We start from the raw sequence: 53,748 nt of genomic DNA, 5'->3' as shown, positions 1-53,748 counted from the left end.
CGCACCTGGGGGACTTTGCCGAAGCGTTTCCCGACATCACGCTCGAACTGGTTTGCGACAACCGCATGGTCGATCTGGTCGAAGGCGGTTTCGATGCGGGCATCCGGCTTGGCGAAAGCCTGGCGCAAGACGTGGTGGCGTTGCCGATGGGCGGGCCGCAACGCATGGTGACTGTTGCGTCGCCGCGCTACCTCGCAAAACGCAAATTGCCGAAGACGCCCGAAGACCTGCGCGAGCACCGGTGCATGAACTACCGCCTGACCACCGGCGGCCTTTATCGGTGGGAGTACGCGCAGGACGGCCGCGTGCTCGATGTCGAAGTGGCCGGCCCGTTGATCAGCAACGACGGCGACGTGCTGCTGGCCGCCGCGCGCGACGGCGCGGGCATCATGGTGGCTTTTGAAGGCGTGGTGCGCGGCGATCTGGACAATGGGCGGCTGGTGCCGCTGCTCGAGCCCTGGTGGCCGACCTTTCCGGGCTTCTATCTCTATCACCCGAGCTCCGCGCAAATACCGCGCAAGCTGCGGGTCTTCATTGACTTCCTGCAGGCGCGGCATGCGCCGCCGCCGGTGTCTCAGCGAGCGGTCAAGCTCGCATCAGTGCCTCGATCTCGTCCGCCTTCACCGGCACGCCGCGCGAAATAAGTTCGCAGCCGGTGGCCGTGACGATGGCGTCGTCCTCGATGCGAATGCCGATGTTGTGGAACTGCTCGGGCACGCCGTCGGCGGGCCGCACGTAGATGCCGGGCTCCAGCGTCAGCACCATGCCCGGATGCAGGATGCGGCTCGGCCGGTTCTTGATGACCTCGTTCGACAGCGGATCTTTTCGCTCGCTCACTTCGCCCACCTGCGTGGGCTCGACGTAGCTGCCGCAGTCGTGCACGTCCATGCCCAGCCAGTGGCCGGTGCGGTGCATGTAGAACTGGAAGTAGGCGCGCGAGTCGATCACGTCGTCGACGCTGCCCACCTTGTTTGCGTCGAGCAGGCCCAGGTCGAGCATGCCCTGCGCCAGCACCTTCACGGCCGCGTCGTGCGGGTCGTTGAAGCGGTTGCCGGCCTTGGTGGCTGCGGCCGATGCGTCCTGGCTGGCAAGCACCAGGTCGTACAGCGCGCGCTGCGGGCCGCTGAACTTGCCGTTGGCCGGAAAGGTGCGCGTGATGTCGCTCGCGTAGCCATCGAGCTCGCAGCCGGCGTCGATGAGCACCAGCTCGCCGCTTCGCACCGGCGCCGCGTCGGCGCGGTAGTGCAGCACGCAGGCATTGGCGCCCGCCGCCACGATGGAGCCGTAGGCCGGGTACTGCGAGCCGCCCAGGCGGAACTCGTGCAGCAGCTCGGCATCGAGGTGGTATTCGCGCACGTCCTTGCCCTCGCGCAGCATGCGGGCCGAAAGCTGCATCGCGCGAATGTGCGCCCTGGCGCTGATCTGCGCGGCACGCCGCATGATGTCCTGCTCGTGCGCGTCCTTGATCAGCCGCATTTCGTCGAGCGGGCCGCACAGGTCGTGCTGCTCCTGCGGACACAGCGCCCCGTAGCGCACGCGCGCGCGCACCGATTGAAGCCAGCCGTCGACGCGGGTTTCGAGCCCCTTGTGGGTGGCGAACGGAAACCACACGGTCGACCTGTTCTCGAGCAGCTTGGGCAGCTTGGCGTCGAGGTCGTTGACCGAAAAGGCCTCCGTCACGCCTAGCGCCTCGGGGGCCGCGTCGGGGCCCAGGCGGTAGCCGTCCCAGATCTCGCGCTCCAGGTCTTTGGGCGCGCAGAACAGCGTGCTACGGCCGTCGCCCGCCAGCACCAGCCAGGCGTTCGGTTCGGTAAAGCCTGTCAGGTAATAGAAGTAGCTGTCGTGCCGAAACAGGAAGTCGGTGTCGCGGTTGCGCTGCTGCTCGGGCGCGGTCGGCACGATGGCGATGCCGTCCTTGCCCAGTTGCGAGGCGAGGCGCGCGCGGCGCTCGGCGTAGATCTTGTTGTCTTCTGAGGTCATCTTGGCGTGTTCAGTTGAAGAAGCCGTTCGGGCGTTCCCACATCGGTCCAGGGCCCGGTGTAGAGCTCGGCGCTCACGAGTTCATTGTCCATCGCGGCGCGCAAGATGGGTGCCAGCGGGGCTTTGAGGCCCGCCGGGTTGCCGGCGGGAATGCTGCAGTAAGGCGGCGAAAAGAGCGCGGCGCGGTACAGGCCGATGGTCGAGAAGGTGTACTTCTCGGCCGCCGAATTGAGCGCCAAACCCTCGGCCGAGAGGCCAAAATCGCCCTTCGGGTTGTGCGGCGGGTTGGGCACCAGCCACAGGTGCGCGAGCTTGCCACTTGCCGCAAAGCGCTCCACCGAGGCTTGCGTGAAGGCGAAATCCGGCGCGAACACATCGCCGGCCGCCACCCAGAAAATATCGCCCAGCCGCGGCAGCGCGCGCACGATGCCGCCCGCCGTTTCCAGCGCGCCGCCAAAGTCGCGGCCTTCGTCGGAATATGAAATTGATAGCGCGCGCTGCTCGCCAAGCTGCGATTCGGGGCCGAAGCGGCCGGAAATCTGCTCGCCCAGCCAGTCGGTGTTGACCACCAGTTGGGTAAATCCGCCGGCCGCCAGGGCTTCCATGGGCCATTGCATCAGCGGCTTGCCGCGCACTTCGAGCAGCGGCTTGGGCGTGGTGTCGGTCAGCGGCCGCATGCGCTCGCCGCGGCCGGCCGCGAGGATCATGGCTCGCACCGAGGAGGGCGCCGGCTTCAAGCGGCCACCTGGCCGACCTGGCCGCGTACGAGCTCGTTGCGTTCGCTGCGGCCGGGTTGGAACAGCGCCACCAGGCATTCCATCAGCGCATGCGCCTTGGCCGAATGGTCGGCGCCGAAGTTGCACACATACACATCGAGCGTGGCGCCGCGCTGCTCGGGCCAGGTGTGGATGCACAGGTGCGATTCGGCCAGCAGCACCGTGGCTGTGACGCCGCCCGGCCCCTGCGGAGTGGCCGGAAACCCGTGCACCAGTTTGCCCACCGGCTGCAGCCCGGCGGCCGTGACGGCCTTCAGGCAAACGGCGCCGAGCGCCTCCTTGTCGGTGAGCCATTGCATTGCGCATTGACAGTCGTGGAGATCGGCGGTGAGGTGCAGCCCGTGCATGGGTGGCAACTCTAGCAGTCCGGGTGTCGCCAAAGAACATCAGTCGGGTGTTCAGGCCGTATTGGAGCGGGTTGGAGCGAGCCCGGTAAAATCGCGGGTTCCCCCCAATCCACATTCCCCGAAAGTCCACCGCCCATGGCAAACCAAGCCCTGATGGCCAACGCGATTCGCGCGCTGGCCATGGATGCCGTCCAACAAGCTAACTCCGGACATCCGGGCGCACCGATGGGCATGGCCGACATGGCCGTCGCACTCTGGGGCGAACACCTGCGCTACAACCCGGCCAACCCGCACTGGTTCGACCGCGACCGCTTCGTGCTCTCGAACGGCCACGCCTCGATGCTGCTGTATGCGGTGCTGCACCTCACGGGTTACGACCTGCCCATCGGCGAGCTCAAGAACTTCCGCCAGCTGCACAGCAAGACCGCCGGCCATCCCGAGGTCGACGTGACCCCCGGCGTGGAAACCACCACCGGCCCGCTGGGCCAGGGCATTACCAACGCCGTGGGCTTTGCATTGGCCGAGAAGCTGCTCGCGGCCGAATTCAACCGCAAGAACCACGACATCGTCGACCACCACACCTACGCCTTCCTGGGCGACGGTTGCATGATGGAAGGCATCAGCCACGAAGCCTGCGCGCTGGCCGGCGCCTGGCACCTGAACAAGCTGATTGCGCTGTACGACGACAACGGCATCAGCATCGACGGCCAGGTCAGGCCCTGGTTCATCGACAACACCGAAGAACGCTTCAAGGCCTACGGCTGGAACGTCATCGGCCCGATCGACGGCAACGACGCCAAGGACGTGTCCAAGGCCATCGCCAAGGCCAAGAAGGAAGATTCGAAGCCCACCCTCATCATCTGCAAGACGCAGATCGGCAAGGGCAGCCCGAACCGCGCCAACACCGCCAAGGCCCACGGCGAGCCGCTGGGCGCCGATGAAATCACCCTCACCCGCGCCGCGCTGGAGTGGCCGTACCCTGCCTTCGAAGTGCCGCAGGAAGCCTACGCCGACTGGGACCACAAGGCCGAGGGCGCCAGGGCCGAAGCCGCCTGGAACGACAAGTTCGCCGCCTACGCTGAAGCCTTCCCGGGCTTGGCCGCCGAGTTCACCCGCCGCATGAAGGGCGAGCTGCCCAAGAACTTCCACCAGGTGGCGTTCGACACCGTGGTGGCCGCCCACACCAAGGGCGAAACCGTGGCCAGCCGCAAGGCCAGCCAGCTGGCGCTGGAGGCCTTCACTGCAGCCCTGCCCGAAATGCTCGGCGGCAGCGCCGACCTCACCGGCTCCAACCTCACCAACACCAAGAGCACCGCGGCCCTGCGCTTCGATGCGAAGACCGGTGCCGTGGTCATGGGCCAGCCGCAGCAGCCCGCCCAGGGCGCCGAAGACGAGCCCAAGCCCGACAGCACCGCCGACAAGGCCGAGCCGCCCCACGGCGTGATCGGCCGCCACATCAACTACGGTGTGCGCGAGTTCGGCATGGCGGCCATCATGAACGGCGTGGCGCTGCATGGCGGCTTCATTCCCTACGGCGGCACCTTCCTTACCTTCAGCGACTACAGCCGCAACGCCATCCGCATGGCCGCGCTGATGAAGCGCCGCGTGGTGCACGTGTTCACGCACGACTCCATCGGCCTGGGCGAAGACGGCCCCACGCACCAGTCGATCGAGCACGTCGCCTCGCTGCGTCTGATTCCCAACCTCGACGTCTGGCGTCCGGGCGACACGGCCGAAACCGCCGTGGCCTGGGCCGTGGCGCTGCAGAACCAGTCGCGCCCCACGGCGCTGCTGCTCAGCCGCCAGAACATTGCCTATGCGCCAAAGGGCGACCTCGGCGACATCAGCCGCGGTGCGTATGTGCTGTCGGAGCCCGAGGCCGTCGGCCTCAAGAGCAAGAAGACCGCTGCGGTCATCATTGCCACCGGCTCCGAAGTGCAATTGGCCCTTGCCGCGCAGAAATTGCTGGCCGAGAAGAAAATTGCCGTGCGCGTGGTGTCGATGCCCTCGACCACCACCTTCGATCGCCAGGACGTGGCCTACAAGAAGAGCGTGCTGCCCAAGAAGCTGCCGCGCATCGCCGTCGAAATGGGCTGCACCGGCGGCTGGTGGAAATACGGCTGCGCGGCCGTCGTGGGCATCGACAGCTACGGCGAGTCGGCACCCGCACCGGCGCTGTTCAAGCATTTCGGTTTCACGGCAGAGAACGTTGCCGCCACCGTCGAAGCCGCCCTGCGCGACTGAGCCGGCAGCCAGGCGTTTCTTCTTTCCGTCAGATCACAAGTTTTTCAACCTTAGGAGCAAATCAGATGGCTATCAAACTCGGTATCAACGGCTTCGGCCGCATCGGCCGCAACGTGCTGCGCGCCGCGGTGCAGAACTTCAAGAACGACATCGAGATCGTCGCCATCAACGACCTGCTCGAGCCCGACTACCTGGCCTACATGCTCCAGTACGACTCGGTGCATGGCCGCTTCAAGGGCGAAGTCACGGTTGAAGGCAACATGCTGATCGTCAACGGCAAGAAGATCCGCCTCACGCAAGAGCGCGATCCCTCGCAGCTGAAGTGGAACGAAGTCGGCGCCGACATCGTGCTCGAGTCGACCGGCCTCTTCCTCACCAAGGAAACCTGCCAGAAGCACCTCGATGCGGGCGCCAAGAAGGTGATCATGTCGGCCCCGTCGAAGGACGACACCCCCATGTTCGTCTACGGCGTGAACGACAAGAAGTACGCCGGCGAAGCCATCGTGAGCAACGCCAGCTGCACCACCAACTGCCTGGCCCCGCTCGCCAAGGTGCTGAACGACAAGTGGGGCATCAAGCGCGGCCTGATGACCACCGTGCACGCCGCCACCGCCACGCAGAAGACCGTTGACGGCCCGAGCAACAAGGACTGGCGCGGCGGCCGCGGCATCCTGGAAAACATCATTCCCTCGAGCACCGGCGCTGCCAAGGCCGTGGGCGTGGTGATCCCCGAGCTCAACAAGAAGCTCACCGGCATGAGCTTCCGCGTGCCGACCTCCGACGTGTCGGTGGTCGACCTCACGGTCGAGCTCGAGAAGGAAGCCACGTACAAGGAAATCTGCGCCGAAATGAAGTCGCAGAGCGAAGGCGCACTCAAGGGCGTGCTGGGCTACACCGAAGACAAGGTGGTGGCTACCGACTTCCGCGGCGACCCGCGCACCTCGATTTTCGACGCCGAAGCCGGCATTGCGCTCGACGGCACCTTCGTCAAGCTCGTGAGCTGGTACGACAACGAATGGGGCTACTCGAACAAGTGCCTGGAAATGGTGAAGGTCGTCTCGAAGTAAGGCTTCGACGCTGCAATGAAAAACGCGCCTCATGGGCGCGTTTTTTTATGCGTCCGGCCGACAAGTGCAGTGCTTCAACGCAGCTTCTCGTTTCTGCGAATCTCACTGCTGAGCTGCGAAGTCATCTGCTTGGCCGCGCGCCGGGCGGCGAGCCCATAGTCGCCGTTGAACTCGCCGAAATCCGCCGAGCCGTTGCCCACCGCGCGCACGCGCGTGACCTCGGCGCCCGCGGTGTCGCTCACCACGCAGTTCACCTCGGCGGTGAACGAAGTGGGCGGCCAGGTCACCCATGAAGACGAGCTCGAACCGGTCTTGATCTGCGGCGTGAACACCAGCGACACGCCCGCCGCCTCATTGGCCTTGGCGTCGCCGGCGGTGCGCAGCACGATCACGTCGCGGTACACCGCGCGCAGCGCATCGCGAATCGATTTTTCCAGATCGCGGTAAGGGTAGTAGCTCACGCGGTCGCCGCTGCCGCCGGGGCTCGTCACCTGCTGGTCGCGCTGGGCGTCAGTCATCACATAGGCCACCTTCTTCGGGATGAGGTGGGCCATCGACCGCGGCGGCGCGGTCTCGGTGATCATGGTGATCGGATGGGAGCAGGCGGCCAGCAAGGCCGCGAGCGCAGCGGCGGCGCACAGGCGTGCGGCCGAAGAAAAGGCGAACGACATGGTGCGGCTCATTCCGGTTCTACGGCGCAATGGCCGCGATGAATTGCGGGTCGGCATACACCTGCCGCAAAAGCGCGCGCACCAGCCTCGGGTAGGCGGCCTGTCCGGCGGGCACGGCGACGATGTTCGCGTAGCTCGAATCGAAGGCGATTTCGCCGCGGTAGGTCTTGCGCAGCCGCTGCGCGTTGGCGCGCGTAACCACCACCTCCACGTCCATGCGGCCCGTGCCGTTGATCACGCCAAGGTCGAGTTCGTTGACCAGTATTCGCGCCGCGATGCGGGTGGGCGCCTTGGGGTCGTAGGCCGATATTTCGCCCAGGTCGCGCATCAGCGCGTCTTCCAGGTATTGCGCGAAGGTGCCGCTGGGCGAAAGCAGCCTCGCGCGGCGCAGGCTCAAACTGTTGATCTTGTCGTTCGGATCAGTCGGCTGCACCTTGGCCACGGCCACCATGCCGGGGCGCGTGGCCTCGAGCCGGTCGAGCGCTTCGTAGTCGGCCGCGTAGGGCGGCGCAGCGAGTTGCGCGCAACCGGCCGACAGCACGGCCGCGGCCATTGCGCCCAGGCTCAAGGTGAAAGCGCGCACGCGCCAGCCGCGCGGTCTGCAGAAGATCGCCATGCCGTGATTCCCTCCTCGGGATGCCTGATCCCGGCGCGAGGGTAGCAGGCATTGCGCCGCGCGCGAAGGCCCGTTGCCCGATCTCTTAGACGGGTTCGAGCACGTGGATCACCTTGCTCTCGACCAGCGCCTTGGTCTTCTCGCCATGAGCCTTCATGTGCGGTGCGACACCATGCGCCTGCAGGTGGGCCAGCGTTTCCCACTTCTCGATCACCACGAAAGTGTCGGGCCCGAAGCTCGCTTTCGACGTCGGAACGCCCTGCGCGTCGACCGTGGCGCTGTACTCGATGCAGCCCTCTTCAGCCAGCACGGCCGCGCGGTTGGCGGCAAAGGCTTCGAGCAACTGGGCGCGCTGGCCGGGCTTGGCGGTAATGACGGCGACGACGTGGATCATTGCAATGGACTCCGGTGTTGTGACGGTAATGGATGGCGAGCGTCGAATCTAAAAGATCCGACGCTTTGGTGTCGGTCCCGCGCGAGACCCGATGCGCCACCCTATCATCGTCCGCATGTTCTTTCCCCTGCCCCGCACCGCCACCGCGCCCTTCTGCCCTTCCGAAGTCAAAGGCAGCGTGGCGGTCCCGCAGGACCTGCCCTTCGGCAAGAAGCTGCTGCGCTATGCGGGGCCCGGGCTGCTGGTGTCGGTCGGCTACATGGACCCGGGCAACTGGGCGACCGACATCGAGGCCGGCTCGCGCTTCGGCTACGGCCTGCTCTTCGTGGTGCTGCTTGCGAGCCTGGCGGCCATGCTGCTGCAAACGCTGTGCGTGCGGCTCGGCCTCGTGGCGCAGAAAGATCTTGCCCGCGCTTGCCGCGAGCACTATTCGCCGCGCGTCAGCCGCTTTCTGTGGCTGGGCGCGGAACTCGCCATCGTGGCCTGCGACCTGGCGGAGGTGCTGGGCAGCGCCCTCGCCTTGCACCTGCTGTTCGGCGTGTCGATTCCGGTCGGCATTGCGATCACGGCATTCGACACGCTGCTCGTGCTCGGGCTGCAAGGCGCTGGCTTCCGGCGCGTCGAAGCGATCGTGCTCGGGCTGGTGGGCACCATCGCGGGCTGTTTCGTGGTGGAGCTTGCAATGTCGCAGCCCAACTGGTTTGGCGTGGCCATGGGCTTTGCGCCGAGCTTCGAGCGGCTGCAGCAGCCCGGTGCGCTGTACCTTGCCATCGGCGTGGTCGGCGCCACGGTGATGCCGCACAACCTGTACCTGCATTCATCCATCGTGCAGACCCGGCTGGTGGCCGACAGCGATGCGGCGCGGCGCGAGGCGGTGCGCTTCTGCACCTTCGACGCGGTCATCTCGCTTTCGCTCGCGCTGCTGGTCAACGCGGCCATCATGGTGCTGGCGGCCAGTGCCTTCCACAGCACAGGCCATGTGGAAGTGACGGAGATCGACGATGCCTACCGGCTCATCGAACCCATCGTGGGCAGTGCGGTGGCGGCCACGCTGTTCGGCATTGCGCTGCTGGCATCGGGCCAGAGCTCGACCTTCACCGGCACCATTGCGGGCCAGATCATCATGGAAGGCTTTCTCGACCTGAAGATTCCGTGCTGGCAGCGCCGCCTCATCACGCGGGCGCTGGCACTCGGGCCGGCCTTTCTGGGCGTGTGGTGGTTCGGCGACGGCGGCGTGGGCAAGATGCTGGTGCTGAGCCAGGTGGTGCTGAGCTTCCAGCTGCCGTTCGCAATGTGGCCGCTGATCCGCTTCACGAGCAGCCGCGCAATGATGGGCGGCTTTGCCAACGGCACCGTGGTCAAGCTGTTGGCGTGGGGGCTGTTCGGCGTGATCAGCTCGGCCAACGTGTGGCTCGTGGTGTCGACGATTCGCGGTGGGCTCTGAACCGAGGCCGCGCTCAGCGGTCGGCCGCGTCTTTCCAGAGATGCACCAACGCTTCCGGCGCTTCGTTCTCTGGCACTTCGAAGCTGACCGAACCCGAATGCGTGGTGGCGCTTTCCACCACCACTTCCACGCGGTAGAAGCGCTGGTCGCCGCCCGGCGAGGCGGGTCCGCCGCGCTGCTCTGCATGCGGTGCGGCGCTTTGCAAAGCCTCGCCGATCTGCTGGCGCAGTTCTTCGCTGCAATTGCCCAACTGGTAGCTGCGCGGCCGCGAAAGGCCCGGCAGGTAGGCAACGCCGCCTTCGCGCGTCACTCGCACGACCGTAGCCTGGTCCAAAGGCGGAAGCTGAATCATGATGGTGTGACCCCCACGGTGTTCCATGCGGCGCCGATGGCCTTGTGCGCCGCGCTGTCGGCGCCGAAGCGCCTGGCCGCATTCTCCACCGTCAGTTGCGCGAAGGCCAGGAAGTCAGAATCCTGGCGCAGCCGCCTGTCGCACACGGTGTCGTACCAGACGCGGCCCGCAGTCTCCCAGGCCGGGCCCTGGATGGCGGTGGCCGCAAGATAGAAAGCGCGGTTCGGAATGCCGGAATTGATGTGCACGCCACCATTGTCCTGCCGCGTGACGACCAGGTCTTTCATGTGGGCGGGCTGCGGGTCTTTGCCGAGCACCGGATCGTCGTAAGCCGTGCCGGGCTCGGCCATCGAACGCAGAGCGCGTGCCTCTACCTTGGCGGTGAAAAGCCCCGCACCTACGAGCCAGTCGGCCTGCTGCGCCGTCTGCTTGAGCAAGTGCTGCTTGACCAGAACACCGAACACGTCGCAGACCGATTCATTGAGCGCGCCCGACTGCCCCTGGTAGATCAAGCCCGACTCGTGGTCGATGACGCCGTGCGTCAGCTCGTGGCCGATGATGTCCACCGCGATGGTGAAGCGGTTCATGACTTCGCCGTCGCCATCGCCGAACACCATCTGCTTGCCGTTCCAGAACGCGTTGTCGTAGTCGTTGCCGTAGTGCACGCTGCCCGTGAGCGGCATGCCGGCGTTGTCGATGGAGTCGCGCTCGTAGATGTCGCGGTATAGCCGGTAGGTGGCGCCCAGGTAGTCGTAGGCCTCGTCGGCTGCAATGTCGCGTGTGGGTGCCTGCCCTTCGGCGCGCACCAGCCGGCCGGGCAGGCTCATGGTGTGCTCCGCGTCGTGAACGGCGCGCTGGGGCGCGCCGCGCCGCACATAAGCCGGTGGCCGGCCCGACGAGACGCCTTGCGTCGTGGCTACCGCCTCGCGAAGGCCGCGGTGCTCGCGATCGATCATCAGCGTTTGCGCCGCCCGCGCGCTTGCATGCGCGCTCGCACGCTCGGCCAGCCGGTCCAGAAGATATGGCGGTACGAAACCAGGCGGCAAAAAACGCGGCGACTGAAGCGGCATTGAACGACTCCTCTGGGCGTTGAAACAATGAAAAAGAAGTTAGCAGAAGCTGCAAAACATAGATCACTCCGTTACTTCTCGTGTCACGGAATGCCCACGCTTCAGGCCATAGGATTGCAAGTTCCAGATCTACTTGCCGCCTCGTCCATGTTCATCGTCACTCTCACCTACATCCGTCCGCTTGAAGAGCTCGATGCGCTGATGGATGGGCACATGACATGGCTACGAAAGCACTACGCAAGCGGCCTCTTCGTGGCTTCGGGCCGGCAGGTGCCGCGCAAGGGCGGCGTGATCCTCGCGCGCTCGGGCGACCGGGCCGCGCTCGACGCGGTGCTGGCACGCGACCCGTTCGTGCAGAGCGGCGTGGCAAGCACTCACGTGATCGAGTTCGTGCCCAGCATGACCGCTCCCGCTGTCGAGCTGCTTAAAACTTTCTGATTCGCCGCAGGCTGGCCTGCGTCTTCTTCCTCAAGCCTTCGGCTTCTCTTCGCGCCCACCCGGGTGCCGCGCAAATCGCGCCTCATCGCGGCCATGCACCGGCGCCGGGTCGCTCCACGGCCAGCCGCCAAATTGTGTGCGACGGTAATCGGCCAGCGTCTGGCTGATCTCCGCCTGCGTGTTCATTACGAAGGGCCCGTACTGCACCACCGGCTCTGCGATGGGACGGCCTTGCAGCAGCAGGAATTCGCTGGCCTCGTCGTTGCCGTTGATCAACTCCACCGCCGTATCGGCACGCAGCTCGATGGCGGCCGGGCCTTCAATGCGCTGTCCCGCTACGTGCGCTACGGCGCCCTTGAAGAAGTACAGCATGCGCCGCGTGCCCTCGCCGGTTGCGGCGGGCAGCGTCCACTGCGCGCCGGGCGTCATCTTCAGCGTCCAGATCGCCACGTCGGCATCGGCCTGCGCAGCCCATGAATCGGGCGGCGGCGCAAGCGGGGCGATCGGCTCCGGTGCGTTGCCGTTGCCCGCTGCATCTCCGAAGCGGCCCGCGATGATCGCGACCTCGGTGCGGCCGCCGTTCGCATCGTCGGACGCAAAGCGCGGAATCGCTTCCGACCAGAACATCGTGAAATGCGGATCGGCCATCTTGCTCCTGGCGGGCAGGTTGAGCCAGATCTGGAACAGCTCCAACGGGTTGGGCGCGTTCGCATCGAGCAGCGGAAACATCTCCGAATGCACGATGCCTTTGCCGGCCGTGAGCCACTGCACGTCGCCGCCGCCAAAGCGCGCGGTGGCGCCGAGTGAATCGGAATGATCGACCAGCCCCTTGCGGACGATGGTCACGGTTTCGAAGCCGCGATGCGGATGCGATGGAAAGCCCGGCACCGTTTCGCCGTGGTACATGCTCCAGCCGTCCTTGCGGCTGAAGTCCTGGCCGATCTGGCGGTCCGCCAGCGCAGCCTCGGGCCCCATCTGCGCATTGGCCTTGGGATAAGCGTCGTCGTGATAGACGCAGAACAGGAACGGGTCGATCGTCTGCCACGGAAAGCCGAGCGCGCTCACCTGCAGCACGGGGCTGCGGCCTTCTTCATTGCTGTTGTTGCTGCTGGACACCTCGATATTCCTTTCCGTTGATCGCGCCGCGGAACGCGCGGCAGCATTGTTCTTCGGAATATCGGGGCGAACGTGCTTTAAGGAAGGTGCCTTCCGTGCAACAGTGAAGAGCGCATATGGAACGATGGGCATCGTTCTTGTTCTTTTCAGCCGTGCCTCACTGCGGGGGCATCTCGGCGTTCGGGTCCATGAAGCTCAGCTCCCACAGGTGGCCGTCGATGTCCTGGAAGCCGTGGCCGTACATGAAGCCGTAGTCCTGCGGCGCGCGCGGCACCGTGCCGCCCGCGGCCACCGCCTTGGCCACCATCTCGTCGACCTCGGCGCGGCTCTCGCAAGACAGGCACAGCAGCACCTCGGTGCTCTTGCTGGTGTCGGTGAGGCTCTTGTCGGTAAAGGTCTTGAAGAAGTCTTCGACCAGCAGCATGGCGTGGATGCTGCCTTCGTTGATCACCATGCACGCGGCGTTGGCGTCGGTGAATTGCTCGTTGAAGGTGTAGCCCAGTGCGGCAAAGAATGCCTTGGACTTTTCCAGGTTCTTGACGGGGAGGTTCACGAAGATTTGCTTGTTGGCCATGGTTGTCTTCCTGTGTCGATGAAGAGTGGATCGGGTGGTTTGCCGGTGTGTTGTGTACACCGTCCACAAAAGATATCAAAGAAAATGGACGGTGTCCACATATTTTTTCAAGCCCGGAATCGCGGGGCATCCCTGGCCTGCCCGGAAGTGGCTCCGAGCGGAAAAGAGCGGGCATCATGGCCCTCATGGAAATCGAGTTCAAGTTTCATATCCCCGCCGAGCGCCTGAAGGCCGTCGAGGCGGCCATGCGGCGCGGCACCGTGGTGCGCACCCGGCTGCAGGCGCGCTATTTCGACACCGCCGACCAGGCGCTGGCCGCGCAAGGCATCGTGCTGCGCCTGCGCAAGGAAGGGCGGCGCTGGGTGCAGACCGTCAAGGCCACCGGCGACAACGCCTTGCACCGGCTCGAACACAACGTCGATCTTGGCGCTGCGGCGGGCGGCGCATCGCCCACGATCGACCCGCAACGCCACCAGGGCACGCCGGTCGGCGAGCGGCTCGGCAAGGTGCTGGCCGAGAGCGGCGCGGCCTTGGTCGAGCGCCAATCGACGGACATCGTGCGGCTCACGCGCGACGTGCGCACCACGGGGGCCAATGCCGCCGTGGTGGAGCTGGCACTCGACGTCGGCAAGGTCGTCGCCCACACAGGCACGCCCGAGCAGCGCGAATCGCCGGTGTGCGAACTGGAGCTCGAACTCAAGCGGGGCGATGTGCAGGGCTTGGTGGCGCTCGCGCGCCGCTGGTCGCAGCAGCATGGCCTGTGGTTCAGCACCGTTTCCAAGGCCGAACGCGGCGCCCGCCTGCTGGCAAAGCTCGAGCTCGTGCCGGCCGTCAAGGCCGAGCCGCCCCGTTTCGCCGATGAAAAAAACAACAAGCTCGACGGCCGCACCGTCCAGCAAGCCGTGGTCGCGGCTTGCCTCGCCCAGATGCTGCCCAACGCCAGCGAGATTGCGGCCGGCAGCACAGATGAGGAACAGATCCACCAGTTGCGCATCGGCATCCGCCGGCTGCGCACCGCATTGCGCGAACTCGCGGGCCTCGATGCGACCGCGGCTCTTTTCGACGCGGCCACATGGGAGCCGCCCCTGGTCGAAGCCTTTCGCGCCCTTGGCGCGCTGCGCGATCGCGAGCAGGTCGTGAAGCTGGCGCAGCCTCAATTGCGCAGCGCGGGCGCGCCGGAGTTCGATCCGCTCGCGGGAGACCCGAGCGCGGCGGGCGCGCAGTCAGCCGGCGACATCGTGCGCGCTCCGGCATTCCAGTCGGTGCTGGTTTCGCTCATCGGCTTTACCGCCACGACGACGCACGCGGAAGCGCCGAAGGCCGGAGAAGCTGCGCAGCAGCAGGAGCAACCGGCGCCGCTGGATGCCGGCGATGCCCGCCGCTTCTTGCGCAAGCGCCTCCAGCGTTTGCACAAGCAGGTCGTCCGAGACGGCCAGCGCTTCGAGTCCTTGCCCACCGAAGACCAGCATCGCACCCGCAAGCGGCTCAAGCGCCTGCGCTACCTGGCCGAATTCGTGGCGCCGCTCTTCGCCGATGCGGGCGACGGGAAAAACTCAGCCGCCGAGCGCTACCTCAAGCGGCTGCGCCCGGCGCAAGACGCGCTGGGCGAGTTCAACGACGAAGCCGTGGCAATGGCGCTCTACCGCGAAGCCGCCGAGCGCGATGCGCGCGCATGGTTCGCAGTCGGCTGGTTCAGCGCGCGCCATGCGGCCGGCGCAAAGGCGTGCCGCAAGGCGCTGGGCAAGATCGAGAAGGCGCGGCGCTTCTGGAAGAAGCGTAGCTAGTCGCCCAGCTCCAAACTCAACTGGGAACCTTGCAGAGATGGGTCAATCCCCCGCTTTGCCAACCTGTGAGCCGCGGATCCGGCTGCCCATGAAAACAGGCCTATCCACGAGAGCCACAGGGCTAGCCCAATCAACATGATCAGAGACCATCGCTGCTCGCTCAACGCCTTCTTCATGAACTCGGCCGTACCCTCGGACTTCAGCACGCCGCAAAGAATGTTGACTTCCTGTTCGCTGAACGACGTGCGCATGGCATTCGCACCTGCAGCTTGCGAGCAGTCGTCCGCTCTCAATGCCTCGACATTGAGAGGCCAAGCCGGCTTCATCTGAGTTGGGCTCGCCCAGAAATACCGCTGCGTACCCTTCAGCACGAGAAGCGACTGAGACGAGAAGAGGCTCATCACACATGCGCAACCGATCGCGACAACGAAAAAAAATCGGGCCAGCTTCAACGCTTGCGAAAAGCGCGACGGCAGCTTATGGACGCGAACTTGACGAAGCTCCGGATCAAAGAGTTCTCCACAGATGCTCAACGTGCGCATCTGCACTCCGTTCAGCTTCGTCCATTCAATGAGTTGATGCGCCTCCTTCAGACTGGCAACGGGCACGCCGGCAAACATGCGAAATGAGATAAGGCTCGTTTGCTCATCAACAAATGCGCGAACCTGTGGGTCGGAGATTTCCTGTTTCCCATGAACCAACTGCCACAAGCGGCTTAAAAGCACGTGGCGCGACTCGGTGCACCACACAACCCAGAGGAAAGCCGCTCCATCAGTAGAGGCGCGACGACGCTGAAAACACTGGAGATGTTGGAGGCGTTCGGGAAATCCATGATCCGATCAAGGATCAGTGATGGTGCCCGTGCGCCCCATGCACGTGACGATGCTCAATCTCCACCGGCAGCGCGGCGCGCACGTCCGTCACCTGGAGGCTGAACTTCAGCGCCTTGCCCGCCCACGGATGGTTGCCGTCGAGCAGCACCACCGGGCCCTTGATCTTCATCACCGTGAAAACGTGCTCGGTGCCGTCGTCGAGCCGCCCCTGCAGCTGTCCGCCCACCTTCACGCCCGGCGGAAACTCGGATTTGGGAATGCTGCGCACCAGCGATTCGTCGCGCAGGCCGAAGGCGTCTTCAGGCGCAAGGTTGAGCGTGGTCTGGTAGCCCTTTTCCTTGCCATCGAGCGCTTCCTCGATCTTGGGCAGCGTGTTCTCGTACCCGCCATGCAGGTAGGCCATCGGCTCGGGGCTGGCTTCGATGAGCTTGCCCTGGGCGTCGGCGACCTTGTACTTGAGGGTGACGACGGTGTCTTTTTCGATTTTCATGAAGGCATTTTCTGTGCAAATCGATCGGCCGGTGAGGCTAGGTCTTCGCCACCCGCAGCATCTCCGGCAACGTCTCCTCCGCACTCAGCTTCTTCGTCACCATGCCGATGAACGCCGACACCGCCAGCGGCAGGTGCTTGCGGCTCGGATACAGCACGCTCAGCCCCTGCCCCGTGCGCTGGTATTGCGGCAGCACCGGCACGAGCCGGCCGGCCCGAACGTCGATCCGGGCCATCGTGGGCGGCAGCAGCGCGACGCCCAGTCCGGCGATTGCGGCCTTGCGCAGCGCCTGGGCGGTGTTGCCGCTGAAGCGGCCCGCGACCTGCACTTCTTCCTGCACGCCGTCAGGGCCCGCCATGCGCCAGATGGTGCGGCCGCTGGGATGCGGCGAGGTCACGCAGTCGTGGTTCGCCGCCAAGTCTTGCAAGTTGGCGGGTGCACCGCGCGCGGCAAGGTAGGCGGGGCTGGCGACCATGCCGTCGGTCAGGGCGTTCAGGAGCTTGCGGGCGATATAGCCTGAATCCGGCAGTTCGCCGCCGCGGAACGCGATGTCGATCTGTTCGGCGATCAGGTCGGCCTTGGCGTCGCTGAGCACGAAGTCGACGCGCACCAGCGGATGCGCGGCCAGAAAGTCGGCCACCCACTCCATGGGAAAGAAGTCGAAGAAATCGGCCGTTGCCGCCACGCGGATCAGGCCACTCGGCTCGCGGCTGCCGGTCATCAGCTCTTGCCCGGCCTCGACCAGCCCGTCGACGGCGCCCGCGCAGCGCTCGTGAAAAGCCTGGCCCGCGCTGGTGAGGGTGAGCTTGCGGGTGGAGCGCTGCATCAGCCGCGTGCCCAGCTGGGCCTCCAGTTGCTGGATGCGCCGACTCACCGTGTTGGGCGGTAGGCCCAGCCGGCGCGCCGCCCCGGCAAAGCTGCCGTGGCGCACCACCTGCACGAACATGGCGATGTCGTTGAGGTCGAGCATGGCGGCAATTCCTTCTGCAAATGGACGAGTGAAATCCGATTCTGCCGTCTAGTCGATCAATGGGTGCAACCCTAACCTTGTACCCATGACCTCGCAACAACAACCACCCCGCATCGGAATCATCATCGGCTCGACCCGCGAAGGCCGCTTCGGCGAAAAGCCCGCGCATTGGATTTACGAACTGGCCAGGCAGCGCACCGATCTGTCGTTCGAACTGATCGACCTGCGCGACCATCCGCTGCCCTTTTTCAACGAAGCGGGCGCGCCGGCCTGGGGCCCGGTAAAGAACGAAGCCGCGCAACGGTGGGCCGCCAAGCTCGACACACTCGACGGGCTCATCGTCGTCACGCCCGAATACAACCACGGCCCGAGCGCGGTGCTGAAGAACGCCATCGACTGGGCCTACAAGGAGTTCATCCGCAAGCCGATCGCCTTCGTGGGCTACGGCGGCGTGGGCGCTGCACGTGCCGTGGAGCAGCTGCGGCTTGTCGCGGTCGAGATGCAGATGGCGCCGGTTCGCAACGCGGTGCACATCGGCATGGTCGAGTTTCTCGGCATCTGGCAGCAGGGCAAGACCTTCGACGACTTTCCGCACCTGGCGCAGGCCGCCAACGGCATGCTCGACGACCTCGCGTGGTGGGCCAAGGCGCTGAAGACAGCCAGGGAGGCCGCATGACCGCCGCAACCGCCATTACCCCTGCCGCCACCGCGGCCCGCGCCATCGTCTACCGCACGTTCGGCTCGCAGCACGGGCCGATCGTCCGGCTCATGAGCCCGGGCGACCTGGGCGAGTTTCTGAAGCCGTTCGTGTTCCTGGACCTCTTCGGTTTCGACACCACGGGCGACCACAAGGGCTTCGGCATGCACCCGCACTCGGGCATTGCAACGCTCACCTGGCTGATCGAAGGCGACACGCTGTACGAAGACACGACCGGCGAGCAGGGCGTGCTGCGGGCCGGTGGGGTCGAGTGGATGCGCGCCGGCAACGGCGTATGGCACGACGGCGCGCCCGCGCCCGGCACCAAGCGCGTGCAAGGCTTCCAGCTCTGGGTGGCCTTGCCGGCTGCGGAAGAAAACGCGCCTGCCCAGAGCATCTATCTCGCGCCCTCGCAGGTGCCGAAGGAAGGCCCGGCGCGCGTGCTGCTCGGCCGCTACGGCGCAGCGCAAAGCCCCATTCCGGCACCGGCGCCGATGAACTACCTGGCCGTTCAGCTGAAGGACGGCGAGCATTGGCGCTACACGCCGCCCGCCGGCCACACCGTAGGCTGGGTGGCGGTGAGCGCGGGCCGCCTCGGCACGGGTACCGGCGGCGAACCCATCGGCACGGGCGAGCTGGCGGTGTTCGAAGAGTCCGGCGCGGCCATCGACTTCGTGGCGCGCGGCGACACGTCTTTCGTGTTGGGCTCGGCCGTGAAGCATCCGCATGAACTGGTGATGGGCCACTACTCGGTGCATACGAGCAAGGCCGCACTGGACCAGGGCGACGCCGAGATCCGCCGCATCGGTGCGCGGTTGCGGCAGGAAGGCCGGCTCGCCTGAGCCTGTGTTCGCGCCCGCTGGTTGTGCTTGTGTAGCGCAAACCAGCGTGCGCTCGATGGGCAGCTGCGCCAGAATCGTTCGCTCCGAACGACTCCGCTGCAGCCCCCATCCTCATGAACATCGTCGATTCCTTCGCCGCCAACGTCTCCCGCTTCGTCGACATCCGACGCGACATTCACGCCCACCCTGAACTCGGTTTCGAAGAGCACCGCACCTCCGAAAAGGTGGCGAGCCTGCTCGCCGAATGGGGCATCGAGGTGCACCGCGGCATTGCCGGCACCGGCCTTGTGGGCGTGCTGCGCAAGGGCACCAGCTCGCGCACCATCGGCCTGCGCGCCGACATGGATGCGCTGCCTCTGAACGAGGCCAACGAGTTCGCCCACAAGTCCACGCATGCCGGCCGCATGCACGCCTGCGGCCATGACGGCCACACCACCATGTTGCTGGCCGCGGCCTGGCACCTGTCGCAGCAGGGGCCAAATGATTTCGATGGCACGGTGCATTTCATCTTCCAGCCGGCCGAAGAGATGGGCAAGGCCGGCGCCAAGAAGATGATCCAGGACGGCCTGTTCGACCGCTTTCCGTGCGACGCCGTCTTTGCGCTGCACAACTTTCCGGTGGGCGACGTCGGCCGCTTCGCGCTCAACGAAGGCGCGCTGATGGCCTCGAGCAATACCTACAAGATCACCGTGCGTGGGCGCGGCACGCACGCCTCGATGCCGCACACCGGCATCGACCCGGTGGCCGCGGTGGTCACGCTGGCGCAGCAGCTGCAGACCATCGTGCCGCGCACCATTCCGAGCACCGAGCGTGCCCTGCTCGCGGTCACGCAGCTGCAGGGTTCGGATGCGCCCAACGTGATTCCCGACGTGGCCACGGTCGGCGGCACCATCCGCACCTTTTCGATCGAAGCCATCGACAAGATCGAGGCGCGCCTGCGTGAAGTGGCCGCCGGCGTGGCCGCGGCGCATGGCTGTACGGCGGAGGTTTTCTTCAACCGCTCTTCGCCGCCGGTGGTCAACCACGCGGCCGAGGCGCGCTTTGCCGCCGGCGTGATGCGCGAGGTGGTGGGCGACGACATGGTGACCGACAACTTTCCTGCCGTGATGGGCGCCGAGGACTTTGCGCACATGCTGCTTGCGCGGCCCGGCTGCTACGCCTTCCTGGGCAATGGCGACGGCGACCATCGGCTCGACGGCCACGGGCCCGGCCCTTGCATCATCCACAACACCTCGTTCGACTTCAACGACGAGATCATTCCGATCGGCGCCAGCTACTTCGTGAAGCTGGTACAGCGCTGGCTGCCGTCGGGCGCCTGATTTTTTACTGCCAACGATGATGAAAGCGGCCACCCTAATGACCCCGACCCTGTTCACCCGACGTTCGCTCGCTGCCCTTGCAGCTGCCATGGCCGTGGGTGCCCTCGCACCCGTTCACGCGCAACAGCGCGTGATCCACATCGTCGTGCCCTTCGGCACCGGTGCGGTGCAAGACACCGTGGCGCGCGCCTTCAATGCCGAGCTTGGCGCGGCACTCAATGCCAGCGCCGTTGTCGAGAACCGCGCGGGCGCGGGCGGCACCGTGGGCGCGGCGGCCGTGGCCAAGGCGCCGGCGGACGGCAACACGCTGGTGCTCGCCGCCGCGAGCCACAACATCGCCGGCTTTCTGTACAGCAAGCTCTCGTACGACCCGCTGAAGGATTTCGTGGGCGTGGCCAACATCGGCAACGCGGGCTATGTGCTGGCGGTGGCGAGCGGGCTCAACGTGTCGAGCACGGCCGACTTCATCAAGGAGGTGAAGGCCAACCCGGGCAAGTACAACTACGCCTCGGCCGGCAACGGCAGCGCCACGCATCTTGCAATGGCGTCTTTCCTCGCCAAGGCGGGGCTGGAGATGACGCACATCCCGACCAAGTCCACGGGCGAGGCGGTGAACGAAGTGCTCGCGGGGCGCGTGCAGGCGGTCATCTCCTCGAGCATCGGCGTGATGGGTTTCCAGGCGGACCCGCGCATGAAGCTGCTCGCGTCCACCGGCAAGGCGCGCAGCCCGTTCCTGCCCAGCCTGCCGACCGTGGCCGAGAGCGGGCTGCCGGGCTACGCCTTCGATTCATGGATCGGCCTGCTCGCACCTGCCGGTACGCCCAAGGCCGAGGTCGAGCGCCTGAACGCGGCCACCAACAAGGTGCTGGCCGATCCGGTGATCCAGGAGCGCTTCAAGCGCCTGGGCGTGGAGCCCCGCACGCAGAGCGCCGAGGAGTTTCAGAAGTTGCTGCGCGCGGATTGGGATGCGATGGGGGCGGTGGTGAAGGCTTCTGGGGCGAAGATCGACTGAGGCCTGCTGTCGTTTGGAGCGCCGCTTGTTCAGGGCGGGTGCAAAGGCCACCGGGTGCTCCCCTCCGCGAATGTTCCCCGTCGGCGCGTGCGCACGCCGAACCCCGCCAAAAAGAGCGCTTGCTCTACGCATATCCTGAAGATATATTATTAATATATTTAAGCGGCGACCGTTTGCCGTCGCACAACCCAGGAGCGATTCACGTGACCAATCCCCGCTGGCAAGGCATCTTCCCCGCCATCACCACCAAGTTCCACGCCGACGAGAGCATCGATGCCGAAGGCACCGCCCGCCACATCGATTTCCAGATCCGCAACGGCATCCATGGCCTGGTCACCTGCGGTTCGCTGGGCGAGGCAAGCACGCTCACGCTGGAAGAAAAGCTGCAGGTCGCCAAGATTGCGCTCGAAGCCGCGGACGGCCGCATTCCGGTGCTGGCGAATGTGTCTGAAACCAGCACGCGCGAAGCGCTGCGGTATGTGGACGGAGCCAACAAGCTGGGCGTGGCGGGCTTCATGGTGATGCCGTCGGTGATCTACGTGGCCGATGCGCGCGAGGCAATGCTGAACGTGCGCACCATCGCCAATGCGGCGCAAAAATCCATCATGGTCTACAACAACCCGGTGGCCTACCGCGTGGACCTGAAGCCAGAGCACATGGTGGAGCTGGCGGACTGCGAATGGATCGCGGCCATCAAGGAGAGCACGGACAACATCCGCCGCATCACGGACCTGCGCAACACGGTGGGCGACCGCTACCAGCTGTTCCTGGGCGTGGACGACTTGGCGTACGAAGGGCTGGCGCTGGGCTGCGACGGCCTGCTGGCCGGCGTTGGTTGCGCATTCCCGCGCGAAACGGTGGCGCTGTACGACCTGATGAAGGCCGGCAAGTTTGCCGAGGCCCTGAAGCTCTATCAGTGGATGACGCCGATGCTGCACCTGGACGTGTCGACCAAGCTGGTGCAGAACCTGAAGCTGATCGACGCACTGGTGGGCGTGGGCAGCGAACACATGCGCCGCCCGCGGCTGCCGCTCATCGGCGAGGAGCGCGCGGCGGTCGAGGCAATCGTGAAGAAGGCGCTGGCAACGCGGCCTGTGCAGTACCAGTCGGTTATGTAATAACCGGTCTTTTCGTCGTTCCCCAACCTAGGAAGAAGCATGAAGACAAAAGTAGGCATGGTTCCGTTCATCGGCCTCGTGGGCCTGGCCGCCCTCACCCTCGCAGGCCACGCCGGTGCGCAAGAGCAGGTCGTCAAGATCGGCCACAGCGGTCCTCTCTCCGGTCCCAATGCGTTCGCGGGCAAGGACAACGAAAACGGCGTGCGCCTTGCGATTGAAGAACTCAACGCGAAGAAGATCACCGCCGGGGGCAAGACGCTGAAGTTCGAGCTGGTGTCCGAAGACGACCAGTGCGACGCCAAGACCGGTGTGAGCGTTGCGCAGAAGTTCGTGGACGATGGCGTCAAGTACGTCATGGGCCCGTACTGCTCGGGCGTGGCCATTCCGGCTTCGCGTATCTACGCCAGCGGCGGCACCATGGTCTCCACCGTGGGCACCAACCCGAAGGTCACGCAGGGCGGCTACAAGAACCTGTACCGCATCATCGCGAGCGACAACCAGATCGGCTCCAGCATGGCCGTGTATGCGGCCAAGGTGCTCAAGGTCACCAAGGTGGGCGTGATCGACGACCGCACCGCCTTCGGCCAGGGCCTTGCGGAAGAGTTCACCAAGGAGGCGAAGAAGCAGGGCCTCACCATCGTCGGCCAGGAGTTCACCACCGACAAGGCCGTGGACTTCACCGCCATCCTCACCAACATGAAGTCCAAGGCGCCCGAAGCCATCTTCTTCGGCGGCTACGCGCCGCAGGCCGCCCCCATGGCGCGCCAGATGAAGCAGCTTGCCGTGCCCGGCAAGCTGCTGGGCGGCGACACGGTGTGCAGCCCGGCCACCGGCAAGCTGGGCGGCGACGCGGTCAACGACCTGGTGTTCTGCGCGCAAGGCGGCTCCATCCTTGAAAAGGCGCAGAGCGGCCCGGCGTTCAAGGCCAAGTTCAAGAAGCGCTTCAACGTCGACGCGGACGCCTATGCGGCCTCGTACTACGACCAGGTGATGTTCATCGGCGAATCGATGCAGAAGGCCAACTCCATCGATCCCGACAAGGTGGGCGCCGAGCTCTACAAGACCACCTACAAGGGCGTGGCCGCAACCTACGCCTACGACGAGCAGGGCAACATGAAGCAGGCGCCGATCACGGTGTACACCTTCAAGAACGCAGCGCCCGTTCCCCTGGCCAGCTACTGAGCCGAAGGAAGACATGCAGCGCATCCAGATCGTCGATTCGCACACGGGCGGCGAGCCCACGCGCTTGGTAACCGGCGGGTTTCCCGACCTGGGTGGCGGCAGCATGGCCGAGCGCCGCGCGCTGCTGGCCGAGCGGCACGACAAGTGGCGCGCCGCCACGGTGCTCGAGCCGCGCGGCAGCGACGTGGTGGTGGGTGCGCTGCTGTGCGAACCCGTGTCCAGGGATGCAGCGGCCGGCGTGATCTTCTTCAACAACACCGGCTACCTCGGCATGTGCGGCCACGGCACCATCGGCTTGGTGGCCAGCCTCGCGCACATGGGGCACATCGACGTGGGCGAGCACCGCATCGAAACGCCCGTGGGCACCGTCACGACCACGCTGCATGCCGATGGTTCGGTGAGTGTGCGCAACGTGCCTGCCTACCGGCATCTTCACCAGGTGGCCGTCGAGCTTCCGGGGCACGGCACTGTGCATGGCGATGTGGCGTGGGGCGGCAACTGGTTCTTCCTGGTGAGCGATCACGGCCAGCGCGTGGCCAGCGACAACCTCGCCGCGCTGACCGGCTACACCGAGTCACTTCGCAAAGCGCTCGCTGCGCAGGGCATCACGGGGGCGGAAGGCGCGGAGATCGACCACATCGAACTCTTTGCCGATGACGATGCAGGCGCGGACAGCCGCAACTTCGTGCTCTGCCCCGGCAACGCCTACGACCGCTCGCCATGCGGCACCGGCACCAGCGCCAAAATTGCCTGCCTCGCGGCCGACGGCAAGCTCGCGCCGGGCGAGGTGTGGACGCAGGCCAGCGTGATCGGCAGCCGCTTCGAAGCCAGCTACACGGTGGAAGACGGCAAGGTCATTCCAACCCTGCGCGGCCGTGCGCACATCAGTGCCGAAGCCACGCTGCTGATCGACGACAACGATCCTTTCGGGTGGGGCATCCGGATATGAAGCTCGTCCCCAGTCTTCGCGCACGTCGTGTCGCTACGCCAACCCCCTACCGGGGGCAACACCAGCGGCCCGGCAAAGCCGGTTCCGCGGTGTTCCGCGAAGTGCAATAGGCTGTGCACGCCGAGGTCATCGTCATAGGTGCCGGCATCGTCGGTGCCGCTTGCGCGCATGCGCTGGCACAAACCGGCCGACGCGTGCTGGTGCTCGACGCGCGCATCGGCGGGGCCACAGGCGCCGGCATGGGGCACCTGGTGGTGATGGATGACAACCCGGCCGAACTCGCACTGAGCAGCCATTCGACCGCGCAATGGCGCGCCCTGGCGCCGCGCATGAGCGAAGACTGCGCATACAGCGCCTGCGGCACTCTGTGGATTGCCGCGAACGAAGAAGAAATGGCGGAGGCCGAACGCAAGCAGCAGCGGCTGCGGACGCACGGCATCGAAAGCCGCCTGCTCGATGGGGTCGTACTGGCGCGCGCAGAGCCAGCGCTGCGCAACGGCCTTGCAGGCGCGCTGGAAGTGCCTGGCGACGGCATTCTGTATGCGCCCAATGCAGCGCGCTGGCTGCTCGCGCAGGGTGGAGATTCGGTCCGAGTCGAACATGCGAAGGTCGATGAGATTGAAGGCGACGGCACGCTGCGGCTCGTTGACGGCAGCCGCCGCACCGCGCCGCAGATCGTGCTCGCCAACGGCATCGAGGCCACCACGCTGTGCCCCGAACTGCCGATCCGACCCAAGAAAGGCCACCTGCTGATTACCGACCGCTATCCGGGCACCGTGCATCACCAGCTTGTCGAGCTCGGCTATGTCACCAGCGCGCACCACAGCGACGGAGATTCGGTCGCCTTCAACGTGCAGCCGCGCCCGACGGGGCAACTGCTGATCGGTTCCTCGCGCCAGTTCGACACTACCGACCCGGCCGTCGAGGCGCCGATGCTCGCGCGTATGCTGCAACGCACGCTCGAGTACCTGCCGGGCCTTGCGGACCTCACCGCCGTGCGCTCGTGGACCGGCATGCGCGCTGCCACGCCCGACGGGCTGCCCCTTCTAGGCAAGCATCCGTGGCGCGAGAAGCTCTGGCTCGCGGTCGGCCACGAAGGCCTGGGCGTGACGACCGCGCCGGGCAGCGCACATCTGCTCGCGGCGTTGATGAACGGCGCCAATCCCGAATTCGACGCGGCGCCCTATGCGCCGCGCGGCCTGCTGGAACCAGCATGATCGGCACCACCCAGCTGCATATCGATGGCCGCCTGGTCCGCGTGAAGGCGGGCAGCTCAGTGGCTGCGGCATTGCGCGTCGCCGGCGGCACGGGCACTGCGCGCACCTCCGTTACCGGCCAGCCGCGCGCCCCGTTCTGCGGCATGGGCGTGTGCCAGGAGTGCCGCGTGCGGGTCGACGGACGCCGCATGCTGGCCTGCCAGACGGTCTGCGCCGAAGGCATGCAGGTGGAGACCACGGCATGACCATCTTGGCCCTGGAGCATTGCGATCTGTTGATCGTCGGCGCGGGCCCTGCCGGCATGGCCGCGGCGGTGGCGGCGGCGCCCAGCGGCGCATCCGTCGTCGTGATCGACGACAACCCCGCGCCTGGCGGCCAGATCTGGCGCGACGGTCCCGGCGCCGCACTGCCACCCGCCGCGCGCAAGTGGCGCGAGGCGCTCGAGCGCCACGCCAACATCCGCGTGTGCGGCGGTACGCGCGTGATCGCTGCGCCTGCGCACAACGAACTGCTGCTCGAAGACGCCGTGCGCGGCTGGCGCATGCAATGGAAGAAGCTGATTCTCTGCACCGGCGCGCGCGAGTTGCTGCTGCCCTTTCCGGGCTGGACGCTGCCGGGCGTCACGGGCGCGGGCGGCTTGCAGGCGCTCATCAAGGCGGGCTTGCCTGTCGAGGGCGAACGCATCGTCGTTGCGGGCAGCGGACCTTTGCTGCTCGCAGCCGCAGCCACCGCGCGCGCCGCGGGCGCAAAGGTCGTGCGCATCGCCGAGCAGGCCTCGCTCGCGGCGGTGGCGGGGTTTGCCGTCAACCTTCTGCGCTGGCCGGGCAAGGCTGTTCAAGCCTTGGCGCTGGGCGATGCGCAATACCGCACCTCGTCGCGCATCGTCTCCGTCCAGGGCAATGGCCAGGTCGAATCCGCAAAGCTCCGCCAGGGCGGGCGCGAAGTTCAGATCGAATGCGATCGCGTGGCGTGCGGCTTCGGCCTCACGCCCAACACGCAACTCGGCCAGATGCTCGGCTGTGCTCTCACGCCCGAAGGCGGCGGTGCGCGGGCACTGGCGGTCGATGCCTTGCAGCGCACCAGCCTGCCAGGCGTCTTTGCGGCCGGCGAATGCACCGGCTTCGGCGGCAGCGAGCGCGCCCTTGCGCAGGGCAGCATCGCCGGGCTCGCAGCGGTCGGCAACGAACGCGCCGCAGAGCAGCATGAACACGAACGCGCCCGATGGAATGCCGTTGCCTCGCAGCTGAACCGCAGCTTTGCGTTGTCCGCCGAGATCCGCCAGATACCGCAGCCCGACACCCTCGTGTGCCGCTGCGAAGACGTGCCGCTTTCCGCGCTCGCCGGCTGCAGCGGCTGGACCGACGCCAAGCTGCATCGCCGCTGCGGCATGGGCGCCTGCCAGGGCCGCGTGTGCGGCGATGCGGCGCAGTTCCTGTTCGGCTGGACGTCGCCCGCACCGCGGCCACCGCTTTCGCCGGCGCGCATCGCAACTCTTGCAGGCCTTGCGGCCCACGGAAACGATGTGGACCGACAATGAAACCGAAGCAGCTCCAGAAGAAAAAAACCATGGCCCCTCCGAAGACCGTCTCCCGCCCCCAGCCCAAGCGACGGGCCGCCGACCTCGCCTACGACGCGATCGAGACGCTGCTTTCCACCATGCAGCTGGAGCCCGGCAGCCAAGTGGTCGAAGCCGATTTGGCCGAGCGCACCGGCCTCGGCCGCACGCCCGTGCGAGAGGCGCTGATGCGCATGGTGTCGATCGGCCTCATCGTGCAGCAGCCGCGCCGCGGCTTGCTGGTGTCGACCATCGACCTGGCCGACCACCTCGACGTGATCCAGACCCGGCGCGTGCTCGAACTGCTGATTGCGGCGTGCTCGGCGCGCCGCGCCACCGCGCTGCAGCGCAAGGAGATCGTGCGCTGCGCCGAGGTGATGGTCGAGGCGGCCCATCGCGGCGACCTGAACGACTACATGCAGGCCGACCGGGCGCTCGACCTCGTCAATCACCAGGCGAGCCACAACGATTCGGCGGTGAAGGCGGTGGTTCCGCTCATCGTGCAGTGCCGGCGCTTCTGGTACGCCTACCAGCATGAAGGCGAGATCGTCGAAGGCGCCAATGCGCACCTCGAACTGGCGCAGGGCATTGCGACCGGCGACGAGGCCGCGGCCGTCGCGGGCGCCAACCGGCTCATGGATTACCTCGAGCTTTTCGCCCGGAAGATCATCGACAAGTAGGCCGAAGGGCCTCGCGCCCGACACCGGGGAACTACGCGTGATCTGCCGAGGCCCCCGGCGCATACTGGCCCGATGGCCGTCGCACCCCGCGCGCAACCCGAAGACTTCTTCACTGCTGAAGAGTGGCAGTCGCTCACCAGCCGTTCCTCATGGAAGGGGCTGTGGCTGGTTGCGCATTGCTGGGGTGTCATCGGCGCCGCGATGCTCGTGGGCATCGCGTGGCCCTGGACTGTGCCGTTCATGGTGCCGATCGTTGGCGCGCGGCAGCTGGGGCTCTTCATCCTCATGCACGACGCCGCGCACGCGGGATTGCACCGCAACCGCAAGGTCAACGACTGGGTGGCCTACTGGCTGTGCTCGTCCACGCTGCGCGACTACCGGCCGTATCACCTGCAGCACCACCGCTTCGTGCAGCAGACCGAAGACCCGGACCTGGTGCTGTCGGCGCCCTTCCCCATCACGCGTGCGTCGATGTGGCGCAAGGTCGTGCGCGACCTGAGCGGCCAGACCTTCTACAAGCAGCGCTTCGGCCATATCGCCGAAGGCATCCGGAATCGCGCGCCGGGTGAATCGGCGCTCAAGGTCTTGGCGCGCGAGCTCGCGAAGGACCGGCGCTTTCTGGTGGGCAACGGCCTCGGCTTCCTGGCATTTGCACTGGCGGGCTTCTGGTGGGCCTGGCTGCTGATGTGGCTGCTGCCCATGGCCACCTGGCTGCCGCTCGTGAGCCGCGTGCGCAACATCGCCGAGCATGCGCTGGTGGCGCAGAACGAGGCCGATCCGCTGCGCCAGGCGCGCACCACGCATGCCGGCTGGCTCGAGCGCGCGCTGGTCGCGCCCTACTGGGTCAACTACCACTGCGAACACCACATGTTCACGAATCTGCCCTGCTGGAGCCTGCCGAAGGCGCACCGGCTGCTGCAGCGACGCGGCGCGACCGCGCGCATGGAAGTGCAGCCCGGCTACCTGAGCCTGCTGAAGCGCGCGGCCTCGGCCCAGCCGGCCTAGCGCGCTGCGGGCCTTGCCAGTACCTGCGGCGCACCGCGCTGCGCATGCTGGCTGAGCCAGATGCTTGCGATCACGACGACGATGCCCACGATCTGCGGTACCGACAGGCTCTGCCCGAGCAGCGCCCAGCCCAGGATCACGGCGGTGACGGGGCTCAGGAAAGTCAGCGGCGCGACCGCCGACGATTCCAGCCGGGCCACGCCGCGGAACCAGACGATGTAGGTCAGCGCGGCACCCACCAGGCCGAGCCAGGCAAAGCCGATCCAGTTTGCCGCGCTGAGCGCCGGCAGCGGTGGCTCCAGCCACAGCGCCACCGGCAGCAGGAGCAGCCCGCCCGCGGTCAGTTGCCAAGCGGTGAAGGTCAGTGCGGAAACCGGCGGCTGCCAGCGGCGGCTCAGCACCGTGCCGAAGGCCATCGACACCGCGGCGGCAAAGGCCGCGGCAATGCCGAGCGCATCCAGCGCGGCATCGGGCGTGAGCACCAGCAGCGCCACCCCGCCGATGCCGACGACCGCCGCCGCCACCGAAAGTGCGCGCACCGCCGACCCGAGGAAGAAGCTCGCAAGAAACACCACGAAGAGCGGCTGTACCGACGTGATCGTTGCCGCGACCCCACCCGGCAGGCGATACGCCGCGACGAACAGCATCGCCCAGAGGATCGAGAAGTTCAGCGCCCCCAGCACGAAGATGCGGCCCCACCAGGCGCGTTCAGGCAGCCGGCGGACGATCAGTAGCAGCAGCAGCCCCGCCGGCAATGCGCGCAGCAGCGCCACCGTCAGCGGGTAGTTGGCCGGCAGGAGCTCGGTGGTGACGATGTAGGTGCTGCCCCAGATGGCGGGCGCGGCCGCGGTGAGCAGGACGTCGGTGGTTCGGCTCGTCATTCGGTTCGATGCGGCGAGCTAGTTGCCGGCCTGTTCAGGCTCCGGCCCGGGCCAGCCCAGCAGTTCGGCCAGCCGCTGCACGATCCAGCCGGCCTCGGCGGGCGACACGCCGGATTCCGGGGTGGCCAGCCCGGCGTGGATGCGCCGCAGGATCTCGCTTTCGACCGGCACCTCGGTGTGGTGCTGGATCTGCGCGTGGCCCACGAGATGGTTGGCCAGGTCTTCACAGATCTCGTAGCGCTCCCGCACCACACCGATGGGCTCCAGCAGGCGCTGGCGCGCGTCGCTGTACACCGCGAAGAACGAGGGCGGAATGAAGATCTGGTTGTCGTCGGACATCGCGCGTGCACCTGTGGCTGCCCCAATGACAAAACGCGCCCGGGGGCGCGTTCGTCGTGGCCCTTGCGAGCCGGCGGGGGCTGCTGGATCAGCCGCCCTTCTTGGCGCGCTTGCCGGGGTTCTTCTTGCTGCGCGTGGCGGTGCCGCGTTCCAGGCTGACCTTCTGGCCGCCACCGGACCTGGGCACGGCGTAGCCGGGCAGGGGCGTCGGCTTCGGGGTGGCAACGCGGTCGGCTTCGGTACGAATTTTCTTGGGCATGAAAAGCTCGGGTAAAAAAGTGATGTTCGAGGCTCAATTAGGCCACAGCGGGGATTTTGCCTGCCAGAAGCCGAAGCAACGGGCATGACAGGGTTTCTTTCAGAGTTCCAGCAGGCGCACTTTCACGCTCTTGCCCTTCACGCGGCCGCTCGAGAGCTTGCGCGCCGCTTCGGCGGCAATGCCGCGCTCCACGGCCACGTACGTCGAGAACTCATTGACGTTGATCTTGCCGACCTGCTCCTTGGTGTAGCCGCAGTCGCCGGTGAGCGCGCCCAGCACGTCGCCGGCGCGGATCTTTTCTTTTCGGCCGCCCACGATCTGCAGCGTGGCCATGGGCGGGCGCATCGGCTCGCCATTGCCGGGCGTGAGCTCGGCCAGGTCGTGCCATTCGGATTCGCGGCCCTGCAGCTGCTCGATCTTGCCGACGCTGCCCATCTCGTCCATGCTGGCCAGGTTGAGCGCAAGGCCCTCGGCGCCGCCCTGCTGGCCCACCCGGCCGGTGCGGCCGACGCGGTGGATGTGAATTTCGGAATCGGGCGTCACGTCGACGTTGATCACCGCTTCGAGCTGAGCAATGTCCAGCCCGCGCGCGGCCACGTCGGTGGCCACCAGCACCGAGCAGCTGCGGTTGGCAAACTGCACCAGCACCTGGTCACGCTCGCGCTGCTCCAGTTCGCCGAACAGCGCCAGCGCGCTGAAGCCCTGGGCCTGCAGCACCTCGACCAGGTCGCGGCACTGCTGCTTGGTGTTGCAGAAGGCCAGCGTGCTCACGGGGCGGAAATGATCGAGCAGCAGGCTCACGGCGTGCAGCCGTTCGCTCTCCTTCACCTGGTACCAGCGCTGGCGGATCTTGCTGCCTTCATGCTGCGCCTGCACCGTGATCTGCTCGGGGCTCTTCATGAACTGCTGAGCGAGCTTGGCGATACCTTCGGGGTAGGTGGCCGAGAACAGCAGCGTCTGGCGCTCTTTCGGGCACTGGCGCGCCACCTTCACGATGTCCTCGAAAAAGCCCATGTCGAGCATGCGGTCGGCTTCGTCGAGCACCAGGGTGTTGAGCGCCTCGAGGTTCAGGTTCTCGCGCTCCAGGTGGTCCATGATGCGGCCCGGCGTGCCCACCACGATGTGGGCGCCGTGCTCCAGGCTGGCAATTTGCCCGCGCAGCGCAACGCCGCCGCAGAGCGTGACCACCTTGATGTTTTCTTCGGCGCGCGCCAGGCGGCGGATTTCGGTCGTGACCTGGTCGGCCAGCTCGCGCGTGGGGCACAGCACCATCGCCTGGATGGCAAAGCGGCGCGGGTTCAGGTTGGAGAGCAGCGCCAGGGCAAAGGCGGCGGTCTTGCCGCTGCCGGTTTTTGCCTGGGCGATCAGGTCCTTGCCGAGCAGTGCCGGCGGCAGCGCGGCGGCCTGGATGGCCGTCATCTGCGTGTAGCCGAGCTGCGTGAGGTTGGCCAGCATCTGGGGCGAGAGCGCCAGCGTGGCAAAGCCGTGGTCGGCCTGGGCCTGGGCTGGGGAGCCGCCGGCTGTGGAATTGGTCGTGGTCATCGTGCGGCAGCCGGACCCGGAAAAACAAAGGCCTTGCCAGCACCCTTCGCGGGGTGCCGCAAGGCCCTTCGTCCGTCGCGGATCAGCGGCGAGGTGCGTTGTTGTTGCCGGAGTTCGTCGGCGGTGGGCCGCGGCGCTCCAGGTGGCGGAAGGTGATACGGCCCTTGGTCAGGTCGTAGGGCGAGAGCTCGAGCGACACCTTGTCACCCGCCAGGATGCGGATGTGGTGCTTGCGCATCTTGCCGCCGCTGTAGGCGATCAGCTGATGGCCGTTGTCGAGCGTTACGCGGTAGCGCGAGTCGGGCAGGACTTCGGTCACTGCGCCGTTCATTTCGATCAGTTCTTCCTTGGGCATGTGTGATTACCTCTGACTCGTTCGATGTGTGTTGGATATGAAGATGGGCGTAATTGTTTCAGCCTGCGCACGAAAGCGCGAGCGGGGCAACGCTGCGGGGGCTGCTGCTTTCGCGCACCCAGCAGAGGCCCTCGTCGACGGCATAGCGCACCGCGGCGGCGTGGCTGGCAAAGCGCGGCGTGAAACGCATCACGCGGTCGTGCATGCCGCTGCCCCGGCCGGAGCGGATCGAGACGGATGCGGCGTACTTGCCGTCGTCCTGGTGGCGAATGAGCGGAGAAACAAGGTACTTGCCCACCGCGATACTGTGTTGAATGATGTCCATGAAGCCTTGGCACGCTGCGCGGAAAGTGTGCGCAAAATGCCGAAAAAATAATTGAAAACGGGCGTGGGCCGGCCAGAACGGCGCGGCGGACGCGCTATTCGCTTCAACAAGAACGAAGGCAGTGGTGGCAATCATGGGCGCCCGGTCTGGCGCTCCAACACACTGTGAAGCCGGCTTGAAAGAAAGAGGCCTGAAAAATCCAAGGGACGGTACAGGTCAGCCGGCGGAGTGACGAAAAGTGCTTCGTCGTGGTATCGAAACGAACCCGACATTATAGCCCGCGGGGCATGACAGTTGCTTGTCTTAAAAACAACGATTGCATGAATTAACTGTCGGTGCCCGCCGCCGGTACGTCTGACGCTATCAAAAATGTAGCTAAAGAGCTTCAGGCGATACCGAGCATCCGCTTGTTTGCGGCCACATCCACGCCGCCGGCCGCAAAGTCGTCGAACGCCCGCTCGGCCACGCGGATGATGTGATCGGCAATGAAGGCAGCGCCCTCGCGTGCGCCGTCTTCGGGATGCTTGATGCAGCACTCCCACTCGAGCACCGCCCAGCCCGGAAAGTCGTACTGCGCCATCTTCGAGAAGATGGCGCCGAAGTCGACCTGCCCGTCGCCCAGCGAACGGAAGCGGCCCGCGCGGTTGATCCAGCTCTGGAAGCCGCCGTACACGCCTTGCTTGCCGGTCGGGTTGAACTCCGCGTCCTTCACGTGAAAGATCTTGATGCGCTCATGGTAGTGGTCGATGTAGGCCAGGTAATCGAGCTGCTGCAGCATGAAATGGCTCGGGTCGTACAGCAGGCAGGCGCGCGGATGGTTCTTCACGCGCTCCAAGAACATCTCGTAGCTCACCCCGTCGTGCAGGTCTTCGCCGGGATGGATTTCATAGCCCACGTCCACGCCCGCCGCATCGAAGGCATCGAGGATCGGCCTCCAGCGGCGCGCGAGTTCGTCGAAGGCTTCTTCGATGAGCCCTGGCGGGCGCGGCGGCCACGAATAGAGGTACGGCCAGGCCAGCGCACCCGAGAAGGTGGCGTGCGCCGTGAGGCCCAGGTTGGCCGAGGCCTTGGCCGCGAAGTGCAGTTGCTCCACGGCCCACTGCTGGCGCCGCACCGGGTTGCCGCGCACCTCGGGCGCCGCAAAGCCGTCGAAGCCCGCGTCGTAGGCCGGATGCACCGCGACCAGCTGGCCTTGCAGGTGGGTCGACAGTTCGGTGATCTCGATGCCGTGCGCGGCAAGCGTGCCCTTGACCTCGTCGCAGTAGGTCTTGCTCTCGGCGGCTTTCTTCAGATCGAACAGGCGCGCATCCCAGCTGGGAATCTGCACGCCCTTGTAGCCCAGGCCGGCGGCCCAGCCGGCAATGGCGTCGAGCGAGTTGAACGGGGCTTTGTCTCCCGCGAACTGGGCCAAAAAAATGGCCGGGCCCTTGATCGTCTTCATGGCTTTGTCTTCCTTCTTGGTCGTGGCGGCGTTGAAAGCATACTTGGCGTGTCGTCCGACCCCGTGCGAGAGGCCAAAGCGCCAAAATGGACTTTCCTTTTCGCACTGCACCCGCTGCCAGCACCGCGATGCCACAACCCGTTTCCGCCCGGCTGAAGATCGGCCTGTCCGCCTGCTTTTCCCACGCGGACCCGGCGCGCTCGCTGTTCACCAACAAGACGCTGCAGTACGTCGAGCAATCGATCGCGCATTGGCTCATGTCGGCCGGCGCCATGGTGGTGATGGTGCCTTGCCCCACGGGCGAAACCGCGCGCGGCGACACCAAGCTCTCGCACTACGCCGAATGGCTCGACGGCGTGGTGATGCACGGAGGCGCCGACGTGTGGCCCGGCAGCTACGGCGAGGTGCCGCTCAAGGACGCGTGGGTGGGCGACCGCATTCGCGACCTGTACGACCTGGCGCTGGTCGAAGCCTTCGAGCAGGCCGGCAAGCCCATCTTCGGCGTGTGCCGCGGGCTGCAGCTGATCAACGTCGCCTTCGGCGGCACGCTGTACCAGGACATCGAGGCGCAGCACCATCATCCCGAGGCCGTGCGGCACCGCGACCCGGTGACCTACGACCAGAACTTCCACGATATCGAAATCGTGGACGGCACGCGCCTGTCCAAGCTCTACCCCGAGGTGAAGAAGGCGCGGGTCAACAGCATTCACCATCAGGGGGTGAAAGACCTTGCACCGGGTTTCGAGATCGAGGCCTGGAGCCTGCCCGACCGCGTGCCCGAGGCCATCCGGCGCCGGCCCGAGCGCGGCCGCAGCTATATCGCGGCCACGCAGTGGCACCCCGAGTTCCACAAGTACGGCAGCACCGAGACGGTCGACGACACGCCCATCCTGCACGACTTCCTGTGGGCCTGTGCCACAGCAAAGGTGGCGCCTCGCACCACCACGCCGAACGCGGGGCAGGGCCGCATTCGCGACCGTGCGGCGCGCGTGCTGCGCCAGGCGCTGCTGAGGCGCTGACCGAACGCCGACCGAACGTCGGCCGAAGAGGGCCGGCTAGCGCCGTTCGGAACGGTTGGTGCTGCCGCTGACGCCGGCGTCGATAGTGCCGAACACCGTGACGCCGCTGCCCGATGATGACGCGGCGCGATCACTGCTGCCGGCCGACCCCGTGCCGGCGCAGCCCGCTACCAGGGCGCCCATCGCAATGGCAAGAACAGCTGCAATGAATGGCTTCACAGAATCTCCAAGAGGTTTGACTTGGCCCACTATAGGCGTGGGGCTCGTCAAGTCGCTGTAACAACACGCACCCCGCATGGGATGCACGCGGGGGCCGCACGCGCAGGGGTGTTCAGCCCTTGCGCGGATCGGTGGCCAGCAGCATCTCGACCAGCGACTTCAGGTGCTCCTGCAGCCGCGCCGCGCCCGCTTCGTCGAGCGCCAGTGTGGCCTCGTCCATGTAGAGCTTGCGATTGATCTCGACCTGGATGCTGTGCCGGTTTTCCGCCGGCCGGCCATGCCGGCGCACCAGTTCCACGCCTTTGTAAGGGTGGTTGTAGTCCACGCTGTAGCCTCGCTCGCGCAGGTGCTCGCAGATCTTGTGCGACAGCGCCGGATCGGCGGTGCTGCCGTCGCGGTCGCCGATCACGAAGTCCGCATGCGCAAGGCCCGGAAAGTCCGTGGCATGGCTGCCCGCGATGGCCGGCATCGAATGGCAGTTGATGTGAATGCTGTAGCCGTGCCGCGCATGCGCGTCGTCGATGGCCCGGGCCACCGCGGCGTGATACGGCCGCCAGCAGTGGTCGATGCGTCCGCGCACCTCGTCCACGCTCAGCAGCCGGTCGTAGATGGGCAGGCCTTCGTCGGTGAGCTTCCAGATCAATCCCTTGCCGAGCCGCACCTTGGAAAGCACGCGCGGGTCGTCCGACAGCGGCTCGGTCCACGGGCCGTCGAGCAGGGTGGTGTCCAGTTCGGTGGTGTCGCGGTTGGCGTCCAGGTAGCTGCGCGGAAAGTGCGCCTCGATCCACGCCACGCCCATGGCGGGCGCAAAGGCGTAGAGCTTTTCGACGTGCGTGTCTTCGGCCCGGCGCAGCGTGGCCAGGTCGCACACGGGCCGGAAGTCCTCGGGGTACACAGTGCCGCTGTGCGGCGAATCGAGCACCAGCGGCGTATGCCCGGCAACGCTGGTCACCTGGGCGCGGGTTTGGATCAGTTTCAGGACAGGATGCATAGGCGGCCGGGGGTCAGTCCAATCGGATTCGAGCAAAGGCCGCGACCTTCTTCATCTTCTCGATCTCGCTGTCGATCTGCTTGGCGAACTCCGCCGGGGTGGTGCCCGACGCATAGAGCCCCTGCAGCGCCAGCCGCTCGCGCACCGAGGCGTCCTTCAGCGCGGTGGCCACGGCCTGCTGCATGCGCAGCGCAACGTCGGCCGGCGTGCCGGCGGGTGCCACAAGACCGAACCACGAGGGATCGTTGTTGGCCGGGTAGCCGAGTTCGCGATACGTCGGCACCTCGGGCAGCACGTCGAGCCGGCTGCTCCACGACACGGCCAGCGCCTTCAGCTTGCCCGCCTTCACGTGCGGCAGCGAGGAGGCCACCTGGTCGAAATACACCGGCACCTCGCCCGCGAGCACGTCGTTGATGGCCGGGCCCGCACCGCGATAGGGGATGTGCACCATCGAGGTTCCGGTGCTGCTCTTGAAGAGCTCGCCCCACATGTGGCCGATGGTGCCGTTGCCCGGCGATGCGTAAGACACCTTGCCCGGGTTCGCCTTCAGGTACTTCACGAGTTCCGCGAAGCTGTTCACCGGCAGCACCCGCGGATTGATGACGACCACGCCCGGCGCCTTCACCAGTTCGGTCACCGCGACGAAGCCCTTGATCGGGTCGTACGGCAGCTTCTGGTACACGGCCGGATTCACGCCGTGGGTGGAGAGCGTGGCCACGCCGAAGGCAAGGCCGTCCGGCGCCGCGCGCGCCACTTCGGCCATGCCGATGGAGCCGCCGGCTCCGGCGCGGTTGTCGATGACCACGGGCTGCTGCAGGATCTTAGCCAGCGGCTCCGAGAGCACGCGCGCGGTGATGTCGGTGGCGCCGCCGGGCGGGAAGGGCACGATCATGCGGATCGGCTTGCCTTGTTGGGCAAAAGATATTCCTGGAGCGACAGAAACAGCGGCCAGGGCGGAAAGAAGATGACGACGTTGCATGGGGTCTATTCCAATGAGACAGGGAGTAATGAAGCAAAAGTTGCTGCCTTGCCTGAAGCAAAGGATAGACCAGCTAACATTCTGATCTGGAATGTTTTAATGGGCTTCCAGCCATGTCGCTCCGCCGCCTCAATCCGCCCCTGAACCTGCTGCGCGCCTTTTCCACCGTGGTGCGCTTCGGCGGCGTGTCGCGCGCCGCCGAAGCGCTGCACCTGACCCAGGGCGCGGTCAGCAAGCAGGTGCAGGAGCTGGAGCGTTGGATCGGCGTGCCGCTGTTCGAGCGCAGCCGCAAGCGGCTGGCGCTCACGCCCGCGGGCGAGCGCTACGAGAAGTCGGTGCGCGCCGTGCTCGCGCAGCTGGAGGCCGCAACGCTCGAGCTCATTACCAGCGGCGACGGCGGCGGCGCGCTGCACCTGTCCACGCTGCCCACCTTCGGCGCCAAATGGCTCATTCCGCGCCTGCCCGACTTTCAGCGGCGCCATCCGCAGATCACCCTGCATTTCGTGCCCTATACGCACGGCTACGACTTCGAGCGGCCCGAGCTCGACTGCGCCATCCTCTTCGGCGACGGCCACTGGCCCGGGGCTCGCTCGCACTACCTGGCGGGGCAGGACGTGGCGCTGATCGCGCCGCGTGCCGGCCAGGCCGAAGTGGCCATTCGCACGCCGCAAGACGTGGCGCGCTGCACATTGCTGCGCCACGTGACGGTGCCGCAGTCATGGCTGCAATGGAGCGAGGCGCACGGCGTGCGCGGGCTCGATCCGCTGGCCGGCCCGCAGTTCGACCAGTTCCAGACCATGATTCGCGCCGTGATGGTGGGCATGGGCGTGGCGTTGGTGCCGCGCTGCCTGGTGCAGGATGAAATCGCTTCGGGGCTGGTGGACGAGCCGCTGCCGGGCGGCGGCTACCGCGGCAACGAAGGCTATTGGTTCTGCTACCCAGAGGGCCGAGGCCAGCTGGCCACGCTCGATCATTTCCGCCGCTGGCTGCTGGCGGAGGTCGATCGCAACGCCGGAACGCCGCCGGCCGCCGCCTGACGGGCGTGGCGCTTATTCGGGCTTGGCGCCCGATGCCTTCACCGCGCCGCCCCAGCGCTGGATCTCGCTCGCCACGAAGCGGTCGAACTCGGGGCCCGTGGTGGGCGTGGGCTCAGAGCCCCGCTCGCGTATGAAGCGCGCCATCTGTTCGCTCTTCAGGATGTCGGTCACTTCCTGGTTCAGACGCGCCGTGATCTCGGGCGGCGTGCCGCGCGGCGCCATCAGCCCGAGCCAGCCGACGGCTTCGAAGTCCTTCGTTCCCGAGACGCCGCTTTCGCGTACCGTCGGCACCTCGGGCAACTGCGAGGTGCGCTTGGCCGATGTCACCGCCAGCGCAATTGCCCGGCCCGACTTGATGTGCGGCAAGGCGGCCGTCACCGAATCGACCATCAGCGGCACTTGGCTGCCAAGAAAGTCCGCCTGCGCCGGCCCGCTGCCGCGGTACGGAATGTGGGTGATGAAGACGCGAGCCGCCGACTTGAACATCTCGCCCGACAGGTGCTGCGTGCCGCCGATGCCGGCGCTCGCGTAGCTCAGCTTGCCGGGCTCGGCCTTGGCGCGCGCCGCCAGGTCGGCCATGCTGCGAATGCCGCTTTCGGGCGTGGCCAGGAACACCAGCGGCACCGTGGCGATGAGCGAAATGCCGACCAGGTCCTTGCGCGGATCGAAGCCCGGCTTCGCGTAGAGCGTCTGGTTCACCGCCATGGCGCTTCCGGCCACCACCAGCGTGTAGCCGTCGGCCGGCGAGCGCACCACAAACTCGGTGCCGATGTTGCTGCCGGCTCCGGCCTTGTTGTCGACGATGACCGGCTGGCCCAGCCGCTTGCCGAGTTGTTCGGCCAGGGCGCGCGCGAAGATGTCGGTGGCCTGCCCGGGCGGGAAGGGCACCACCAGCTTCACGGGCCGGTCGGGCCACGCAGCGGCCTGCGCGAGGCCGGCAGTGCCGCCAAACAATACCGCCGCACCGGCCGCCAAGGCAGCGGCGAAACGCCTGCGCTGCACCCTCATGGCGCCGACAGATGCTTGCCCACGATGCCCGCCAGTTCGAACATCGTCACCTGGTCCTTGCCGAACACCGGCTTGAGCTTGGCGTCGGCATTGATCGCGCGCTTGTTGGTCGCGTCCTGCAGGCCGTTGGCCTTGATGTAGTCCCACAGCTTCTTGATGACCTCGGTGCGCGCCACCGGCTCGGCGCCGATGACCGCAGCCAAAGAGTCGCTCGGCTTCAAGCCCGCGCCGGGCTTGCGCGGCGCGGCGGCCTTCTTCGCAGCCGGTGCCTTTTTAGCGGCCGGTGTCTTCTTTGCCGCCACCTTCTTGGCCGCGGCCGTCTTGCCCGCAGGCGCCGCCTTGCCGAAGGTCTTGCGCGGCGGGAACTTGCTGCCGCCTTCGCGTGGCGCGAATTCGAAGGTCACCTTGCCTTCTTCGGCATTCCAGGTCAGGAAGGCCTTGAAGGCGCGGCGGGTGCGCATGCTCACGAACTTGTCGAGCAGGTCGGTCTTGCCGGTGGCCAGCAGCTTTTCCATCTGCGCGCGCTCCACCGGCTGCTGCAGGATGATCTTGCCGGTCTTGAAGGTGCAGCTCGGCGTCGGCTGCGCGTTGGTGGGCACCGACTTTTCGCAGACGTAGTTGCTGCCGTGCTCGAACACCGGCGCGCCGCAGATGGGGCAGGGGCCCACGGTGTCCTGCTCGCTGAAGTCGACGATCTCGCCGGTGTCGGCGTTCTTGTCGTCGCCAAAGTCGAACTCCAGCTTCCAGTTCTTCGCTTCGTCATCGAACTTCAGCACGATCTCCGACGTGAAGGGCCAGCCGGCCTTGGAGCGGAAGCCTTCCAGCGGGCCGATGTGCTTGTCGCGCAGCAGCGCCTCGGCCTCGGCCACCTCGAAGGTGCGGCCCGCCGGCGACTTGCCGAACGAGAAGCCGCAGGGCTCTTGCCCGGCCTTGCCGGTGCAGCTGTAGCGGCGGTAGTTTTCCTTCACCACGCCGCCGCAGTTGGGGCAGGGCGTGGCAAGCGTGGCGTAGTCGCCCGGCACGGTGTCGCGGTCGTATTCCTTGGCCTTCTTGACGATGTGCTGCGTCATCTCGGCAATTTCGCGCATGAAGGCGTCGCGGCTGAGCGCGCCCTTTTCCATCTGCGCGAGCTTGTATTCCCACTCGCCCGTGAGCTCGGCCTTGGAGAGTTCTTCCACACCCAGGCCGCGCAGCAGCGTCATGAGCTGGAAGGCCTTGGCCGTCGGAATCAGCTCTCGGCCTTCGCGCAGCATGTATTTCTCGTTGATCAGGCCTTCGATGATGGCCGCGCGCGTGGCTGGCGTGCCGAGGCCCTTTTCCTGCATGGCCTCGCGCAGTTCGTCGTCGTCGATGGTCTTGCCGGCGCCTTCCATGGCGCCCAGCAGCGTGGCTTCCGAATAGCGCGCCGGCGGCCGGGTCTTCAGCGCCTTCAGGTCGGCCGATTCGGTCTTCACCGTCTCGCCGGGCTTCACCACCACCAGGTTCTTGCCGTCCTTCTCATCGTCGTCATTGATGGCTTCCTTGCCCCAGATGGCGAGCCAGCCCGGCTTGACCAGCACCTTGCCGTCGCTGCGGAACGGATACTTTTTGCCGCCGGCTTCCACCGTGCTGATGCGGGTGGTTACCTGGAATTCGGCGCTCGGGAAGAACACCGACATGAAGCGGCGCACCACGAAGTCGTAGAGCTTCTGCTCGGCGTCGGAGAGGCCGCTCGGCGCCTGCAGCGTCGGAATGATGGCGAAGTGATCCGACACCTTGGCGTTGTCGAAGATGCGCTTGTTCGGCTTCACGTAGCTGCCGTCGACCGCCTGCTGCGCGAAGGGCGCGAGATGCTTCATGCCGCTGGTGGCGAGCATCTTCATTGTGTCCTTCACCACCGGCAGGTAGTCCTCGGGCAGCGCGCGCGAGTCGGTACGCGGATAGGTCAGGGCCTTGTGGCGTTCGTACAGGCTCTGCGCCAGCGCCAGGGTGGTCTTTGCCGAGAAGCCGAAGCGGCCGTTGGCCTCGCGCTGCAGCGAGGTCAGGTCGAACAGCATCGGCGAAGCCTGGGTGGTCGGCTTGCTTTCCTCGGTGACGGTGGCGGGCTTGCCGCGCGCCGCATCGGCGATCTCGCGGGCTTCGCGCTCGCTCCACACGCGGTCGGCGCGAATCTCGGCGTCGGTTGCGCCGTCCGGGCCCGCGGGCGGCTTCTTGAAGTTCGCGTCGAACCACTTGCCGGGGTACTGGCCGGCCTCGGCCTGGAACACGCCGTGGATTTCCCAGTAGTCGCGGCTCACGAACTTGCGGATCTTTTCTTCGCGCTCCACCACCACCGAGAGCGTGGGCGTCTGCACGCGGCCCACGGTCGTCAGAAAGAAGCCGCCGTCCCGCGAATTGAAGGCCGTCATGGCCCGCGTGCCGTTGATGCCCACCAGCCAGTCGGCCTCGGAGCGCGAGCGCGCGGCGTCGGCCAGGCCCTGCATCTGCTTTTCGGTGCGCAGCGCATCGAAGCCGTCGCGAATGGCCTGCGGCGTCATCGACTGCAGCCACAGGCGCTTCACCGGCTTGTTCAGGCCCGACTTGCCGCCCGCGTACTGCTCGATCAGGCGGAAGATCAGCTCACCCTCGCGGCCCGCGTCGCAGGCGTTGATGAGTTGCGTCACGTCCTTGCGCTTGGCCTGTTTGACCACGGCGTTCAGGCGCGTCTTTGTCTTGTCGACCGGCTTCAGGTCGAAGTGGGGCGGAATCACCGGCAGGTTCGCGAAGCTCCACTTGCCCCGCTTGACGTCGAACTCCTCGGGCGCCTGGATTTCGACCAGGTGGCCGACAGCGCTGGTCACGACGTAGCTTTCGTTCTCGAAATGCTCGTCGTGTTTGTCGAACTTGCCGGCCACCGGCGTGAGGGCGCGGACGATGTCCTGTGCCACCGACGGCTTTTCTGCAATTACCAAAGTCTTCATCAACATTCCTAAAAGAGTTCCCAGGCCGGCGCCGAGCCGCCTCAAGGCGGCCTGCGGCCCCCTTCGGGGGGCAGCGACGACACGCAGTGCGAGAGCGTGGGGGCCACATACAATCTGCGGCTTCCCGCGTGTGCGCACGCGCACACGCGCATGTGTGCATATTCAACCTAACAGACTTCGGCGATGCCTTCCAAATCCCCACAATTCGCCGGCCGCCGCATCCAGATGCGGCGTTCGGATGTCCACGGCAACGGCGTGTTCGCCGTGGACGACCTGGCCGAAGGCGAGACGCTGATCGAATACAAGGGCGAAGTCATCAGCTGGAAAGAGGCGCTGCGCCGCCATCCGCACGACCCGTCCCAGCCCAACCACACCTTCTACTTCCACATCGACGACGGCCGCGTGATCGACGGCAACGTGAACGGCAATGCCGCACGCTGGATCAATCATTCGTGCGAGCCGAACTGCGAGGCCGACGAAGTCAACGGGCGCGTTTATATCAAGGCCCTGCGCAACATCGCTGCAGGAGAAGAGCTCAACTACGACTACGGCCTGATCATCGACGAGCCCTACACGCCCAAGCTGCTGGCCGAGTTTCCGTGCTGGTGCGGCTCCGAGAATTGCCGCGGCACGCTGCTGACGCCCAAGGACGAAGACGAAGAAAAGAAAAAGAAGAAAAAAGCCAAGAAGAAGGCCGAAAAGAAAAAGGCCGAGAAACAGGCCGAGAAAAAAGAAGCCAAAAAGGCAGACAAGAAAGCCGAGAAAAAGGCTGAAAAGAAGTCCGAGAAAAAGATGGCCAAAAAGGACGAGGCCGACAAGGGCTGAGCATGAGCACCACGGCCGACTGGTTCGAAGACCGGATTGCCGCGGCAGTGGCGCCGCTGCTGCCCGGCTTCGCGGTCGAGGCCGTGGCCGAGATCGACTCGACCAACACCGAGCTCATGCGCCGCGCGCGCGCCGGCCGCGCCGAGCCGGTGCTCCTGGTGGCCGAGCGCCAGACTGCCGGGCGCGGCCGCCTTGGCCGGCCCTGGCAAAGCGCGCAGCAGGGCGAGCAGCAAAACGCCGCCTCGCTCACCTTTTCGCTGGGCCTGCCGCTCGCGCCGCGCGACTGGTCGGGTCTCTCGCTGGCCGTGGGTGTCAGCGTGGCGGAAAGCCTCGACCCGTCGGGCGATGCCAAGGTGGCGCTCAAGTGGCCCAACGACCTGTGGGTGAACGACCGCAAACTGGCCGGCATTCTGATCGAAACCGCCATGCCGCATACGGGCCGTGCCGATGCGGCGGCGACGCCGCGCTACCTGGTGATCGGCATCGGCATCAACATTGGCCCGCGCGAAGCCGAGGGCATGCGCACGCCGCCCGCGTGGCTGCGCCAATGGCGCCCCGACGCCACGGCGCCCCAAGTGCTTGCCGAACTGGCCGCGCCGCTGGTGCGCAGCGTGCAGGCCTTCGAGGCGCAGGGCTTCGCGCCCTTTGCCGAGCGTTTTGCCGCGCGCGACGCGTTGCGCGGGCGCGAGGTCCAACTCAGCGACGGCAGCTTTGGCACATGCGAAGGCGTGGCCTGGGGCGGCGAACTGCAGGTGCGCACGGCCGGCGGCTTGCAGATGGTTTCGAGCGACGAAGTCAGCGTGCGTCCTCGCGGCATGGCTTTTTGAGATTCACCATGAAGTTGCGCCTTGCACTGATCGTTCTCGTCCTGGCCAATGTCGGCTACTGGCTGTGGGCCCGCGGCGACCTTGCCGGCTTCGGATTGATGCCGGCCGGCATCACCGAGCGCGAGCCGCAGCGCCTCTCGCGCCAGGTTCATCCCGAGTGGCTGCAGATCCGCAAGGACGGCAAGACCGGCAACAGCAACACTACCGCCGCGCCCTGAACGCGCCGCAGCTCATGGCGCCAGTTCTTCGCCCTCGAAGCGCACCGTGAAGCGCGCGCCCGGCGGTTGCCGGCCCGGATGCGCGTCTTCGAGCTTGACCTGCGCATGGTGCTGGTTGGCAATCTCCCGCACGATCGGCAAACCCAGCCCGGAGCCGTCGGCCTCGTTGCCCAGCACGCGGTAGAACGGCTCGAACACCAGCTCGCGGTCGGATTCCGCAATGCCCGGGCCGTTGTCTTCCACCTGCAGCAGCACCACGTGCCCGAAAGGGTCGGCCAGCACGCGCGCGGTGATCACGCCCGGCCGCTCGGGGGTGGAGGGCGTGTAGTTGATGGCGTTGTCGACCAGGTTGCGCACCAGTTCCTTCAGCAGGGTCGGGTTGCCTTCGAGCACCACGCCGGGCGCACCCGCTTCGGCGCCGTCGTAGCCCAGGTCGATGCGCTTTTCGATGGCGCGCGGCACGGCTTCGCGCACCACTTCAATGGTGAGCCGGGCCAGATCGCAGGGCTGGCGGCCCGTGCCGGCGCCGGTGCTTTCGGCGCGCGCGAGCGAGAGCAGCTGGTTCACCGTGTGCGTGGCGCGCACGCTGGCACGGCCGATCTGCTTGAGCGACTGCTTCAGCTCGTCGGCGTTGGCGCCTTCACGCTGCGCCAGGTCGGCCTGCATGCGCAGGCCCGCGAGCGGCGTCTTGAGCTGGTGCGCCGCGTCGGCGAGAAAGCGCTTTTGCGTGTGGATCGAGTCGTTGAGCTTGTCGAGCAGCTCATTGACCGAAGACACCAGCGGCACCACTTCGAGCGGCACCGACGATTCGTCGAGCGGACTCAGGTCGCCCGGGCGCCGCTCGCGGATGCGCGCCTCCACCACCGACAGCGGCTTGATGCCGCGCACCAGCGCCAGCCAGATCAGCAGCACCGCGAGCGGCAGGATCGCGAATTGCGGCAGCAGCACGCCCTTGATGATCTCGGTGGCCAGCACCGACTGCTTCTCGCGCGTCTCGGCCACCTGCAGCAGCGCGGGCGCCGAATCGTCGTCGCCGTCGGCCAGCCAGAGCGAGGCCACGCGAACCGGTTTGCCGCGCATTTCGCCGTTGCGCAACGTGACCACGCCCGGCACCGGGGGCTCGTCGGTGTTGGGATGCGGCACGTCGGACTCGCCGCTCAGCAGCTTGCCGTGGCTGTCGAGCAGCTGGTAGTACACGCGGTCGGCGTCGTCGGCCCGCAAGATTTCGCGCGCCGGCTGCGGCAGCACGAACTGCGTCTGGCCCTGCTGTACCGTGACGAGCCGCGCCAGCGTCTGCACGTTGTATTCGAGCGCGCGGTCGAAGGGCGCATTGGCAATGCCCTGTGCCACCAGCCACGTGACGCCGATGCTCACCGGCACCAGCAGCAGCAGCGGCGTGAGCATCCAGTCGAGGATCTCGCCGAACAGGGAGCGCTGCGCGCGTTGGAACAGTTTCAAGGCTTACGGCCTCCGAAGCCGCGGGGCAAGCCCGCGTGTCATTGCTGGATTTTTTCGAGGCAGTAGCCGAGGCCGCGAACCGTGGCAATGCGCACCGGCCCCTTCTCGATCTTCTTGCGCAGGCGGTGGATGTAGACCTCGATCGCGTTCAGGCTCACTTCCTCGCCCCATTCGCACAGGCGCTCCACCAGCTGGTCCTTGCTGACCAAGCGGCCCGCGCGCTGCAGCAGCACCTCGAGCAGGCCGAGTTCGCGCGCCGAGAGCTCGACCATCTTGCCGTCGATGGTCGCCACGCGGCCGGCCTGGTCGTACACCAGCGGACCGTGCCGGATGGTGTTGCTGGTGGCACCCATGCCGCGCCGCGTGAGCGCCCGCACGCGCGCTTCGAGCTCTTGCAGGCTGAAGGGCTTGGCCATGTAGTCGTCGGCGCCGTGGTCCAGGCCCTTGACGCGTTCTTCCACGCTGTCGGCCGCGGTGAGCACCAGCACGGGCAACTGCGAACCACGGGCACGCAGGCGCTTGAGGATCTCGATGCCGTGCAGGTTGGGCAGCCCGAGGTCGAGGATCAGCAGGTCGAACTCGCTGTGCGTCATGAGCGCGGTGTCGGCCTGCGAACCGTTCGCCACGTGGTCGACCGCCGCGCCCGAGGTGCGCAGGCTGCGCAGCAGGGCATCGGCCAGCACCTGGTCGTCTTCGGCAATCAGAATCCGCATGAGCCACCTCCGGCCGGTTCGGGCGCCGCGCCGGCGCCGTTCACATTTGTCTCTCTCCCAGCCGAGTCTAGCCCGCTGTGTACGCTTCCAGACCGATGGTTACCACCGTGGCGACGTCGTTGCCGACGCTGGCGCGGAATTCGCGCTCGGCCTGCGTGACTGCGCCGCGAAAGGCGTCGAGCCATGCCAATCCGTCGGCGGTGAAAAGCACGCGCCGCGCCCGCGCATCGAGGGGGTCGGGCCCGCGGGTGACCAGGCCCCAGGCTTCGCACTGGTCTACCAGCGCGCCCATGGCCTGCTTGGTCATGCCGGCGCGCTCGGCCAGCTCGGTCAGGCGCGAACCTTCGCGCGCCAGGTGCCGCGTGATGTGGATGTGCGCGGCGCTCACCTGGGCGCGGGCGGCCAGGTTCGACAGCGCCAGCGGCACTTCGACGTCATGCGCCATGAGCTCGAGCACGCGCTCGTCGAAGCGGCGCATCGCATGGCCCAGCAGGCGGCCCAGGTGGGTTTGCCGCCAGGCATCGGGATCGGTCGGAAAAGCATTTTCGGCCATGGCCCAAATGGTAAAGCAAACTGACTAAAAAATGGGTTTACTGAAACCAATGAGCCCCTACACTACTGTTCAAGCATCCAGCCTGTAATTAAAAGCAGATGGATGGCAGTCACACACAAACCGTTGATTTTCAAGGAGATTTCCACATGGACGCAGTCGTCAAGGGCGCAAGCATCTCGGTCGCCAACAGTGAAAAGGCCAAGGCCCTGCAAGCCGCGCTGGCGCAAATCGAAAAGCAGTTCGGCAAGGGCACGATCATGCGGCTCGGCGAAGGCGAGGCGCTTGAAGACATCCAGGTGGTCTCCACCGGTTCGCTCGGCCTGGACATCGCGCTCGGCGTCGGCGGCCTGCCGCGCGGCCGCGTCATCGAAATCTACGGCCCTGAATCGTCGGGCAAGACCACGCTCACGCTACAGGTCATTGCCGCCATGCAAAAGCAGGCCGGCACCTGCGCCTTCGTCGACGCCGAGCATGCGCTCGACGTGCAATACGCCCAGAAGCTCGGCGTGAACCTGTCCGACCTGCTGATCAGCCAGCCCGACACCGGCGAGCAGGCGCTCGAAATCGTCGATTCGCTGGTGCGCTCGGGCGCCGTCGACCTGATCGTGGTCGACTCGGTCGCCGCGCTCACCCCCAAGGCCGAAATCGAAGGCGAAATGGGCGACTCGCTGCCCGGCCTGCAGGCCCGCCTGATGAGCCAGGCGCTGCGCAAGCTCACCGCCACCATCAAGAAGACCAATTGCATGGTCATCTTCATCAACCAGATCCGCATGAAGATCGGCGTGATGTTCGGCTCGCCCGAAACCACCACCGGCGGCAATGCGCTGAAGTTCTACGCCTCGGTGCGCCTGGACATCCGCCGCATCGGCACCATCAAGAAGGGCGACGAGGCCATCGGCAACGAAACCAAGGTGAAGGTGGTGAAGAACAAGGTCAGTCCTCCGTTCAAGACGGCCGAGTTCGACATCCTGTTCGGCGAAGGCATCAGCCGCGAAGGCGAAATCATCGACATGGGCGTGAACGCCAAGATCCTCGACAAATCGGGCGCTTGGTACGCCTACAACGGCGAAAAGATCGGCCAGGGCCGCGACAACGCACGCGAATTCCTGCGCGAGAACCCCGAGCTGTCGCGCGAAATCGAGAACAAGGTGCGCGAATCGCTGGGCATTCCGCTGCTGGCGGCCGATGCCGACACCCCGGGCGCCGAAAAGGCCGAGAAGCCTGCGAAGGCAGCCAAGGCCGAGAAGGCCGACAAGGGCGAGTAAGCAAGGTACGGCGCGGCCTCTCGCGGGCCGCGCAAGCGACCACCAGGCATGGCATTCGGTGCCCCCTCACTCAAAGGCCGGGCGTTGCGGCTCCTGAGCCAGCGCGAGCATTCGCGCGCGGAGCTGGAGCGCAAGCTGGCCAGGCATGAAGAAGAGCCCGGCACGCTGGCCCGCGCGCTCGATGAACTGGCCGCCAAGGACTTCATCAGCGAGCCGCGCGTGGTGGCTTCGGTACTGAACCAGCGCGCCGCCCGCTCGGGCGCACTGCGGGTGCGCCAGGAGCTGCAGGCCAAGGGCATTGCGCCCGAAGCCATCGCACAAGCCGTGGCCAGCCTGCAAGACACCGAAGTAGAGCGCGCCACCGCCTTGTGGCGCCGCCGTTTCGACGCACCGCCCGCCGATGCGAAGGAGCGCGCCAAGCAAATGCGCTTTCTGATGGCGCGCGGCTTTTCGGGCGCGGTGGTGGCCAAGGTACTCAGGAGCGATTTTGACGGCGATAGCGGCGGCGAATGAAGCAAGGGTTGTCGGCCGCATCGCTGTGCGAGCGATGCTGAAGATGACGCGAGTGGCATGATCGGCGCGGGCCGGTCCCGCACGAGGACCGCCTTCATATAAAACTTCGGAGGAGGAACTCTCATGTCTTCAGGACCTGCAGGCCAGCCGTCGCTCGTGCGCACGGGCGCCAAGGCCGGCGCCGCCTTCATCGGATCGGTGGTCAAGGGCGGCTTGCTCTCGCTCATCCTCGGTGGCGGCGCCTTCTTCTATTACCTGAGCCAACTCCAGGGGCCAGGCAATGCGGGGGCGCGTGCGGGCGGCGCCGGTGCTGCGCTCGCGTTGATCACATCGCCTCCGCTGCTGGTCGCGGTGCTGCTGCTTCTCTTCGTGGTCGTCTACGTGATGCTGGGTGTGCAGCAGGGCCGGGCCAAGGCGATGCAACACCTGGTGGCGGCGCGGGGCGAGGCCGTGTCCGAGCGGCTGGGCGGCGCTATCGCAGGCCGCATCGAAGCCATGCCGCGCACACACGGCACGCTGCAGCGTGCGGCCGACTGGCTGTCCGTCGACGCGCTGAGCAAGCAGCTTGCGCCGGTGCTGGGTGAGGGCAAGGCGGTGCGCGCGGTGGTCGGCTTTGTGCTCAACCGTTTGCCATTGAGCGACATGCTCGCCGAATGGCAACAAGGCCGTGCGGAACACGGCCTGCCGGCGGCCGCAGAAGAGGGCGCGGCGCAAGATCCCGCGCTGCGCGCCCTGCTCACGCGCCGCATCAACGAAACGCTGCAGGAGATGGCGGAGCCCTCGAGCAAGCCGCTCTACATTGCGCTGGGCGCGCACGCGGTGCTGTTGGGCGTCGGCCTTTGGCTCGTCAGGTGAACTGACTGGGAACGGTGGCTGGCGCTCAGAGCGCCAGCATCAGCTTCAGGTTCTGCACCGCGGCGCCGCTGGCGCCCTTGCCCAGGTTGTCCAGCCGCGCAATCACCACCGCATGGCGGTGGTCTTCGTTCGGGAACACGCGAATCTCAAGCTCGTTGGTGTCGTTGAGCGCCAGCGCGTCGAGCTTGCCGTTGTCGGTAGGCGGCAGCACCTTCACGAACTGCTCGGGTGTGTTGCTCCTGGCGTAGTGCGCGGCAATGGCGTCGTGCAGGTCGCCGGCCTTCGGCTTGCCGGGCAGCAGGTCGAGGTGCAGCGGCAGCTGCACGAGCATGCCCTGCTTGAAATTGCCCACCGAAGGAATGAAGACGGGCCGGCGGGTGAGGCCGGTGTACTTCATGATTTCAGGAATGTGCTTGTGCTTGAGGCCGAGCGCGTAGGTTTCGAAGAGCGGCGCCTTGCCGCCCTCGTAGTCCTCGATCATGGCCCGTCCGCCACCCGAATAGCCGCTGACCGAGGGCAGCGAAACCGGGAAGTCGGCCGGCAGCAGGCCCGCATCGACCAGCGGGCGCACGATGGCGATGGCGCCCGTGGCATAGCAGCCCGGGTTGCCGACGCGGTCGGCCGCGGCCACGGCCTGCCAATGGCCTTCCACCAGTTCAGGGAAGCCGAACACCCAGCCCGGCGCCACGCGGTGCGCGGTGGAGGCGTCGATGATCTTGGGCTTCTTGCCCGGCAACTGGTCGATCAGCGCGACCGACTCGCGGGCCGCGTCGTCGTGCAGGCACAGCACCACCAGGTCGACGCCGGCCATGAGTTCGCGCTTGGCGTTCACGTCTTTTCGCAGCTCGGGCGCAATGCTCACGAGCTCGATCTGCGGCATCGTCTGGAGCCGCTCGCGAATTTGCAAGCCGGTGGTACCGGCTTCGCCGTCGATGAAAACCTTGGCCATATCGGAGTATCCGTGGGGTCGCTAGAAGAAAGTACGTATTGACCGCAAGGTCACGTCGAGTATTGGTGCGCCGCACCATGATACAGTCCGCGGTTGTTCGCCGCCCCCAGCCGTCAGGTTGCCGTCGCCCGCGAACAACAGAGCCAAAGACGCCTCAGACCCCAGATCTCCCGTTCTCAACTTCCTCCTTCCGAGAGACAACCCTCATGAAGATTCACGAGTACCAAGGCAAGGAAATTCTTGCCAAGTTCGGCGTGCCGGTGCCGCGCGGCATTCCGGCCTATACGGTTCAGGAGGCGGTCGAGGCCGCCCAGAAACTTGGAGGCCCGGTCTGGGTCGTCAAGGCCCAGATTCACGCGGGTGGCCGCGGCAAGGGCGGCGGCGTCAAGGTCGCCAAGTCCATCGAGGACGTCAAGAAGCTCGCCGGCGAAATCCTCGGCATGCAGCTCAAGACCCACCAGACCGGCCCCGAAGGCCAGAAGGTGCGCCGCCTCTACATCGAAGATGGCGCCGACATCAACAAGGAATACTACGTCTCGGCCGTGACGGACCGCGCCACGCAGAAGATCGCGTTCATCGCCTCGAGCGAAGGCGGCATGGACATCGAGGAAGTGGCCCACTCCACGCCCGAGAAGATCATCACGGTCTACGCCGACCCCAAGGAAGGCCTGACCGACGCGCAAGCCAAGGAAATTGCCGACGGCATCGGCATGCCGGCCGACTCGACCGCACAGACGGTCGACATCCTGAAGAAGCTCTACACCTGCTACATGGAGACGGACGCCTCGCTGGTCGAGATCAACCCGCTCAACCGTGACAGCAAGGGCAAGGTCATGGCGCTGGACGCCAAGTTCAACTTCGACAGCAACGCGCTGTTCCGCCACCCCGAGATCGTGGCCCTGCGCGACCTCGACGAAGAAGACGCAGCCGAAGTCGAAGCCTCGAAGTTCGACCTCGCCTACATCTCGCTCGACGGCAACATCGGCTGCCTGGTGAACGGTGCCGGCCTGGCCATGGCCACCATGGACACCATCAAGCTGTTCGGCGGCGAGCCGGCCAACTTCCTGGACGTGGGCGGCGGCGCCACCCCCGAGAAGGTCACCGAAGCCTTCAAGATCATGCTGAAGAACAAGAATGTCGAGGCCATCCTCGTCAACATCTTCGGCGGCATCATGAAGTGCGACACCATCGCCACCGGCGTGATCGCAGCCTGCAAGGCCGTGAACCTGCAAGTGCCGCTGGTCGTGCGCATGAAGGGCACCAACGAAGTCGAAGGCAAGAAGCTGCTGGCCGAATCGGGCCTGCCGATCATCAGCGCCGACACCATGGCGGAAGCGGCCCAGAAGGTCGTGGCAGCAGTCAAGAAGGCCTAAGGAACAAGTCATGTCGATCTACATCAACAAAGACACCAAAGTCATCACGCAAGGCATTACCGGCAAGACCGGTCAGTTCCACACTGAAAAGTGCCAGGAATACGCGAACGGCAAGAACGCCTTCGTGGCAGGCGTGAACCCCAAGAAGGCCGGCGAGTCGATCTTCAACATCCCGATCTTCGGCTCGGTGAAGGAAGCCGCTTCGCAAACCGGCGCCACCGTGTCGGTGATCTACGTGCCGCCGGCAGGCGCGGCCGCCGCCATCTGGGAAGCCGTCGAGGCCGACCTGGACCTGGCGATCTGCATCACCGAAGGCATTCCGGTTCGCGACATGCTCGAAGTGCGCAACAAGATGAAGGCCAAGGAAGCGGCCGGCGGCAAGAAGACCTTGCTGCTGGGCCCGAACTGCCCCGGCCTGATCACGCCCGACGAAATCAAGATTGGCATCATGCCCGGCCACATTCACCGCAAGGGCCGCATCGGCGTGGTCTCGCGCTCGGGCACGCTCACGTATGAAGCCGTGGCACAGCTCACCGAAATCGGCCTCGGCCAATCGTCGGCAGTGGGCATCGGCGGCGACCCGATCAACGGCCTGAAGCACATCGACGTGATGAAGGCTTTCAACGACGATCCGGACACCGACGCGGTCATCATGATCGGCGAAATCGGCGGACCGGACGAAGCCGACGCGGCCCGCTGGTGCAAGGAACACATGAAGAAGCCGGTGGTCGGCTTCATCGCCGGTGTTACCGCTCCTCCCGGCAAGCGCATGGGCCACGCCGGCGCGCTGATCTCGGGCGGCGCCGATACGGCCGATGCCAAGCTCGCCATCATGGAAGAGTGCGGCTTCACCGTCACGCGCAACTTCTCGGAGCTGGCAAAGCTGCTCAAGGCACAGCTCTAAACCGCAGCAGACCTTCTCTCTGCGCACCACGCAAAAAGAAAAAAGCGCCCGCAAACCCTGCGGGCGCTTTTTTCACTACAACACAGTGGAAAAGAGACATGGAACTCCTTCAAAGCACCGATTTCTGGATCGGCCTGGTCAAGATTGTCTGGATCAACATCATTCTTTCGGGTGACAACGCCGTGGTGATTGCCATGGCTGCCCGTTCCCTGCCGCCCGCGCAGCAGCAAAAAGCCGTGCTGTTCGGCTCGGGCGCGGCCGTGGTGCTGCGCATCGTGCTGACCATCGTCGCGGCCAGGCTGCTGGCGCTGCCGTACCTGCAGATCGTCGGCGGCCTGCTGCTGCTGTGGATCGGCCTGCAGCTCCTGGGCGAGGAAGAAGAGGATGACGGCGAGGCCAAGGAATACGGCAGCATGCTCGCTGCCGTGCGCACCATCCTGCTGGCCGACCTGGTCATGAGCCTGGACAACGTCATTGCCGTGGCGGCTGCCGCGCAAGGCAGCATGGTGCTGCTGGTGCTCGGCCTCGCAATCAGCATTCCGCTGGTGATTTTTGGCAGTACGCTCATGATCAAGCTCATGGAACGTTTTCCGATCATCGTCATGCTGGGTGCCGCCCTGATCGGCTGGGTCGGCGGGGAGACGATTGCAAGCGACCTCTCGCTGCATGGCGTGCTCGCGGCCAACCCCTGGCTGCACTATGCGGCCGCGGCCGCCGGTGCGTTCTTTGTCGTGGCCGCCGGCCGCTTGCTGCAGCAGCGCGCACGCGCTGCGGCCGGGCACTGAATGCCGCGCGCCCACGCTTGTACACAATGGTGAGCGTCGGCGCGTCCCTCTTTTCCAATCGGCCCCCGCTGTCCTGGGAGTTCGCCGCGCTCACCGACGTGGGGCGCGCGCGCGCCCACAACGAGGACGATCTCCATGTCGATCCGGCGCTCGGCCTTGCCGTGCTGGCCGACGGCATGGGTGGCTACAAGGGCGGCGAAGTGGCCAGTGCCATGGCCGTGTCGCTGGTGCACGCCAGTTTTGGCCGGTGGTTCGCGCAAGCCGGCCCCCAGGCGCCCGCGCGGGTGATCCGGCGTGCCTTGCAGGCCGCCACCGACGAGGCGAATTCGGCCATTCTCGAAGCCGGCATTGCCAACGAGGAGCTGCAGGGCATGGGAACGACCCTGGTGCTGGCGGCTTTCCGGCCCCAGCGCGTGCTGGTCGGCCACATCGGC

58 protein-coding genes and 1 pseudogene (2 of these 59 running past the window's edge) are annotated in these 53,748 nt (G+C 66.2%); 30 read left to right on the top strand and 29 right to left on the bottom strand.

All coding sequences use genetic code 11. The features are described 5' to 3' along the window. On the top strand, window positions 1-644 hold the 3' portion of the coding sequence (locus V9L20_RS15660) for a LysR family transcriptional regulator (RefSeq protein ID WP_337297290.1). The gene continues 331 nt to the left of window position 1, outside the view; only the last 644 of its 975 coding nucleotides appear in the window; its start codon lies beyond the left edge, outside the window; its stop codon occupies window positions 642-644. On the opposite strand, the gene V9L20_RS15655 is transcribed toward V9L20_RS15660, so the two are convergent. The 3 genes from V9L20_RS15655 to speD are packed head-to-tail and all read right to left on the bottom strand — an operon-like array spanning window position 586 to window position 3,103. Beyond that, the gene (locus V9L20_RS15655) at window positions 586-1,980 is read right to left on the bottom strand and encodes an aminopeptidase P N-terminal domain-containing protein (RefSeq protein WP_337297289.1); all 1,395 of its coding nucleotides are present in this window, start codon (window positions 1,978-1,980) and stop codon (window positions 586-588) included. The genes V9L20_RS15660 and V9L20_RS15655 overlap by 59 nt on opposite strands. Continuing rightward, window positions 1,977-2,687, bottom strand: coding sequence for a nucleotidyltransferase family protein (locus tag V9L20_RS15650; protein WP_274708771.1), 711 nt, complete (start codon window positions 2,685-2,687; stop codon window positions 1,977-1,979). The genes V9L20_RS15655 and V9L20_RS15650 overlap by 4 nt, the downstream gene beginning before the upstream one ends. 26 nt (window positions 2,688-2,713) lie before the next feature. Further along, window positions 2,714-3,103, bottom strand: a complete 390-nt coding sequence (speD, locus tag V9L20_RS15645) for an adenosylmethionine decarboxylase (protein WP_258503074.1) — start codon at window positions 3,101-3,103, stop codon at window positions 2,714-2,716. Window positions 3,104-3,238: 135 nt separating this feature from the next. On the opposite strand from speD, the gene V9L20_RS15640 reads away from it, so the two are divergent. Next, entirely contained in the window at window positions 3,239-5,347 is a 2,109-nt protein-coding gene (locus V9L20_RS15640) for a transketolase family protein (protein ID WP_337297288.1), read from the top strand. A 65-nt stretch (window positions 5,348-5,412) separates the two neighbouring features. Beyond that, the gene (gene gap / locus V9L20_RS15635) at window positions 5,413-6,414 is read left to right on the top strand and encodes a type I glyceraldehyde-3-phosphate dehydrogenase (RefSeq protein WP_126749283.1); all 1,002 of its coding nucleotides are present in this window, start codon (window positions 5,413-5,415) and stop codon (window positions 6,412-6,414) included. A 74-nt stretch (window positions 6,415-6,488) separates the two neighbouring features. On the opposite strand, the gene V9L20_RS15630 is transcribed toward gap, so the two are convergent. From V9L20_RS15630 to V9L20_RS15620, 3 genes are all read right to left on the bottom strand, one after another. Next, entirely contained in the window at window positions 6,489-7,085 is a 597-nt protein-coding gene (locus V9L20_RS15630; RefSeq protein ID WP_337297287.1) for a hypothetical protein, read from the bottom strand. Window positions 7,086-7,104: 19 nt separating this feature from the next. Continuing rightward, window positions 7,105-7,701, bottom strand: coding sequence for a hypothetical protein (locus V9L20_RS15625; protein ID WP_258503070.1), 597 nt, complete (start codon window positions 7,699-7,701; stop codon window positions 7,105-7,107). An 85-nt stretch (window positions 7,702-7,786) separates the two neighbouring features. Then, window positions 7,787-8,095, bottom strand: coding sequence for a putative quinol monooxygenase (locus V9L20_RS15620; protein WP_337297286.1), 309 nt, complete (start codon window positions 8,093-8,095; stop codon window positions 7,787-7,789). Between the two features lie 115 nt (window positions 8,096-8,210). On the opposite strand from V9L20_RS15620, the gene V9L20_RS15615 reads away from it, so the two are divergent. Further along, window positions 8,211-9,539, top strand: a complete 1,329-nt coding sequence (locus tag V9L20_RS15615; RefSeq protein WP_157616476.1) for an Nramp family divalent metal transporter — start codon at window positions 8,211-8,213, stop codon at window positions 9,537-9,539. Between the two features lie 13 nt (window positions 9,540-9,552). Here V9L20_RS15615 and V9L20_RS15610 read toward each other — a convergent pair whose 3' ends face one another. Next, window positions 9,553-9,891, bottom strand: a complete 339-nt coding sequence (locus tag V9L20_RS15610) for a protealysin inhibitor emfourin (RefSeq protein WP_337297285.1) — start codon at window positions 9,889-9,891, stop codon at window positions 9,553-9,555. Further along, window positions 9,888-10,961, bottom strand: coding sequence for a M4 family metallopeptidase (locus V9L20_RS15605; protein WP_337297284.1), 1,074 nt, complete (start codon window positions 10,959-10,961; stop codon window positions 9,888-9,890). The genes V9L20_RS15610 and V9L20_RS15605 overlap by 4 nt, the downstream gene beginning before the upstream one ends. A gap of 147 nt (window positions 10,962-11,108) precedes the next feature. Here V9L20_RS15605 and V9L20_RS15600 point away from each other — a divergent pair, with 147 nt between their 5' ends. Then, entirely contained in the window at window positions 11,109-11,399 is a 291-nt protein-coding gene (locus V9L20_RS15600) for a YciI family protein (RefSeq protein ID WP_157616473.1), read from the top strand. Between the two features lie 30 nt (window positions 11,400-11,429). Here the strand turns inward: V9L20_RS15600 and V9L20_RS15595 are convergent, their stop codons facing one another. Continuing rightward, a complete protein-coding gene (locus V9L20_RS15595) occupies window positions 11,430-12,647 on the bottom strand; it encodes a pirin family protein (protein WP_337297283.1) in 1,218 nt (405 codons plus the stop codon). A gap of 25 nt (window positions 12,648-12,672) precedes the next feature. Then, window positions 12,673-13,089, bottom strand: coding sequence for a VOC family protein (locus tag V9L20_RS15590; RefSeq protein ID WP_157616471.1), 417 nt, complete (start codon window positions 13,087-13,089; stop codon window positions 12,673-12,675). Between the two features lie 176 nt (window positions 13,090-13,265). Here V9L20_RS15590 and V9L20_RS15585 point away from each other — a divergent pair, with 176 nt between their 5' ends. After that, window positions 13,266-14,873 (top strand): CYTH and CHAD domain-containing protein, encoded by a 1,608-nt coding sequence (locus V9L20_RS15585; protein ID WP_337297282.1) that lies wholly within the window; start codon window positions 13,266-13,268, stop codon window positions 14,871-14,873. Here the strand turns inward: V9L20_RS15585 and V9L20_RS15580 are convergent. The 3 genes and pseudogenes from V9L20_RS15580 to V9L20_RS15570 all read right to left on the bottom strand — a co-directional run. After that, window positions 14,870-15,631 (bottom strand): annotated as a pseudogene (locus V9L20_RS15580) (DUF6216 family protein); the annotation flags it as partial. The gene V9L20_RS15585 and the pseudogene V9L20_RS15580 sit on opposite strands and share 4 nt — an antisense overlap. 88 nt (window positions 15,632-15,719) lie before the next feature. Continuing rightward, window positions 15,720-16,196, bottom strand: a complete 477-nt coding sequence (locus V9L20_RS15575; RefSeq protein ID WP_337297281.1) for an FKBP-type peptidyl-prolyl cis-trans isomerase — start codon at window positions 16,194-16,196, stop codon at window positions 15,720-15,722. Window positions 16,197-16,233: 37 nt separating this feature from the next. Then, complete coding sequence (locus V9L20_RS15570; protein WP_258503055.1) at window positions 16,234-17,166, bottom strand: LysR family transcriptional regulator; 933 nt, start codon at window positions 17,164-17,166, stop codon at window positions 16,234-16,236. 85 nt (window positions 17,167-17,251) lie between these two features. Here V9L20_RS15570 and V9L20_RS15565 point away from each other — a divergent pair, with 85 nt between their 5' ends. The 12 genes from V9L20_RS15565 (at window position 17,252) to V9L20_RS15510 (ending at window position 28,742) form a co-directional block, all read left to right on the top strand. Further along, complete coding sequence (locus tag V9L20_RS15565; RefSeq protein WP_337297280.1) at window positions 17,252-17,842, top strand: NADPH-dependent FMN reductase; 591 nt, start codon at window positions 17,252-17,254, stop codon at window positions 17,840-17,842. Next, window positions 17,839-18,705 carry a pirin family protein gene (locus tag V9L20_RS15560; RefSeq protein WP_337297279.1) on the top strand — a complete coding sequence of 289 codons (867 nt, stop codon included), beginning with the start codon at window positions 17,839-17,841 and terminating at the stop codon, window positions 18,703-18,705. The genes V9L20_RS15565 and V9L20_RS15560 overlap by 4 nt, the downstream gene beginning before the upstream one ends. Window positions 18,706-18,818: 113 nt before the next feature. Continuing rightward, the gene (locus V9L20_RS15555) at window positions 18,819-20,024 is read left to right on the top strand and encodes a M20 aminoacylase family protein (protein WP_337297278.1); all 1,206 of its coding nucleotides are present in this window, start codon (window positions 18,819-18,821) and stop codon (window positions 20,022-20,024) included. A gap of 37 nt (window positions 20,025-20,061) precedes the next feature. Next, entirely contained in the window at window positions 20,062-21,036 is a 975-nt protein-coding gene (locus V9L20_RS15550; RefSeq protein WP_443098590.1) for a tripartite tricarboxylate transporter substrate-binding protein, read from the top strand. A 203-nt stretch (window positions 21,037-21,239) separates the two neighbouring features. Then, window positions 21,240-22,154, top strand: coding sequence for a dihydrodipicolinate synthase family protein (locus tag V9L20_RS15545; protein WP_337297277.1), 915 nt, complete (start codon window positions 21,240-21,242; stop codon window positions 22,152-22,154). Between the two features lie 39 nt (window positions 22,155-22,193). After that, window positions 22,194-23,336, top strand: a complete 1,143-nt coding sequence (locus V9L20_RS15540) for a branched-chain amino acid ABC transporter substrate-binding protein (RefSeq protein WP_337297276.1) — start codon at window positions 22,194-22,196, stop codon at window positions 23,334-23,336. A gap of 13 nt (window positions 23,337-23,349) precedes the next feature. Beyond that, a complete protein-coding gene (locus V9L20_RS15535; protein ID WP_337297275.1) occupies window positions 23,350-24,285 on the top strand; it encodes a 4-hydroxyproline epimerase in 936 nt (311 codons plus the stop codon). Between the two features lie 113 nt (window positions 24,286-24,398). Next, window positions 24,399-25,502, top strand: a complete 1,104-nt coding sequence (locus V9L20_RS15530; protein ID WP_337297274.1) for an NAD(P)/FAD-dependent oxidoreductase — start codon at window positions 24,399-24,401, stop codon at window positions 25,500-25,502. After that, window positions 25,499-25,747, top strand: a complete 249-nt coding sequence (locus V9L20_RS15525) for a (2Fe-2S)-binding protein (protein ID WP_258503044.1) — start codon at window positions 25,499-25,501, stop codon at window positions 25,745-25,747. The genes V9L20_RS15530 and V9L20_RS15525 overlap by 4 nt, the downstream gene beginning before the upstream one ends. After that, a complete protein-coding gene (locus V9L20_RS15520) occupies window positions 25,744-27,039 on the top strand; it encodes an FAD/NAD(P)-binding oxidoreductase (RefSeq protein ID WP_337297273.1) in 1,296 nt (431 codons plus the stop codon). The genes V9L20_RS15525 and V9L20_RS15520 overlap by 4 nt, the downstream gene beginning before the upstream one ends. A gap of 29 nt (window positions 27,040-27,068) precedes the next feature. Next, the gene (locus tag V9L20_RS15515) at window positions 27,069-27,737 is read left to right on the top strand and encodes a GntR family transcriptional regulator (RefSeq protein WP_337297272.1); all 669 of its coding nucleotides are present in this window, start codon (window positions 27,069-27,071) and stop codon (window positions 27,735-27,737) included. 72 nt (window positions 27,738-27,809) lie between these two features. Next, a complete protein-coding gene (locus V9L20_RS15510) occupies window positions 27,810-28,742 on the top strand; it encodes a fatty acid desaturase family protein (RefSeq protein ID WP_337297271.1) in 933 nt (310 codons plus the stop codon). On the opposite strand, the gene V9L20_RS15505 is transcribed toward V9L20_RS15510, so the two are convergent. The 7 genes from V9L20_RS15505 to V9L20_RS15475 form a co-directional block, all read right to left on the bottom strand. After that, window positions 28,739-29,623 (bottom strand): EamA family transporter, encoded by an 885-nt coding sequence (locus V9L20_RS15505; RefSeq protein ID WP_337297270.1) that lies wholly within the window; start codon window positions 29,621-29,623, stop codon window positions 28,739-28,741. The genes V9L20_RS15510 and V9L20_RS15505 overlap by 4 nt on opposite strands. An 18-nt stretch (window positions 29,624-29,641) precedes the next feature. Then, the gene (locus tag V9L20_RS15500) at window positions 29,642-29,962 is read right to left on the bottom strand and encodes a hypothetical protein (RefSeq protein ID WP_258503036.1); all 321 of its coding nucleotides are present in this window, start codon (window positions 29,960-29,962) and stop codon (window positions 29,642-29,644) included. Between the two features lie 88 nt (window positions 29,963-30,050). Continuing rightward, window positions 30,051-30,221, bottom strand: a complete 171-nt coding sequence (locus V9L20_RS15495; RefSeq protein ID WP_165442121.1) for a hypothetical protein — start codon at window positions 30,219-30,221, stop codon at window positions 30,051-30,053. A gap of 99 nt (window positions 30,222-30,320) precedes the next feature. Continuing rightward, the gene (gene dbpA, locus V9L20_RS15490) at window positions 30,321-31,763 is read right to left on the bottom strand and encodes an ATP-dependent RNA helicase DbpA (RefSeq protein WP_258503032.1); all 1,443 of its coding nucleotides are present in this window, start codon (window positions 31,761-31,763) and stop codon (window positions 30,321-30,323) included. An 82-nt stretch (window positions 31,764-31,845) separates the two neighbouring features. Further along, window positions 31,846-32,118 (bottom strand): translation initiation factor IF-1, encoded by a 273-nt coding sequence (gene infA, locus V9L20_RS15485; protein WP_015867950.1) that lies wholly within the window; start codon window positions 32,116-32,118, stop codon window positions 31,846-31,848. A 58-nt stretch (window positions 32,119-32,176) separates the two neighbouring features. Continuing rightward, complete coding sequence (locus tag V9L20_RS15480; protein WP_126749632.1) at window positions 32,177-32,443, bottom strand: hypothetical protein; 267 nt, start codon at window positions 32,441-32,443, stop codon at window positions 32,177-32,179. A gap of 385 nt (window positions 32,444-32,828) precedes the next feature. Further along, a complete protein-coding gene (locus V9L20_RS15475; RefSeq protein ID WP_337297269.1) occupies window positions 32,829-33,884 on the bottom strand; it encodes a sugar phosphate isomerase/epimerase family protein in 1,056 nt (351 codons plus the stop codon). A gap of 128 nt (window positions 33,885-34,012) precedes the next feature. On the opposite strand from V9L20_RS15475, the gene V9L20_RS15470 reads away from it, so the two are divergent. Next, the gene (locus V9L20_RS15470) at window positions 34,013-34,903 is read left to right on the top strand and encodes a gamma-glutamyl-gamma-aminobutyrate hydrolase family protein (protein ID WP_258503029.1); all 891 of its coding nucleotides are present in this window, start codon (window positions 34,013-34,015) and stop codon (window positions 34,901-34,903) included. 36 nt (window positions 34,904-34,939) lie between these two features. Here the strand turns inward: V9L20_RS15470 and V9L20_RS15465 are convergent, their stop codons facing one another. The 3 genes from V9L20_RS15465 to V9L20_RS15455 form a co-directional block, all read right to left on the bottom strand. After that, complete coding sequence (locus V9L20_RS15465) at window positions 34,940-35,122, bottom strand: hypothetical protein (RefSeq protein ID WP_126749621.1); 183 nt, start codon at window positions 35,120-35,122, stop codon at window positions 34,940-34,942. Window positions 35,123-35,234: 112 nt separating this feature from the next. Then, window positions 35,235-36,113 carry an N-formylglutamate amidohydrolase gene (locus V9L20_RS15460; RefSeq protein ID WP_337297268.1) on the bottom strand — a complete coding sequence of 293 codons (879 nt, stop codon included), beginning with the start codon at window positions 36,111-36,113 and terminating at the stop codon, window positions 35,235-35,237. Between the two features lie 13 nt (window positions 36,114-36,126). Further along, window positions 36,127-37,092 carry a tripartite tricarboxylate transporter substrate binding protein BugE gene (locus tag V9L20_RS15455; RefSeq protein WP_337297267.1) on the bottom strand — a complete coding sequence of 322 codons (966 nt, stop codon included), beginning with the start codon at window positions 37,090-37,092 and terminating at the stop codon, window positions 36,127-36,129. Window positions 37,093-37,205: 113 nt separating this feature from the next. Between V9L20_RS15455 and V9L20_RS15450 the strand changes: the two genes are divergently transcribed. Further along, entirely contained in the window at window positions 37,206-38,129 is a 924-nt protein-coding gene (locus V9L20_RS15450; protein WP_337297266.1) for a LysR substrate-binding domain-containing protein, read from the top strand. A 12-nt stretch (window positions 38,130-38,141) separates the two neighbouring features. Here V9L20_RS15450 and V9L20_RS15445 read toward each other — a convergent pair whose 3' ends face one another. Both V9L20_RS15445 and V9L20_RS15440 read right to left on the bottom strand, forming a co-directional pair. Next, window positions 38,142-39,137 (bottom strand): Bug family tripartite tricarboxylate transporter substrate binding protein, encoded by a 996-nt coding sequence (locus tag V9L20_RS15445; protein WP_337297265.1) that lies wholly within the window; start codon window positions 39,135-39,137, stop codon window positions 38,142-38,144. Then, complete coding sequence (locus V9L20_RS15440) at window positions 39,134-42,076, bottom strand: DNA topoisomerase III (RefSeq protein ID WP_337297264.1); 2,943 nt, start codon at window positions 42,074-42,076, stop codon at window positions 39,134-39,136. Before V9L20_RS15440 ends, V9L20_RS15445 begins: the two co-directional genes overlap by 4 nt. Window positions 42,077-42,259: 183 nt before the next feature. Here V9L20_RS15440 and V9L20_RS15435 point away from each other — a divergent pair, with 183 nt between their 5' ends. The 3 genes from V9L20_RS15435 to V9L20_RS15425 are packed head-to-tail and all read left to right on the top strand — an operon-like array spanning window position 42,260 to window position 43,946. After that, entirely contained in the window at window positions 42,260-42,901 is a 642-nt protein-coding gene (locus tag V9L20_RS15435; protein WP_337297263.1) for an SET domain-containing protein, read from the top strand. Between the two features lie 2 nt (window positions 42,902-42,903). Beyond that, on the top strand, window positions 42,904-43,728 hold the full coding sequence (locus V9L20_RS15430; RefSeq protein ID WP_337297262.1) for a biotin--[acetyl-CoA-carboxylase] ligase: 825 nt from the start codon (window positions 42,904-42,906) through the stop codon (window positions 43,726-43,728). A gap of 8 nt (window positions 43,729-43,736) precedes the next feature. Then, on the top strand, window positions 43,737-43,946 hold the full coding sequence (locus tag V9L20_RS15425) for a sporulation protein (protein ID WP_337297261.1): 210 nt from the start codon (window positions 43,737-43,739) through the stop codon (window positions 43,944-43,946). Window positions 43,947-43,958: 12 nt separating this feature from the next. Here V9L20_RS15425 and V9L20_RS15420 read toward each other — a convergent pair whose 3' ends face one another. The 3 genes from V9L20_RS15420 to V9L20_RS15410 form a co-directional block, all read right to left on the bottom strand. Then, window positions 43,959-45,404: a sensor histidine kinase gene (locus tag V9L20_RS15420; protein ID WP_337297260.1), complete on the bottom strand. Its 1,446-nt coding sequence runs from the start codon at window positions 45,402-45,404 to the stop codon at window positions 43,959-43,961. Window positions 45,405-45,442: 38 nt separating this feature from the next. Next, complete coding sequence (locus tag V9L20_RS15415; RefSeq protein WP_157616436.1) at window positions 45,443-46,117, bottom strand: response regulator; 675 nt, start codon at window positions 46,115-46,117, stop codon at window positions 45,443-45,445. Window positions 46,118-46,184: 67 nt separating this feature from the next. After that, window positions 46,185-46,670 carry a MarR family winged helix-turn-helix transcriptional regulator gene (locus V9L20_RS15410; RefSeq protein WP_337297259.1) on the bottom strand — a complete coding sequence of 162 codons (486 nt, stop codon included), beginning with the start codon at window positions 46,668-46,670 and terminating at the stop codon, window positions 46,185-46,187. 146 nt (window positions 46,671-46,816) lie between these two features. On the opposite strand from V9L20_RS15410, the gene recA reads away from it, so the two are divergent. From recA to V9L20_RS15395, 3 genes are all read left to right on the top strand, one after another. Beyond that, window positions 46,817-47,935 (top strand): recombinase RecA, encoded by a 1,119-nt coding sequence (gene recA, locus V9L20_RS15405; RefSeq protein ID WP_337297258.1) that lies wholly within the window; start codon window positions 46,817-46,819, stop codon window positions 47,933-47,935. A 48-nt stretch (window positions 47,936-47,983) separates the two neighbouring features. Further along, complete coding sequence (recX, locus tag V9L20_RS15400) at window positions 47,984-48,448, top strand: recombination regulator RecX (protein ID WP_337297257.1); 465 nt, start codon at window positions 47,984-47,986, stop codon at window positions 48,446-48,448. A 123-nt stretch (window positions 48,449-48,571) separates the two neighbouring features. Further along, entirely contained in the window at window positions 48,572-49,303 is a 732-nt protein-coding gene (locus V9L20_RS15395) for a hypothetical protein (protein ID WP_337297256.1), read from the top strand. A 25-nt stretch (window positions 49,304-49,328) separates the two neighbouring features. On the opposite strand, the gene argC is transcribed toward V9L20_RS15395, so the two are convergent. Beyond that, the gene (gene argC / locus V9L20_RS15390) at window positions 49,329-50,252 is read right to left on the bottom strand and encodes an N-acetyl-gamma-glutamyl-phosphate reductase (RefSeq protein ID WP_337297255.1); all 924 of its coding nucleotides are present in this window, start codon (window positions 50,250-50,252) and stop codon (window positions 49,329-49,331) included. A 206-nt stretch (window positions 50,253-50,458) separates the two neighbouring features. Between argC and sucC the strand changes: the two genes are divergently transcribed. From sucC to V9L20_RS15370, 4 genes are all read left to right on the top strand, one after another. Next, window positions 50,459-51,625 (top strand): ADP-forming succinate--CoA ligase subunit beta, encoded by a 1,167-nt coding sequence (gene sucC, locus V9L20_RS15385; RefSeq protein ID WP_337297254.1) that lies wholly within the window; start codon window positions 50,459-50,461, stop codon window positions 51,623-51,625. 10 nt (window positions 51,626-51,635) lie between these two features. After that, the gene (gene sucD / locus V9L20_RS15380) at window positions 51,636-52,529 is read left to right on the top strand and encodes a succinate--CoA ligase subunit alpha (protein WP_007828710.1); all 894 of its coding nucleotides are present in this window, start codon (window positions 51,636-51,638) and stop codon (window positions 52,527-52,529) included. A 98-nt stretch (window positions 52,530-52,627) separates the two neighbouring features. Continuing rightward, entirely contained in the window at window positions 52,628-53,314 is a 687-nt protein-coding gene (locus V9L20_RS15375) for a TerC family protein (RefSeq protein ID WP_337297253.1), read from the top strand. Between the two features lie 26 nt (window positions 53,315-53,340). Then, window positions 53,341-53,748, top strand: the 5' portion of a protein-coding gene (locus V9L20_RS15370; protein WP_337297252.1) for a Stp1/IreP family PP2C-type Ser/Thr phosphatase. 399 nt of this gene lie beyond the right edge of the window; 408 of the gene's 807 nt are visible here — the first part of the coding sequence; it begins with the start codon at window positions 53,341-53,343; the stop codon falls past the right edge of the window.

This window comes from Variovorax sp. CCNWLW225 (assembly GCF_037204045.1).
Classification (GTDB): Bacteria; Pseudomonadota; Gammaproteobacteria; order Burkholderiales; family Burkholderiaceae_C; genus Variovorax.
This window is presented reverse-complemented; position numbering and strand designations above follow the sequence as displayed.

What these genes read in the sequence shown, in the direction of transcription:
- V9L20_RS15570 (WP_258503055.1), bottom strand. Translation starts at nt 17,166, where the DNA reads ATGCTCGACCTCAACGACATCGCCATGTTCGTGCAGGTGGTGCGCCAC.
- V9L20_RS15375 (WP_337297253.1), top strand. Translation starts at nt 52,628, where the DNA reads ATGGAACTCCTTCAAAGCACCGATTTCTGGATCGGCCTGGTCAAGATT.
- V9L20_RS15620 (WP_337297286.1), bottom strand. Translation starts at nt 8,095, where the DNA reads ATGATCCACGTCGTCGCCGTCATTACCGCCAAGCCCGGCCAGCGCGCC.
- V9L20_RS15440 (WP_337297264.1), bottom strand. Translation starts at nt 42,076, where the DNA reads ATGAAGACTTTGGTAATTGCAGAAAAGCCGTCGGTGGCACAGGACATC.
- V9L20_RS15575 (WP_337297281.1), bottom strand. Translation starts at nt 16,196, where the DNA reads ATGAAAATCGAAAAAGACACCGTCGTCACCCTCAAGTACAAGGTCGCC.
- V9L20_RS15610 (WP_337297285.1), bottom strand. Translation starts at nt 9,891, where the DNA reads ATGATTCAGCTTCCGCCTTTGGACCAGGCTACGGTCGTGCGAGTGACG.
- V9L20_RS15415 (WP_157616436.1), bottom strand. Translation starts at nt 46,117, where the DNA reads ATGCGGATTCTGATTGCCGAAGACGACCAGGTGCTGGCCGATGCCCTG.
- argC (WP_337297255.1), bottom strand. Translation starts at nt 50,252, where the DNA reads ATGGCCAAGGTTTTCATCGACGGCGAAGCCGGTACCACCGGCTTGCAA.
- V9L20_RS15460 (WP_337297268.1), bottom strand. Translation starts at nt 36,113, where the DNA reads ATGCATCCTGTCCTGAAACTGATCCAAACCCGCGCCCAGGTGACCAGC.
- sucC (WP_337297254.1), top strand. Translation starts at nt 50,459, where the DNA reads ATGAAGATTCACGAGTACCAAGGCAAGGAAATTCTTGCCAAGTTCGGC.
- V9L20_RS15655 (WP_337297289.1), bottom strand. Translation starts at nt 1,980, where the DNA reads ATGACCTCAGAAGACAACAAGATCTACGCCGAGCGCCGCGCGCGCCTC.
- V9L20_RS15600 (WP_157616473.1), top strand. Translation starts at nt 11,109, where the DNA reads ATGTTCATCGTCACTCTCACCTACATCCGTCCGCTTGAAGAGCTCGAT.
- recX (WP_337297257.1), top strand. Translation starts at nt 47,984, where the DNA reads ATGGCATTCGGTGCCCCCTCACTCAAAGGCCGGGCGTTGCGGCTCCTG.
- V9L20_RS15450 (WP_337297266.1), top strand. Translation starts at nt 37,206, where the DNA reads ATGTCGCTCCGCCGCCTCAATCCGCCCCTGAACCTGCTGCGCGCCTTT.
- V9L20_RS15475 (WP_337297269.1), bottom strand. Translation starts at nt 33,884, where the DNA reads ATGAAGACGATCAAGGGCCCGGCCATTTTTTTGGCCCAGTTCGCGGGA.
- V9L20_RS15535 (WP_337297275.1), top strand. Translation starts at nt 23,350, where the DNA reads ATGCAGCGCATCCAGATCGTCGATTCGCACACGGGCGGCGAGCCCACG.
- recA (WP_337297258.1), top strand. Translation starts at nt 46,817, where the DNA reads ATGGACGCAGTCGTCAAGGGCGCAAGCATCTCGGTCGCCAACAGTGAA.
- V9L20_RS15560 (WP_337297279.1), top strand. Translation starts at nt 17,839, where the DNA reads ATGACCGCCGCAACCGCCATTACCCCTGCCGCCACCGCGGCCCGCGCC.
- V9L20_RS15520 (WP_337297273.1), top strand. Translation starts at nt 25,744, where the DNA reads ATGACCATCTTGGCCCTGGAGCATTGCGATCTGTTGATCGTCGGCGCG.
- V9L20_RS15430 (WP_337297262.1), top strand. Translation starts at nt 42,904, where the DNA reads ATGAGCACCACGGCCGACTGGTTCGAAGACCGGATTGCCGCGGCAGTG.
- V9L20_RS15495 (WP_165442121.1), bottom strand. Translation starts at nt 30,221, where the DNA reads ATGCCCAAGAAAATTCGTACCGAAGCCGACCGCGTTGCCACCCCGAAG.
- V9L20_RS15540 (WP_337297276.1), top strand. Translation starts at nt 22,194, where the DNA reads ATGAAGACAAAAGTAGGCATGGTTCCGTTCATCGGCCTCGTGGGCCTG.
- V9L20_RS15515 (WP_337297272.1), top strand. Translation starts at nt 27,069, where the DNA reads ATGGCCCCTCCGAAGACCGTCTCCCGCCCCCAGCCCAAGCGACGGGCC.
- V9L20_RS15395 (WP_337297256.1), top strand. Translation starts at nt 48,572, where the DNA reads ATGTCTTCAGGACCTGCAGGCCAGCCGTCGCTCGTGCGCACGGGCGCC.
- V9L20_RS15525 (WP_258503044.1), top strand. Translation starts at nt 25,499, where the DNA reads ATGATCGGCACCACCCAGCTGCATATCGATGGCCGCCTGGTCCGCGTG.
- V9L20_RS15595 (WP_337297283.1), bottom strand. Translation starts at nt 12,647, where the DNA reads ATGCCCATCGTTCCATATGCGCTCTTCACTGTTGCACGGAAGGCACCT.
- dbpA (WP_258503032.1), bottom strand. Translation starts at nt 31,763, where the DNA reads ATGACCACGACCAATTCCACAGCCGGCGGCTCCCCAGCCCAGGCCCAG.
- V9L20_RS15445 (WP_337297265.1), bottom strand. Translation starts at nt 39,137, where the DNA reads ATGAGGGTGCAGCGCAGGCGTTTCGCCGCTGCCTTGGCGGCCGGTGCG.
- V9L20_RS15500 (WP_258503036.1), bottom strand. Translation starts at nt 29,962, where the DNA reads ATGTCCGACGACAACCAGATCTTCATTCCGCCCTCGTTCTTCGCGGTG.
- V9L20_RS15425 (WP_337297261.1), top strand. Translation starts at nt 43,737, where the DNA reads ATGAAGTTGCGCCTTGCACTGATCGTTCTCGTCCTGGCCAATGTCGGC.
- V9L20_RS15605 (WP_337297284.1), bottom strand. Translation starts at nt 10,961, where the DNA reads ATGCCGCTTCAGTCGCCGCGTTTTTTGCCGCCTGGTTTCGTACCGCCA.
- sucD (WP_007828710.1), top strand. Translation starts at nt 51,636, where the DNA reads ATGTCGATCTACATCAACAAAGACACCAAAGTCATCACGCAAGGCATT.
- V9L20_RS15555 (WP_337297278.1), top strand. Translation starts at nt 18,819, where the DNA reads ATGAACATCGTCGATTCCTTCGCCGCCAACGTCTCCCGCTTCGTCGAC.
- V9L20_RS15590 (WP_157616471.1), bottom strand. Translation starts at nt 13,089, where the DNA reads ATGGCCAACAAGCAAATCTTCGTGAACCTCCCCGTCAAGAACCTGGAA.
- V9L20_RS15410 (WP_337297259.1), bottom strand. Translation starts at nt 46,670, where the DNA reads ATGGCCGAAAATGCTTTTCCGACCGATCCCGATGCCTGGCGGCAAACC.
- V9L20_RS15640 (WP_337297288.1), top strand. Translation starts at nt 3,239, where the DNA reads ATGGCAAACCAAGCCCTGATGGCCAACGCGATTCGCGCGCTGGCCATG.
- gap (WP_126749283.1), top strand. Translation starts at nt 5,413, where the DNA reads ATGGCTATCAAACTCGGTATCAACGGCTTCGGCCGCATCGGCCGCAAC.
- infA (WP_015867950.1), bottom strand. Translation starts at nt 32,118, where the DNA reads ATGCCCAAGGAAGAACTGATCGAAATGAACGGCGCAGTGACCGAAGTC.
- V9L20_RS15565 (WP_337297280.1), top strand. Translation starts at nt 17,252, where the DNA reads ATGACCTCGCAACAACAACCACCCCGCATCGGAATCATCATCGGCTCG.
- V9L20_RS15435 (WP_337297263.1), top strand. Translation starts at nt 42,260, where the DNA reads ATGCCTTCCAAATCCCCACAATTCGCCGGCCGCCGCATCCAGATGCGG.
- V9L20_RS15510 (WP_337297271.1), top strand. Translation starts at nt 27,810, where the DNA reads ATGGCCGTCGCACCCCGCGCGCAACCCGAAGACTTCTTCACTGCTGAA.
- V9L20_RS15585 (WP_337297282.1), top strand. Translation starts at nt 13,266, where the DNA reads ATGGCCCTCATGGAAATCGAGTTCAAGTTTCATATCCCCGCCGAGCGC.
- V9L20_RS15455 (WP_337297267.1), bottom strand. Translation starts at nt 37,092, where the DNA reads ATGCAACGTCGTCATCTTCTTTCCGCCCTGGCCGCTGTTTCTGTCGCT.
- speD (WP_258503074.1), bottom strand. Translation starts at nt 3,103, where the DNA reads ATGCACGGGCTGCACCTCACCGCCGATCTCCACGACTGTCAATGCGCA.
- V9L20_RS15650 (WP_274708771.1), bottom strand. Translation starts at nt 2,687, where the DNA reads ATGATCCTCGCGGCCGGCCGCGGCGAGCGCATGCGGCCGCTGACCGAC.
- V9L20_RS15505 (WP_337297270.1), bottom strand. Translation starts at nt 29,623, where the DNA reads ATGACGAGCCGAACCACCGACGTCCTGCTCACCGCGGCCGCGCCCGCC.
- V9L20_RS15470 (WP_258503029.1), top strand. Translation starts at nt 34,013, where the DNA reads ATGCCACAACCCGTTTCCGCCCGGCTGAAGATCGGCCTGTCCGCCTGC.
- V9L20_RS15630 (WP_337297287.1), bottom strand. Translation starts at nt 7,085, where the DNA reads ATGTCGTTCGCCTTTTCTTCGGCCGCACGCCTGTGCGCCGCCGCTGCG.
- V9L20_RS15480 (WP_126749632.1), bottom strand. Translation starts at nt 32,443, where the DNA reads ATGGACATCATTCAACACAGTATCGCGGTGGGCAAGTACCTTGTTTCT.
- V9L20_RS15625 (WP_258503070.1), bottom strand. Translation starts at nt 7,701, where the DNA reads ATGGCGATCTTCTGCAGACCGCGCGGCTGGCGCGTGCGCGCTTTCACC.
- V9L20_RS15615 (WP_157616476.1), top strand. Translation starts at nt 8,211, where the DNA reads ATGTTCTTTCCCCTGCCCCGCACCGCCACCGCGCCCTTCTGCCCTTCC.
- V9L20_RS15550 (WP_443098590.1), top strand. Translation starts at nt 20,062, where the DNA reads ATGACCCCGACCCTGTTCACCCGACGTTCGCTCGCTGCCCTTGCAGCT.